The organism is Thalassolituus oleivorans MIL-1 (genome assembly GCF_000355675.1).
GTDB classification, from domain to species: domain Bacteria; phylum Pseudomonadota; class Gammaproteobacteria; order Pseudomonadales; family Oceanobacteraceae; genus Thalassolituus; species Thalassolituus oleivorans.
The window spans coordinates 2,536,521-2,582,500 of record NC_020888.1 but is presented as its reverse complement, the minus strand read 5'-3'; the positions used below and the strand labels follow the sequence as shown (position 1 = coordinate 2,582,500).

Below are 45,980 nucleotides of genomic sequence, written 5' to 3'. Positions count from 1 at the left end.
GGTAGAGGAGCGTTCTGTAAGCCGTCGAAGGTCAAGGTGTGAACCAGGCTGGAGGTATCAGAAGTGCGAATGCTGACATGAGTAACGATAATGGGAGTGAAAAACTCCCACGCCGGAAACCCAAGGGTTCCTGTCCAACGTTAATCGGGGCAGGGTTAGTCGGCCCCTAAGGCGAGGCTGAAAAGCGTAGTCGATGGGAAGCAAGTTAATATTCTTGCACCTCTTTATAATGCGATGGGGGGACGGAGAAGGCTAGGCCAGCACAGCGTTGGTTGTCTGTGTTTAAGGTGGTAGGCAGAGGACTTAGGCAAATCCGGGTCCTTAATGCCGAGAACTGATGACGGTGACTCTACGGAGTCCGAAGTGGTCGATGCCATGCTTCCAGGAAAAGCCTCTAAGCTTCAGTTATAAAGAGACCGTACCCCAAACCGACACAGGTGGGTAGGTAGAGAATACCAAGGCGCTTGAGAGAACTCGGGTGAAGGAACTAGGCAAAATGGCACCGTAACTTCGGGAGAAGGTGCGCCGGTTAGGGTGAAGGACTTGCTCCGTAAGCTCTGGCCGGTCGAAGATACCAGGTGGCTGCGACTGTTTATTAAAAACACAGCACTCTGCAAACACGAAAGTGGACGTATAGGGTGTGACGCCTGCCCGGTGCCGGAAGGTTAATTGATGGGGTTATCTTCGGAGAAGCTCTTGATCGAAGCCCCGGTAAACGGCGGCCGTAACTATAACGGTCCTAAGGTAGCGAAATTCCTTGTCGGGTAAGTTCCGACCTGCACGAATGGCGTAACGATGGCCACACTGTCTCCACCCGAGACTCAGTGAAATTGAAATTGCGGTTAAGATGCCGTATACCCGCGGCTAGACGGAAAGACCCCGTGAACCTTTACTATAGCTTCACAGTGAACTTTGAATTGTCTTGTGTAGGATAGCTGGGAGGCTTTGAAGCGAGGACGCCAGTCCTTGTGGAGCCAATCTTGAAATACCAGCCTGGTCAATTTGGGGTTCTAACTCTGGTCCATTATCTGGATCGAGGACACTGTGTGGTGGGTAGTTTGACTGGGGCGGTCTCCTCCCAAAGAGTAACGGAGGAGCACGAAGGTCGGCTAATCTTGGTCGGACATCAAGAGGTTAGTGCAATGGCATAAGCCGGCTTAACTGCGAGACAGACACGTCGAGCAGGTACGAAAGTAGGTCATAGTGATCCGGTGGTTCTGTATGGAAGGGCCATCGCTCAACGGATAAAAGGTACTCCGGGGATAACAGGCTGATACCGCCCAAGAGTTCACATCGACGGCGGTGTTTGGCACCTCGATGTCGGCTCATCACATCCTGGGGCTGAAGCCGGTCCCAAGGGTATGGCTGTTCGCCATTTAAAGTGGTACGCGAGCTGGGTTTAGAACGTCGTGAGACAGTTCGGTCCCTATCTGCCGTGGGCGTTTGAGATTTGAGAAGAGCTGCTCCTAGTACGAGAGGACCGGAGTGGACGAACCTCTGGTGTTCCGGTTGTCACGCCCGTGGCATTGCCGGGTAGCTACGTTCGGACAGGATAACCGCTGAAAGCATCTAAGCGGGAAGCCCCCTTCAAGATGAGATCTCACTGACTCCTTGAGAGTCCTGTAGGGCCCTTGAAGACTACAAGGTTGATAGGTCAGGTGTGTAAGCGTTGTGAGGCGTTGAGCTAACTGATACTAATTGCCCGTGAGGCTTGACCATATAACACCCAAACTCGGAAGAGTGGTTGTTGACGAATTAAGACAAGCAGCCTTAAGTCTGCGCTAAAACGAGAATCTCGATACTCTTCATTGAAGAGCTCATGTATCCGACCTAATTTTTTTAAGTCTGCACTCCAGAGCGACCACGCCGGAGGTGAGACAGTCTTAAAAATACCAGTTTGCTTGACGACAATAGAGCTGTGGAACCACCTGAATCCATTCCGAACTCAGAAGTGAAACGCAGTATCGCCGATGGTAGTGTGGGGTCTCCCCATGCGAGAGTAGGTTATCGTCAAGCTCTTATTCTAAAACCCCTGTTAGCGTCGCTAGCAGGGGTTTTTTCTTGTCTGCGATTTGCACGGTGCTATTTGTTTAATGTCGATAGTGCTTATTATTGTGATAGGTGTCTGGGTTGTAATTTGAATATGCAGCTTCTCGCATCACGGTTGCAACGACTCGATAAGTTTCGATCCAAGCTTGCCTTACGTCATCGGTAAAAGCATCGCCTAATCCCTTTTTTAATGTAGCAACTAATGCATTGCCAACAGGGGTGTAATCATCAACCGTAACACCGTATTTAACGTGTCCTATCGCGAGTTGCTGTAATACAGGAACCAGTTTTTCTAGGTTGTCTAAGGACGATACAGCAAGCTTCAGAGCGGCCATTAATTTTCGCCCCTGCGCCTTCATGTCGTTTTTGAATAGCTTTTTCAATGAAGGGTCGTAGTCGAATAGCTGTTTATAGAATATTTCAGCCGCTTGATCAGCGATCGGCTCAACTTGTTTGAAACTGGCTCTTACTAGCTGTTTTTGTTTTTCACTGATAGACATATTCATACCATGTTCAGTCTTATATGTTTTCTCAGTGTAGAGCTGATTTTGGATATGGACATATTTCCCCTCATTATTGCTGGGATTAGTCGCTTATTTTCACTTGGATACGGCTACGCATCATGATGTTGACTTTACTCGGGTTGAGACGAATGGTGTTTAGGTTTGAGTACAGGTAGCTGAATGTCTAGTTTTAGGCTGAGCGAAAGGAGCAGAATTGAAGGTCAATAAAAAAGCCCGAGTAAGTGTTTTTACTTGAGCTCTTATTTATAACCCATCAATAGCTTTAAAGAATCACGCCTTAGTAACAATCTCGATAGGATACACGGCAGCAGGTTTAAGCGTCGGATTCAGCTTTATCATTTTAGCGCCTAGTTCTCCTAACGTTTTAGCGCGGTTGCTCGGCGATGGGTGAGTGCTCATAAACTCAGGTTGGCTACCACCACCGGCTTTTTGCATTTTTTGCCATAGTGATACAGCCGCCTCTGGCTTGTATCCAGCACGAGTTGCTAGCTCAATACCAATTCGATCCGCTTCAGATTCTGCTGTGCGACTGTTCGGTAACTCAAGTGCAAACTTGGCAGCTAAAGCTGCGCCGCTAAGAGCCGTTTGATTGTTTTCGGTGACTGCAGCTGCAGCACTTAAACCTGCGCTCATAACCATAGCGCGCGACATACGCTCCGCGGTGTGGTTTGCCAAGGCATGAGAAATTTCGTGTCCCATGATTTGCGCTATCTCGTCGTCGGTAAGATCTAGTTGAGTCACAATGCCGCTATAGATGGCCATACGACCACCGGCCATGCACCAAGCATTCAGGGTGTTAGCATCATTGATAATAGCAACGCTCCATTTCCAATCTTTGGTTTCTGGATGCATGGCAACGGCTTCAGTAACTAAACGGCCAGTAATGGTTTGAATGCGCTTTACCCAAGCTGAGTCTGTTATTAATTGCTTGTTGCTGTCGAGTTCCGTCACTGTGCTCAGATAGGCGGTTTCAGATGAGGCAATCGCAGACTGAGGTGAAACCAGCATCAATTGTGAGCGGCCAGTAGGGCTGGTTGAGCAGCCGATCATAAGGCTAGTGATTGCGGCGGTAATAAGTAGTTTTTGCATGAGTTACTCTAATCCATGGATAACTGGTAGTGAGACAAATTAAGTGATGTTGAGTTTACTGTCTTCTTGATTGCTAAAACACCCTTCTGACTCACGAGGTTGGCTGAGCTCTGTTATACTGGCCACTTCAATGATCTTAAGAGTTACCGCCGTGTTTGCCGATATCGAATTTAACCCCCGTATTCTTTCTGGCCTTGAAAAGCAGAACATTTCAGAGCCGACAGAAGTGCAAGCACAAATGCTGCCGTTGGCAATGGCAGGAAAAGATTTAAAGGTATGCGCGGAGACCGGAAGCGGTAAAACGCTTGCTTATCTATTACCCATTATGGAAAAGCTACTCCAAGTTGAGGCGAGCGACTCTGCGACACGCGCTTTAGTGCTAGTGCCAACACGCGAGCTTGCTCGCCAAGTGTTCAAGTCGGCTAAGCAGTTAACGGATTTCACCACGCTCAATGTCGGTGTGCTGACCGGTGGTGAAGAGTTTAAGTATCAAGCATCGATGCTGCGTAAGAACCCGGAGATCATTATCTCTACCACGGGGCGACTAGTGGATCATATTCGCCGTGAGACTGTCGATCTGAGTGATCTTGAGTTTTTGGTACTAGATGAAGCCGACCGTATGCTCGATATGGGCTTCTCCGAAGATATGGAGATCATCGTCGGCAAGGCAAAGAAAGAACGTCAAACCTTCATGTTATCAGCGACACTGCGTCATGAAGGGGTAGGCCGTATTGCTCGCGCTATGCTCAATAAGCCAGAAGAAATCACAACGAATACTGCTCAAGTTCAGCATGCTTTTATTCGTCAGCAGCGTATTTTGGCTGATGATAACGCGCATAAAGATCGCTTAGTAACTTGGCTGCTAGCTAATGAAACCTACGACAAAGCGATTATCTTCGTTAACAAGCGTATGGAAGTAGAGCGCTTATCTGAATTCTTACGTCGTCATCGCAATGGTATTGCCATGCTGCACGGCGAAATGACTCAAGATGAACGTAATTACGTTATGCAGTCGATACGTGAAGGTAAGCGTCAGATCTTAGTGGCGACCGATGTTGCTGCGCGTGGATTAGACGTTGAAGGTCTCGATCTGGTTATTAACTATGATCTTGCTCGTAAAGGCGATGAGTATGTTCATCGAATCGGTCGTACTGGTCGTGCGGGCAAAGAAGGTTTGGCGATCAGTTTGATTGCGGCGCATGAGTGGAATTTAAAAGCTTCTATCGAGCGCTATCTCGAGATTCAAATGGAATCGCGTCAGATCTCTGAACTCAAAGCCGAATATAAAGGCCCGAAAAAAGTTAAAGCGTCTGGTAAGGCGGCAGGTCCGAAGAAAAAGCCAAAAGGTAAAGTGCCCGCAAAAGCAGCTGGTCGTAAAGCACCTTCGGACAAGAAGAAACTGGGCCCTCGCCCAAGTCGCCCGAAAACTGAAGAAACAGAAGCAAAGAAGAGCAATCTTATGGATAACTCTGGCTTTGCTCCTATTCGTCGTCAGAAGCCTCAGAAATAAGGTTTCAGAAACATTACAGGGTTACATTAATTGCCGAAAAGGCCGTTATTGTAATCCTGTATTGCTTGTTCAATCTCCTCGCGGGTATTCATTACAAAAGGTCCGTAGTGAGCTACTGGCTCTTTAATTGCCTTGCCTGTAAGTAATAATAATTGCGTATCTGACTTTGCCTGTAGCTGCAAGGTATCTCCCGTCTGATTAAATACTAGCAAGGACTTCTCGGGTGCTGCTGGTGAAGTCTCTAATTGCCCTTCATATACGTAGGCCAAGGCATTGTGGCCGGCGTCGATAGGAATCGTTACTTCTGAACCTGCCGGCAAATAGAGATCAAGATAGCGTGCCTGTGCTGCTAAGTCTTGCAGCGGACCTTGTAACTCCTGGCTATTTAATTGCCAGCTTCCAGCAATGGCTTTGGCATTAATCCCATTATCAAGTGTGCATTCTGCGATCTCATCAGCAGGCACATCACGATATTTCGGCGCATCCATTTTGTGTTTGGCTGGCAAGTTGATCCATAACTGGAAGCCATGCAAGCGAGACATTTCTCGGCTTGGCATTTCACTATGAATAATGCCTCTACCAGCAGACATCCATTGCGCACCACCACTGCGAATTTCGCCACGATTACCTAAGTGATCGCGATGCTCTAAAGCGCCAAAGCGCAGATAAGTGAGTGTTTCCATACCGCGATGTGGATGTGGTGGAAAGCCACCGATATAGTCATCAGGATTGTCTGAACCTAATTCATCCAGCATCAGAAAAGGGTCGGCTACTTTTGTATCAAATAGTGCTACGCGGCGAATTTTTACGCCATCGCCATCAGAGCTGGCATGACTAGGTATGATGGTTTGCAAGGTGCGGTGTGTCATAAATCCTCCTTTAATAGCACTACTTTACTGTGCTTTATAGAAAAGATTGAGGGGGTTTTTTCGCATAAACCTTTCGATTTATGCGAGTAGGTTTATAGGGCGGAGATTATACCGCCGACTGTGCTTCCACTTGATCATCTAAACCACGAATAATGGCATTTTGTAGAGCTTCACACTGCGCAGCATCGGAATACGGTTGCCCTTTACTATTCACAATAAAGAATATATCTGATACTCGTTCGCCTTCAGTCAGAATCTTTGCTCCTTGGAGTTGGGCATTAAATTCAGAAAGAATAGCGCCCATTCGTGCTAACAAACCTGGACGATCAGCTGCGATAACTTCTAATACAGTGCGATGCATGATGGGATCGTTACTCATGGTAACTTGAGTTTCGACCATGAATTGCTTCAGCATACGCGGCGTTCGCCGCTGGATGATGGTCGTAAAGTCATTAGGATCGGATAACGCTGCCCGCAGAGTGTCGCGAATATGTTGCATGCGCTGTGGGTCATTAATCGCATGATTATTTTCATCAAGCACTATGTAGGTATCAACCGCGTTGTTATCAACTTCGGAAGTCATGATGCGAGCGTCTTGAATATTGAGGTTCAGTTGATCCAATGTCGCAGTGGTAACCGCAAATAGGTTGGGCTGATCTTTCATGAAGATAAAGATCTGGGTTGCGCCTTCGAATTGTTGATCTGAGGTCTGACGAATAGAAATTAATGGCGTCGCACTATTGCCGTGAGCGTTAATTTCCAAGCTGTGCCAGACAATGTTATCGACACCTTCGCGCAAAAAATAATCGTCTCCAGGTACGCCCCAAATTCCGCGAATGCGTTCTTCACTTAAGCCATGTGCTAATAATTGCTGAATGGCTTCCTGCTGGATTTCTTCGATTAGGTCTTCTTTATGAATTGGATTCTCTAATCCTCGACGCAGTGCAGCTTTTGTGTTGCGATAAAGCTCGCGCATTTGCTCTGCACGCCATGGAGTCCAAAGATCGGGATTCGTACTGAAAATATCCGCTACTGAAATCAAATACAACATATCGAGGTGATGTTGATCGCCGATTTCTAGGGCAAAGTGATGGACGTCTTCAGGGTTATTAATATCAATGCGTTGTGACGCGTTCGACATTAATAAGTGATTCGTAACCAACCAAGAAACCATATGAGAATCGGTCGGGCGCAAATTGTGCTGACGACAAAAAGCAGCGGCTATTTCACCTCCGTTGGCAGTATGGTCGCCATCAATACTTTTACCTGTGTCGTGCAGTAGTGCTGCTAAATACAAAATTTCTTTCTTTTGTACTTTATGAATTAAGCGCGAAGCAATAGGGAAGTGTTCACGTACATCGCCAAAGCGAAAATGACGCAGTAAGCGCGCCATACGAAAACTATGTTCGTCAACGGTGTACTTATGGAATAAATCGTATTCCATCATGCCTATAATGTGACCGAATTCAGGAATATAGCGTCCTAAAATACCGTATCGCATCATGCGTGATAGTTCGCGTACAACGCGCGAACGGTTGCGCATTAACTGCATAAACAATTCATTGTGTTCGTGGTTATGACGATACTCATCATCAATTAAACGACGATTATCCCGCAGCGCACGAATCGTTCCCGAATGAATGCCCTTCGCTTGTGGTAACTGCGCCATCAAGAGAAATACGCGCAATAGCCAGGACGGATCTTCGACAAATAAATTGGCAGTAACGTGCTGTAAATAGCCATTACATAGTACGAAGTGTTCGTTAATATTTTCGATATTTTCTGGGTTGCCGCAGCCCATGTAGTCTTCATTGAAATGCAGCAATAATAAATCGCACAACTCAGTAGTTGATAATTGGTTGCGATAAAACTGCGCCATGAATTGCTCAACACCTAAGCGCTGACCGTCATCGACATAACCCAGTAGTTCGGCAATTTCTCGTTGTAGGTCAAATAGCAGGCGATCTTCTTCACGACCGGCGAGCATATGCAGAGCGTACCGTACTTGCCATAAAAAGCTCAGGCTTCGCGCTAAGCGGCGGTGTTCAAATTCGGTTAAAAACCCTTGTTCTTCTAAGCTCTGAAGCGTGCCTTTGCCAAAGTGACGCATGGCTATCCAGCTTACTGACTGGATGTCGCGTAGGGTGCCAGGTGAGTTTTTTACGTTTGGCTCTAAATTGTATTCAGGATCATCGTGTTTCTTGTGGCGGTTAATTAGCTCTTGCCACTTCGCGGTAAAAAACTTTTCAGCTGGCCATATCTCTGTCGCCGCCACGCGATTTGTTAACACCGGATGAAGACTTTGATCACCGGCTAAATGTCGGCTTTCCATCATATTGGTAATGATGGTGAGATCGCCATCGGCTTCGGATACGCACTCATCTAGTGTTCTGACACTATGTCCCACATCTAGCTTCAAGTCCCAAAGCAAGGTGATGAAATCTTGCAGTGCTGAGCTGTTGGTATTAATCGTATCTTCATTTAAAGCGAGTATGAGGACGTCGATATCAGAATGAGGATGCAGTTCTGCTCTGCCATAACCGCCGACAGCAATAAGTGCTATGCCTTGGTCTGATAATTTACGATGCTGCCACAAACATTGCATGATGGTATCCATCAGCTTTGCGCGATGGGGGACCAAGGTGTCGGCATCGAATGTCGCGCGAAAATACGCATGAGACTCTTCTTGGATGCGTTTTAGCAGAGGTTTGATAACAGGTAGAGGCGATGGTGCGGCTGCGAGCCGCGCCATCAGATCCTGAGCATCAATCGAGGGTAGTGAAGGCATGTCCAATGACTGACTCACTTCCAGAATTGCTCTTCTTCTTTGCGTTTGGTTAATACTTCAACGCCAGTTTCTGTAACCAACAAGGTATGTTCCCACTGGGCAGATAATTTGCGATCTTTAGTGACCACTGTCCATCCATCTTTTAACAGCTTATTGAAGCGAGTGCCCATATTAATCATAGGCTCAATGGTAAATATCATACCCGCCTGGATCGTCATGCCTGTACCTGGGCGTCCGTAGTGCAAAACCTGAGGATCTTCGTGGAATACCTTGCCAATGCCATGACCGCAATACTCGCGTACCACAGAGTAATGGTTGCTCTCAGCGTGCTGCTGAATAGCATGACCAATATCACCTAGTTGTACACCTGGCTTGACCATATCGATGGCTAAATACAGACACTCTTGAGTGATATCCACTAGGCGCTTGTTTGCTGGTGCGGGTTCACCAATATGAAACATTTTACTGGTGTCACCATGATAGCCATCTTTGATGACGGTAATGTCTAAGTTAACTACGTCACCTTTTTTTAATATCTTGTCGTCGCTTGGAATGCCATGACAAATGACTTGGTTAACCGATGTGCAGATCGACTTTGGAAAACCGTGATAATTTAACGGTGCCGGAATCGCTTGCTGCACGTTAACGATGTAGTCATGACAAATGCGATCTAGCTCACCTGTGGAAACGCCTGGTTTCACATGTGGTTCGATCATTTCGAGTACTTCAGCGGCGAGACGGCCGGCGACGCGCATTTTAGCTATATCGTCAGCGGTATTGATGGTTACGCTCATAATAAAGGGGCGACCTTAATCGGTATCTTAGAATGGCAGACATTGTACTGGTTGTCTGGCGTTGGTTGAACCAGCAATCGCAATACGAGGTCAATCGTACAGTTATTCTGGTCAAAAGCATCAGAAAATGGTATAAAGCGCCCGCGAAAAAATCGCCGTACACCGCCCAATGCACTGCAAGGTGGGTATGAAATGACACACACGTACTATAACGATACGTCGGGGTGCCTATGAAAATAGGTCGATGTTGAGGGTGCGTGGAGGCCTAACCCTACATATATAAGGTAAATACCATGGCACAAGTTAGCATGCGCGATCTGCTTAAAGCAGGCGTTCACTTTGGTCACCAAACTCGTTACTGGAACCCTAAAATGGGTAAGTACATTTTTGGTGCTCGTAATAAAATTCACATCATCAACCTAGAACATACTGTTCCAGCGTTGAACGAAGCTCTTAAATTGGTTGAAACTCTAGCTGCGAAAAACAACAAAGTATTGTTTGTTGGTACTAAGCGCGCTGCGGGTAAGATCATGAAAGAACAGGCTGAGCGTTCTAATATGCCGTTCGTTGCACATCGCTGGTTAGGCGGTATGTTGACTAACTACAAAACGATTCGTCAGTCGATCAAGCGTTTACGTGAATTAGAAGTTCAGAAGTCCGACGGTACTTTTGAGCAGCTGACTAAGAAAGAAGCGTTAATGCGTACTCGCGAGATGGAAAAGCTTGAGCGTTCTATCGGCGGTATCAAAGAGATGGGCGGTTTGCCTGATATGTTGTTCGTAGTTGACGTTGATCACGAGCGCATCGCAGTTCAGGAAGCTAACAAGCTGGGTATCCCAGTTGTCGGTATCGTTGATACTAACTCAAACCCAGATGGCATTGATTACGTTATCCCAGGTAACGACGATGCGATCCGTGCAATCCAAATCTACGCATCTGCAATTGCAGACGCAGTATTGGAAGGCAAGCAGGGCAATGGCACTGTTGATGAGTTCGTAGAAGTGGCTGAAGAAGCTCCAGCTCAAGAAGCTGCTGAATAATCGCTAGGCTCACTGGAAAGAGGGGGCTTGCCCCCTCTTTTTCGATGCAAGATTACTGACAAGTTAAAATAGAGGAAGACACACATGGCAAACGTATCAGCTGCAATGGTTAAAGAGCTGCGTGAGCGTACTGGTCTAGGCATGATGGAGTGCAAAAAAGCACTGACTGCTGCTGACGGCGATATCGAATTAGCGATTGAAGATCTGCGTAAGAACTCAGGCCTAAAGGCTGCTAAGAAAGCAGACCGTACTGCTGCCGAAGGTAAGTTGCGCGTTATCATCAATGGTGGCGTTGCTGTCGTTGTTGAAGTTAACTCTGAAACTGACTTCGCTGCTGGTGATGCTAACTTCAATGCATTTGCCGACAAGGTTGTTGAGAAATTAGCCGCGACTAAAGAAACTGACGTTGCTGCCCTGATGGCTGGTGAGTTAGAAACTGCTCGTGAAGCATTGGTACAGAAGATCGGTGAAAACATCACTGTTCGTCGTCCAGCGGTTATTGAAGCTGAAACTTTGGGTGCTTATATTCACTCAAACGGCAAGATTGCTTGTATTGTTGCTCTTAAAGGCGGCGATGAAGAAACTGCAAAAGACATCGCTATGCATGTAACTGCTTCGAACCCACGTGTTGTTCGCGCAGAAGATATGCCAGCTGAAGTTGTTGAGAAAGAGAAAGAAATCATTAAAGCTCAGCCAGATATGGCTGGTAAGCCAGACGAAATCGTCGAAAAAATGATGGGCGGTCGTATCAACAAGTTCCTGAAAGAAAACAGCTTGCTTGACCAGCCGTTCGTTAAGAACCCAGAGCAAACTATTGCTCAGTTGGCTAAAGCTGCTGGCGCTGAAGTAATCAGCTTCCTACGTTTGGAAGTTGGTGAAGGCATTGAAGTTGAAAAAGTAGACTTCGCTGCTGAAGTTGCTGCACAGCTGAAAGGCTAATTGCTAGCAAAGGGTAGGCACGTATCGTGAATACCCCATCATATGCCGGGCTCGCCCGGCATATTTGTATTTATTCAGAACTTCCGTAATCCCATTTGGAGACCTTTCATGGCTGAACAAAAAAGTCCTAAATATAAACGCATCCTACTTAAGCTGAGTGGTGAGGCGCTGATGGGCGAGCTGGAATTTGGTATCGATCCCAAGGTGCTTGATCGCATGGCACTGGAGATTGGCCAGCTAAAAGGGATTGGTGTTCAGGTAGGTTTGGTGATCGGCGGTGGTAATATTTTCCGTGGTAAAGCGTTGAGCGAAGCCGGTTTAGATCGAGTTGCCGGTGACCATATGGGCATGTTGGCAACCGTAATGAATGCGTTAGCCATGCGTGATGCGCTAGAGCGCGCCAACATCAGTACGCGTGTTATGTCCGCGATTCCAATGAGTGGCGTAGTTGACCATTACGATCGTCGTAGTGCTATGCGTGCTTTATCTGTTGGTGATGTTGTTATTTTTTCTGCAGGTACTGGTAACCCATTTTTTACAACGGATTCAGCAGCTTGCCTTCGCGGTATCGAGATTAACGCCGATTTGGTTCTAAAGGCGACGAACGTCGATGGCGTGTATACTGCAGATCCGAAAAAAGACCCAAGTGCTGAAAAGTACAGCCGCTTAACCTATGAAGAGGTGTTGGAAAAGCAGTTGGGCGTAATGGATTTAACCGCGATATGCTTAGCGCGCGATCATAAAATGCCGCTACGTGTATACGATATGAATGAACCAGGTGTTCTGGCTCGCCTTGTGACTGGCGGCAATGATGGAACCCTGATTGTAAGCGAGGAATAAGGTCATGATTAACGACATTAAAAAAGACGCTGAAGAGCGCATGGCAAAGAGCCTTGGTGCTCTGGTAGATGCATTTAAACGCGTACGTACTGGTCGCGCTAATCCGTCACTGCTCGATAGCGTTATGGTGAATTACTACGGTACGCCAACACCATTAACTCAGATTGCTAACGTCACCGTAGAAGACGGTCGTGCTTTGGCAGTGAGTCCTTGGGAACGCAACATGGTGCCTGAGATTGAGAAAGCCATCATGAAGTCAGATTTGGGTCTTAATCCCTCGACTACAGGCGATACTATTCGCTTACCTATGCCTGCTTTGACGGAAGAAACTCGTAAAAACTTTATCAAGCAAGCGCGTACTGAAGCAGAAAAAGGTCGTGTTTCTGTGCGTAATATCCGTCGCGACGCGAATGGCACTCTGAAAGACTTATTGAAAGACAAAGAAATTTCAGAAGACGAGCAACGCGGTGCAGAAGACCAGATTCAAAAGCTGACCGATAATTTTATCGCTCAAGTGGACAGCCTCTTGGCTGATAAAGAAAAAGATCTAATGCAGGTCTAACTTCGGCGGCGATTTATGTCTACCAGTATTGATGAAGGACAGGCCGCCCAAGGTCAGGTTCCGCGTCATGTTGCCATCATTATGGATGGTAACAATCGCTGGGCTAAGAAACGTTTTATGCCCGGCGTTGCCGGTCATAAAGCTGGGGTTGATGCGGTTCGTGCTGTGGTTGAGGTTTCTGCCCGTGAAGGGGTCGAAGTTTTAACACTGTTCGCTTTTAGCAGCGAGAACTGGCGTCGCCCAGCAAACGAAGTCTCTGCGTTGATGCAGTTGTTTGTTATGGCACTGCAACGAGAAGTGAAAAAACTTCATCGCAATAATATCCGTCTGGTGGTTATGGGGGATATTCAAGGGTTTAACGATCAAATTCGTAGTTTGATCGCTGAAGCTGAAGAATTGACCCGCGATAACGATGCAATGACTCTGGTTGTTGCTGCAAACTATGGTGGTCAATGGGACATTGCTCAAGCGGCACAACGCTTAGCAGAAGATGTGCTGGCGGGTAAATTGAACCCTGCCGACATTAATGAGCAAGTGTTTCATCGTTATACTTGGCTGAACGAATTTCCCGCCCCTGATCTTTTGATTCGTACCGGTGGTGAAGAACGCATCAGCAATTTCATGCTCTGGCAAACGGCGTATTCTGAATTTTATTTTAGCGACGCGTTTTGGCCTGATTTCAAAGAACAAGAATATAAAAAAGCGTTAGCCACGTTCGCCGACCGTACTCGACGTTTTGGCCGTACTGACGATCAGTTAAAGGATGCCAAACAAGGTGACTAAGCAACGTGTAATAACGGCGTTGGTACTCGCACCGGTGATGATCATCGGTATTTTCTTTTTACCGCTCAAGCCTTTCGCATTTTTCATAGCGGCTATCGCCACTATTGGTGCGTGGGAATGGGCGAATATTGCTGGGTATCAAAAAAATTGGAGTAGGCTTTTGTACGCCGTTATGGTGTTTTTTAGCCTTTACGTCAGTGCTCGAGTGCTGCGTGTCTATCCAGAGTTAACTATCTATTTCTTAGCCGCAGGTACGTTGTGGTGGATCGTTGCATTCGCGTTAGTGAAGCGCTACCCGGGTGGTACTAGCCTGTGGGATGCGCGAGAGGTTCGCGCTTTTCTTGGTTTGTGTGTACTTATTCCAATGTGGGTAGGTTTTATGCATTTAAAGGAATCGCCACACAGTTCGTTGTTGATTATCTATGTGATGTTGATTGTTTGGGGAGCAGATACTGGCGCTTATTTTGCCGGACGTCGTTGGGGGAAAAGTAAGCTTGCACCTAATGTGAGTCCGGGTAAATCTTGGGCAGGATTTTGGGGTGGTTTAGCGACGACCTTGTTCGTTGGTGTCGTTTCCTCTTGGGCTGTTGACCGTTGGTTGCAGCCGCTCACAAACCAAGATGTGATCAATATTATGATTATAACCGTCGTTACTATGGTTATTTCGGTGCTAGGTGATCTGGTCGAAAGCATGATGAAGCGTCATCGCGGCATTAAAGATAGTTCATCACTATTGCCTGGTCATGGTGGCGTGCTCGACCGCATCGACAGTATGGCGGCAGCAGTACCTGTATTTGCATTTTGTATGATGTTGACGGGCTGGGGTTTAATGCCATGAGGCAAACCATCACCGTGCTTGGGGCCTCTGGTTCTATTGGCCAAAGTACGCTCGATGTCGTTCGTCGCCATCCCGATCGGTATCAAGTGTTCGCACTTAGCGCAGCACGTAGTATTGAGCGTATGTTAGAAGACATACGCGAGTTTCAACCTCGCTATGCTGTCATGGTGGATGCAAGTGCTGCTGAGCAGCTATCTGATCTATTAGGCTCATCCACAACCGAGGTGCTCACTGGTAGTGAGGCGTTAGCCATGGTCGCATCTCACAAGGATGTCGACATGGTTATGGCTGCTATCGTTGGTGCTGCAGGTTTGTTACCAACCATTGCTGCGGCAGAAGCTGGTAAGAGGGTGTTGCTCGCCAATAAAGAAAGTCTCGTTATGGCTGGCCCGTTATTTATGGAGGCGGTACGTCGTGGTGGGGCAACCTTGTTGCCGATCGACAGCGAACACAATGCCATATTTCAGTCGATGCCTGTTCACTATGATGGCGATCTTCATAAGAACGGTATTCGCAAGATTTTATTGACCGCATCGGGTGGTCCATTTCGTGGCAAATTGCTCGACGAACTCACTGCAGTGACACCGGAGCAAGCGGTTGCTCATCCCAACTGGTCTATGGGACGGAAAATTTCTGTCGATTCAGCAACACTAATGAATAAAGGTTTAGAGTTAATCGAGGCCTGTTTTTTATTCAATTGTCAGCCTAGTGATATCCAAGTTGTCGTTCATCCGCAGAGTGTTATTCACTCTATGGTGCAGTATTGTGACGGTTCCGTTATCGCACAGTTAGGACAACCTGACATGCGCACGCCGATCGCTTATGGCATGGCATGGCCTGAGCGTATTGAGGCGGGGGTTGCCTCATTAGATTTATTTGAAATATCGCGTCTTGAATTTTGCCCGCCTGACCATGAAGCATTCCCTTGTTTAGCCCTTGCTGGGCAGGCGTTTGCGGCGGGTGGCAGTATGCCGACCGTGTTAAATGCTGCTAACGAAATCGCCGTTGACGCTTTCTTACAGGAACAAATCGCCTTTAACCAGATTCCAACCCTGATTCGTGATGTAATGGGGATGCATGTGGTTACCGATATTGAATCAATCGACCATGTAATAGAGGCTGACCGCTGGGCTAGAGATTGCGCTAGCCAGTGGATTTCACGGAGTGTGGCATGACACTGCTGTATTTTATTATCGCGATCAGTATCTTGGTTGTAATCCACGAATACGGGCACTTTTGGGTGGCTCGTCGTTGTGGTGTGCATGTTTTACGCTTTTCGGTCGGATTCGGTAAGCCGCTATGGTCTATTCGTGATAAACGCGGCACTGAGTATTCAATTGCCCCGATTCCTTTGGGCGGTTACGTCAAAATGCTCGATGAGCGTGAAGCGCCAGTTCCCGAACACTTATTAGATCAGGCTTTTAATCGTAAGCCTGCTTGGCAACGTATTGCTATCGCCTCGGCAGGACCTATCGCTAATTTCTTATTTGCCATCGCTGCTTACTGGGTTTTGTTTATGGCAGGTACAACGGGTGTTGTTCCTGTTGTCGGTGCTGTCAGTGAAAACTCACCTGCGGCAGTCGCAGGGCTTAAATCAGGTGACGAAATTCTTGCCGTAAACGGTGACGAAACCACTACTTGGGAGCAAGTGAGCTGGGAGTTGATCAGTTATATCGGTGAAGATGCGACGATTACTCTTACTGTTCGTGGCGATACTCTGGTTGAGCATAGCGTTAATATTGAAGTTACTGCCTGGCTGGCTGGAGCGGATGTTCCAGATCCTATCTCTGGTTTAGGTATTGAGCCGCGCCGTTTAACAATACCGGCAAAATTAGGACAGATTGTTGATGGTAGCCCAGCGCAAGCTGCAGGTTTGCAAGTTGGGGACTTAGTCGTTGCAGTTAATGGTGAACCAATGGCAGATTGGTCGCAGTGGGTAGATGCCGTGCGTGTTGCCCCGAACCAGCCTTTGCAGATCGACATTCGCCGTGATGGTCAATTATTAGACTTAGTACTAACGCCAGAGCGTACCACCTTGGCCGATGGTGCCGTCGTTGGTCGCGTTGGTGCCGGTGTCGAGATGCCAATCATTCCGGACGACTGGTTACGAGTGAGCCGTGCTGGAATTATTGACGGCTTCGCTCTTGGTGTTAGTAAAACATCTGATCTGATTGGCTTTACGCTTGAATCTCTATGGAAAATGCTCGCTGGTGATCTATCCGTAAAGAACTTGAGTGGGCCGATTACGATTGCTAAAGTAGCCGGCGCTTCGGCATCGAGCGGGCTTGAGTCGTTTGTTGGATTTCTCGCCTTGTTAAGTGTTTCCCTCGGGGTTTTGAACTTATTGCCGGTGCCCATGTTGGATGGCGGCCACATTCTTTTTTACCTAGCTGAGATGCTGCGTGGTAAACCTTTACCAGAGCGATTACAAATTGCTGCGGTTCAAGTTGGAATGTTTTTAATGCTCAGCTTAATGCTGGTGGCTTTCTACAACGATATTAGCCGGCTCTAACGGGGCCGGAATTCACTGGATTATTGACTACATGCGTTCGTTGCTGTTTACGCTTTTTTTCTCATTGTTCACTTGTTCTGCACTGGCTGAGTCATTTGTTGTAGAGGATATCCGTCTTGAAGGCTTACAACGCGTATCGGCAGGTACGGTGTTTGAGAGTTTTCCTGTTAACGTTGGCGATAGTGTCGATGATGCTCGTTTAGCCGAAGCGACGCGTCGGTTGTTCCGCTCTGGCTTGTTTAATGACATTCAGTTGTTGCGCGACGGTAACGTTTTGGTTGTCGAAGTCGTAGAGCTTCCTACGATTACCACGATTAACATTGAAGGAAACAAAGCCATTCAGTCGGATGCTTTATTGGATGGATTAAAGCAGTCCGGCTTGGCTGAAGGTTTGGTATTCAAGCGTTCGACACTTGAACGTATTTCGCTCGAACTTGAACGTCAGTATGTGGCTCAAGGGCGTTATGATGCACATATTGAAACGACCGTAGTTCCACAACCACGAAATCGTGTTTCCCTCGATATTCAAGTTGAAGAAGGCAGTGTTGCGAATATTGCTCACATCAACGTGGTCGGAAATAGTGTGTTCAGTGATGAGGAATTACGTAAACAGTTTCAATTACAAGAAACCAATTTTTGGTCTTGGTATGCCAGCGATAATAAATACAGCCGTGAGAAATTAGCGGGCGATTTAGAGAATCTGCGTTCCTATTATCTAGATCGTGGTTATATCCGTTTCAATATTGAATCTACCCAAGTATCAGTCTCTCCTGATAAAAAAGGCGTTTACATCACCATTAACGTGACTGAAGGCGAGATTTATACGGTAAATGATGTTCGTTTGGCGGGTGACTTAGTCGTTGATGAAGCAGAACTCGCTAAGCTTTATTTAGTGCGCAATGGCGATACGTTTTCACGTCGTCGTGTAACACTCACCAGTGATCTGATGACTAAGCGCCTAGGTAACGATGGATATACATTCGCCAAAGTGAATGGTATTCCAAAGATAGATGATGAAGCGCGTACCGTGGATATGACCTTCTTCGTAGAGCCGGGTAAACGTACTTATGTGCGTAGCATTACCTTCAGTGGTAATGAAGGCACAATGGATGAAGTGTTACGGCGCGAAATGCTGCAAATGGAAGGTGGTTGGGCTTCAACAGAGAAAATTGAAGCCGGTAAAAATCGTTTAAACCAATTGGGTTTCTTTAAAACTGTTAACGTCGAAACGCCGGCAGTTCCGGGTACTGATGATTTAATTGATGTAAATTATTCGGTAGAGGAACAATTGAGCGGTAGCCTTAACTTTAACATTGGTTATGCGGCGGGTAGCGGCATGATTTTGGGTGCAAGCGTTAGCCAGAATAACTTCTTAGGTTCTGGTAACCGTATGTCATTAGGCGTACAGAAAAACGATACAACCCAATCTTATAACTTCTCTTACTTAAATCCTTATTACACCATTGACGGTGTGAGTCGCGGATTTAACTTATTTTATCGCGAAACAGATTATAAAAGCTTAAGCACGGTTAGTGATTATCAGACTAACACTAAGGGCGGTAACGTGACGTTTGGTTATCCTATTTCACGTCGTCAGCGTTTGTCTTTCTCCGTAGGTTATGCCAATACCGAGATGTTTAAAGGAACCACAGTTCCCGCTGAAATTACCGACTTTATTGATAACGAAGGCACAGTGTTTGATGAGTACACCTTAGGGCTAAATTGGCGTTACAACTCGCTTAATCGTGGTTTATTTCCTACGGCCGGTACCGAGCATAAATTGTCGGCCGATATTTCCGTCCCTGGTAGTGATCTCACCTATTACAAGCTTGGCTATACCGCTAACTATTACATGCCGATCGTCGACGAGTGGGCGCTGCGCTTACGTACAGACTTAGGATATGGCAATGGGTTTGGCGATTTGGATCGTTTGCCATTCTTCAAGAATTTTCGTGCGGGTGGTATGGGGTCGATTCGTGGTTATCAAAGCAACAGCTTAGGACCGAAAGGTTTACCGGAATACGCGCCAGTTGAAGTGGTAGAAACAGATAGTAATGGTAATGTGGTATACGAATTAGACAACCTAGGTCGTCCAGTTGTTGATACTAATGCCCCCACGACGTTGTTCGTTACGGATGCTGATGGTGCAGCTGAAGCCGTTTCTAATACATCTCAATACAAACCAAAATATAAAACGGATACCACAGGTTCTGCGGTAACCGCTCCTTACTTCCTAGAAAGTGAACGTTCTCTAGGCGGTAATATTCTGGTGGAGACTAGCCTCGAGCTAATCTTCCCAATGCCATTCATCGAAGACCGCAGTTCAGTACGTAGTGTGGTTTTCCTTGATGCTGGTAATGCCTTTACCAGCGAATGCTACGTTCCTAATGACGCAGATATTCCAAACTTAACAACCCATCCGTATTGTTCGAATGGTGTTGATCTAGGCCAAATTCGTACCAGTGTGGGTGTGGGCTTGACTTGGATCACCGCAATTGGCCCACTGACGTTTACGTACTCAGTGCCGCTTAACGACAAACGCGGTGATAAAACAGAAGGGTTTGAATTCTCGCTGGGACAGGTATTCTAATACCGATAATAAATTAATGAGGAGTTAAGGATGCGTTGGTTATTAATAGTTGTTGCTGCATTGGCAGTAAATGTGGCTGTAGCCGCTGAAACAAAAGTAGGCGTGATTGATATGGAACGTGCTCTGTTCCTATCAGATGCAGCCAAGTCTGCAGTTAAAAAGTTTGAAGCTGACAACAAAGCCGATATCGAAAAACTGAAGTCATTGCAAAAAGAATTGATGGAAACTCAGGCTAAGCTAGAGAAAGAAGCTGACATTATGGGCGAAGAAGAGCGCCGCAAGCTATCCAACGGCATGGAGCAAAAATCGTCCGAGTATCAGTTTTACGGCCGCAAGCTAAAGCAATTGGAAGACAAATGGAAGAAAGAATTATTCAATGAACAATTGCCTGAACTTGAGAAATTGCTTAAAGAAATTATCGACGAAGGAAAGTATGATGTCGTCCTGAATTCGGGAGCCGTAATTTATAGCTCACCGAGTGTTGATTTGACTAAGCTGCTGCTTGAGCGTTTAAACACTAAGTAAGCGGTATTCAATACCAGGATTACGCATGAACATAAGCCTTGCTGAGCTGGCTCGGCATCTCGATGCTGAGCTTCGCGGAGACGGCGAGCAGATGATATCCGGCGTCGCCACATTGGCGGGTGCCGGTGCTAGCGATGTTAGTTTTCTCGCTAATAACAGTTACCGCTCTCAATTGCTGGACAGCAAAGCCGGAGCGGTCATTGTTCGACCAGAATTAGCTGATAGTGTTGCCAATGCAGCACTGGTTGTCGCTAATCCCTACCTTGCATTTGCCCGTACTACCCAATTATTTGATAACCGCCCGATATTATCCTCAGGCATCCATCCAAGTGCTGTCGTGGCAGCTACTGCCTCTATTGGCCGTGACGTAAAAATCGCTGCCAATGTGGTTATCGGCGAACATGTCATTCTTGGTGATCAATGTGAAATTGGCGCAGGTAGTGTTATCGATGATCATTGTCAGTTAGGTGTCGGTTGTCGATTAAGTGCTAATGTCAGCCTTTACCATGATGTCACTTTAGGCGATCACGTTCGCATCCATTCAGGTGCTGTACTGGGCGCTGATGGATTTGGATTTGCACCTAATCAAGGTCGTTGGGAAAAAATAGCCCAGCTTGGTGGCGTGCGTGTAGGCAATAACACTGAAATCGGAGCAAATACGTGCATTGATCGCGGTGCATTGGATGACACTGTAATCGGTGACGACGTCATTCTCGATAATCAAATTCAGATCGCGCACAATGTCCGTATTGGTGACGGTTGCGCAATAGCAGCCTGTACAGGTATTGCTGGAAGTACTCGATTAGGCCGCAATTGCACCATTGCAGGTGGCGTAGGCATAGCCGGACATCTAACAATTGGTGATCGCGCTCATATTGCAGCCGCAGCGTTAATTACCCAATCCATAGGAGATGGCGAGATGTATGGAAGTGGTACATCACAAATGCCCCTCAACGAGTGGAAACGCAGTGCAACACGTTTTCGTCAGCTCGATTCATTAGCCAAACGATTGCAAAAGTTAGAAAAAAGCCAACAAGGTAAAGCGTGATGTCTACTCACAACATTCAGAAAATTCAAGAAGTGATGCCGCATCGCTACCCGTTTCTGCTCTTAGATAGAGTAGTTGATGTCGATTTAGACGCAGAGGGTGGAGCTATTATTCACGCTTATAAAAATGTCAGCATTAATGAAGATTTTTTTAATGGCCATTTCCCCGGCCATCCAGTAATGCCCGGCGTTTTAACCTTAGAGGCAATGGCGCAAGCTGCTGGATTTTTAGGCGTTATGATGCAAGGCGATACGCGTAAACCAACGACTATTTTTTATTTCGCTGGTGCAGATCATGTGCGTTTCAAACGCCCAGTTGTACCGGGAGATCAGTTAAAATTAGAAGCACGGCTGATTGGAAAACGCAGTGGTATTTGGAAATTTGATTGTCAGGCTATGGTGGATGACGAGGTTGTCTGTATCGCCGAACTTACCTGCGCTGAAAAAGATTTGGAGCAAAAATGATTGACCCAAGAGCAATTGTAGATCCGAGCGCGCGAATTGCCGATGACGTTGAAATCGGCCCGTTTTCGATAATCGGTGCAGATGTCGAAATTGGTGAAGGCACAGTAGTTGGGCCACACGTTATTATTCGTGGACCTACGAAAATCGGAAAACATAATAAAATTTTTCAATTTTCGAGCATTGGTGAAGAATGCCAAGATAAAAAGTATGCTGGAGAGCCGACCACACTATCGATTGGCGACCATAACGTTATTCGTGAAGCCTGTACTTTTCATCGCGGTACAATTCAAGACAATGGCCATACCCAAGTAGGTAGCCATAATTTATTTATGGTCAACGTTCACGTTGCTCATGATTGCGTAATTGGCGATCACGGTATTTTCGCTAACGATACTAATATGGCAGGCCATGTTAAGGTTGGCGATTGGGCTATTTTAGGTGGCAGTACTCAAGTACATCAGTTCTGCCAAATTGGCGCTCATTCGATGTGTGGTGCTGGTACCGTTGTTTTAAAAGATATTCCAGCTTATATCATGTCTCTGGGGTATCCGGCGCAACCTCACGGTATCAATAGTGAAGGTTTAAAGCGTCGAGGTTTTAATGCCGACAGCATTAGTTTGTTGCGTAATGCTTATAAAACCATTTACCGCAAAGGGTTAACGTTGGCCGAAGCTTTAGAAATATTGCACCCAATTGCATTAGAAGATGATGCCGTTGCTGTCTTAGTGAATAGTTTAGAGAGTGCTACTCGCGGGATTATTCGCTGATATGCGTATTGCCATTGTTGCGGGAGAAACATCGGGCGATATGCTCGGTGCCGGTATGATTAAAGCGCTTAAAAAGCGCTATCCAAATGCTCATTTCGAAGGGATCGGTGGCCCTTTGATGCAAGCCCAAGGTATGGAATCATTCGTGCCTATGGAACGCTTAGCCGTTATGGGTTTGGTTGAGGTTCTTGGACGTTTATTTGAATTATTAAAAGTTCGCCGCGATTTAATTCGTCGCTGGCGGGCTGATCCACCGGACGTTTTTATCGGTATTGACGCCCCTGATTTTAATCTTACGCTTGAGCAAAAGTTACGAGCGGTGGGGGTTAAAACGGTTCATTATGTGAGTCCTTCAGTTTGGGCTTGGCGCGAAAAACGCGTCTTCAAAATAGCCAAAGCCGTTGATTTAATGATGACATTATTTCCGTTTGAGGCACGTTTTTACGAAGAACATAATGTTCCAGTTAAATTTGTTGGTCATCATCTGGCTGATAGTATTCCGTTTGAAACTCCGGTTAAACCTGCTCGTGAACATTTAGGTTTAGAGTTAGATCGCCCAGTTGTTTGTTTAATGCCGGGAAGCCGCAGTGGTGAAGTTGCTCGCCTCGGAGATTTATTTCTGGCGACGGCGGAGCGCATGCTATTAAAGCGTGGTGACCTGCAATTTATTATTCCTGCTGCAAGTGTTGATCGCCGTAATCAAATTGAAGCTATGCTATCGGCTCATCCTCGTACTTTGCCTATTAAGGTTGTTTTGGGGCAGTCGCAAACGTGTATGGCCGCCGCCGATACTATTTTATTGGCATCAGGAACTGCAACGTTAGAAGCTATGCTGCTGAAGAAGCCTATGGTGGTGAGTTATAAAATGGCGCCTCTGACGTATAGAATATTGAAGCGTTTGGTGACACAGCCCTATATCTCGTTGCCAAATTTATTGGCTGGACGAGAGCTGGTTCCAGAGTTTATTCAGCACGAAGCGACTCCGGATAATTTAGCCGAAGCGCTACTAGTTCGACTGGAAGACAGTGATGCGATGCATCAGTTACATGAAACCTTTCAGTTTATTCATCGTCAATTACGCCGAGGTGCCGACGACGAAGCCGCTAGTGCAATCGCTGAGTTAATCCATAGTGAGCGCTAACATCGAGCTCGACAATTTTGCTGTGGCGACTGATATTGAAGCCAGTTTGCTCCAGCGCGGCTTGTTGTATTGCGGTGTTGATGAAGCCGGTGCAGGCCCTCTTTGTGGCGATGTGGTTGCGGCAGCGGTCATTCTTGATCCCAATAAACCGATCCCTGAGCTAACGGATTCAAAGAAACTTAGTGAGAAGAAGCGTGAACGCTTATTCGATATTATTCGAGAGCAAGCGTTGGATTTTTGCATTGCTCGGGCGACCGTTGAAGAAATCGATAGTATCAATATTTTGAATGCGCGTATGTTGGCGATGAGCCGGGCGGTGGCGGGTCTGACTTTGCCATGTGAGCACGTATTGGTCGATGGTAATCGCTTACCCGATTTAGATATTGAAGCAACTGCCATTATTAAAGGCGATGCTCTGGTCGCCGCTATTTCGGCAGCCTCGGTCTTAGCGAAAGTTCATCGTGATCGCGAGATGCTTATACTCGATAAAGAATATCCGGGATATGGCTTTGCTAAACACAAAGGCTATGGCACGGCCGCTCACCTTGAGGCGCTCGCTACGCTTGGTCCTTGTGCCATTCATCGTCGCAGCTATGCGCCCGTTAAAGCTTTACTAACCGATATTTAATTATTAGTTAAATTGATCCGCTAACGCGTAAGTGCGAGAACGTAATTCATCACGTAATGCTTCTTCGCTGCTGAATTGTGCAAGTTCTGCGACATCCATACGTGCTCCGACACCAATATTTAATGTTGTTTTTTGTTTCTTTAAAAATTCTGCCGGTATTCTAATGGTACGTAACATAGGGTTGATTTTACCCATTACGTGGAAGCTCGTACTATTCTGACCAGCAAAGAAAATAGGGATGACAGGAACATTCGCCTGTTTAATTAAGCGCATGCTGGACAAAGACCAAGGACGATCGGCAACGCCTTTTTGCCCTGGGTACCATGTAGAAACTTCTCCTGCAGGAAACAACCCAAGACCTAAGCCTTTATTTAGCTGTTCTAGGGACTTTTTCATTCCCCCCATACCTTTAGGCCCAGTATTTTCGAAGGGGTTAACGGTGATGAATAAATCAGATATTGGTGCAAAATAACTTAATAAAAAGTTAGCAACGGCGCGAAACTCAGGTCTGCGGCGACCAATAATAAGCAGTAAGATGATACCGTCGAGAAATCCAAAGGGGTGATTGGATACAGTAATAAAGGGCCCTTCTTTTGGAATTGCGGCATCTAGAGCAGCGACATCGAAGTTCAATTCCATACCAAAGTAATTCAGTGCTTCTTCAATCATATCGATACCTTCTTTGGCATCCAACTGATTATAGACCTTAGTCAGTACCGGACCTTTCAGTAGATATAAAATGAAATCCGTTTTACGAGCCGATAGCCCTGTGGCTTTCATCAATCCATCACGATCAATCAATTCCATGCTGTACCTATTGCCTAAAGTCACTAAATCGCTGGCATAATAGCAGTCGTATGCTGAGGGACAATAGTGAACTTAGCCAAAACTAGGGTGAGAATTGAGATTAATGGTGCTTCAGGTCGATGTGGTAATTATAGGTGCTGGTGCAGCAGGCTTGTTTTGTGCGGCGAATGCTGCGAAGAAAGGCCGTTCTGTGTTGGTGCTGGACCATGCCAACAAGGCTGGTAAGAAGATTTTGATGTCTGGCGGAGGGCGTTGTAACTTCACCAACTATTATATCGAGCCCAGTCGTTACCTCAGTCGCAATCCTCACTTCTGTAAATCGGCATTGAGTCGCTACACCCAGTGGGATTTTATTGGGCTTGTGGATGCTCATGGAATTCCTTGGCACGAGAAGAAAGATGGCCAGTTGTTCTGCAATAACAAAGCCGTCGATATTTTGAATATGCTCTTACAGGAGTGTGATACAAATGGCGCAGAAGTGCGTCTAAACACTAAGATAACCAGTATTGAAGCACTCGAAAATGGCGGCAAGGCACGTTATCAGGTAAGTACTGAAGAAGATGATATTCGCTGTGAATCGGTTGTTATTGCGACAGGTGGACCGTCAATTCCGACGTTGGGAGCCACTGGGTACGGTTATGATATTGCCAAGCAGTTTGGCCTCAAGGTTTATCCTCCGGTCGCGGGCTTAGTACCATTTGTCATAACAGATCAAACTAAATCCTTAGTGGAAACCCTATCTGGAACTGCTCTGCCAGTGCAAGTGCAGTGTGGCGAGCAGAGCTTCAGCGAGGATATGTTATTTACCCACCGAGGTTTGAGCGGACCTGCGATTTTACAAATATCCTCATATTGGTCACCGGGTTCGAAGCTCCACATTGATTTATTGCCTACTATGAGGGCTGGTGAGGCATTGCGCCAACAGCAGCATGAACGCCCCAAATTAAAGTTGCGGACTTGGCTAGCGGAACAGACTACACAAAAATTTGCAGAGGTTTGGCTTTCTGGTCTTCGAGAAGCTGAGCTAACGCTGGCCGAATTGGATGGCCAAGCGATGGATGTTATCGCGAGTCGACTGCATGACTGGGAAGTAAAGCCATCAGGCACAGAAGGTTATCGCACCGCTGAAGTGGCTTTAGGTGGTGTTGATACTGACGAGTTATCCTCGAAGACGATGGAATCCAAGTCGCATCCAGGATTGTTCTTCATTGGTGAAGTGGTTGATGTTACGGGGCATTTGGGTGGGTTTAACTTTCAATGGGCTTGGGCAAGCGCTTGGGCTGCGGCCGAATATGTTTGAGCTTGGTGTGCGTTTATTGAATTTTCGCCGAAAAATGGACTTCAATATCTCATTTTTAGGCTATTCTTTTGACGTTTTTGAGCGTCTTCAATCAGACTAGTTTTTATTCTACGATACATTCGTTGTTATATGCTTATTTGGCATTAGCCACCATGTGTTGACTCTGTCGTTATTGGCTTCATTGACTAGACTTACATATAAACAGTGTGTGAGTCGCGTTTATGTCTATTTCTTCGCATCCTAATGATGATACTGACCGGATTCAAAGGCCGATCGTATTACTTGTCGACGATGAGGAAAACATATTACGTGCCTTACAGCGCACGCTTTCCCGTATCAGCGTGGATACTGTCAGCGCAGCATCTGCACGCGAAGCCCTCTATATACTCGAAAATACTGACGTCGATGTTGTTATTTCAGATATGCGTATGCCGGAAATGAATGGTGCCGACTTTTTAGCGGAAGTTGCTCAACGTTATCCCGATACCTTGCGTTATATCCTGACGGGTTATTCCGATATGGAATCAACGATTAAAGCCGTTAATCAAGGGCATATATCTGGCTACCTTACCAAGCCATGGGATGATATTGCGTTACGTGAGTTATTAGAGCGTAGTTTGCATTCAAAGTTATTAGAAGTACGTAATCGCGAATTGTCGGCAGAGTTACTGCAGCGCAACAATGAACTTGCAGAGCTAAATCAAACATTGGAGCAACGTGTTGAACGACGAACTCTAGAGATAAAGCAGCAATCCGTAGTTATTGAAAAATCTTTTAAAGAACTCAGCGCTAGCTATCGTCATATGGTCAAGCTTGCCTCTAGTATTGCCGCGATGCGCGAACCAGAGGCTGCGTCGGCGGCGAGTTTAAGAGCTCAGCTAGTAGAGATGTTAGCTCGAGATTTAGATCTATCGGATCAAGATATTTCTGTTATCTGCGATGCCGCTTTGTTGGCGGAACTTGGCAGAGTAAGTTTCCCGGATACGTTAATGGGTAAGGCTTATAGCGATTACAATAAAGCCGAGCTTCAGATTTTTAGTCACAATCCGCTGCATGCGGAGGCCGCGTTAATGGGTATTCCAGGTCTAGCAAATACGGCCGCGATTGTTCGTAGCCAATATGAACGCTACGACGGTTCCGGCTTTCCCGATAAACTGGTGGGTGAATCGATTCCAATAGGTGCTCGCATTCTCGCTATTGTACGGGATTATGTTGATTTAATTCGTGGCCGAATGAATGGTGAACATTTACCTCCCGCTGTCGCTCGCGCCGATATTCTCAGCTTTGCAGGCACACGTTATGACCAGCTACTAGCTCAACGCTTTGTTCAGCTAAGTGCTGATTTAGTAGGAAGCGAATTTGCTCTTAACGAACAGAGACTAACGGCTGCTGAGTTACAAATAGGCATGACCTTATCCAGAAATCTTTACGGTGAAAAGGGAATGATTCTCCTCACTGAGGGACACGAATTAACGGCAGATCTCATTGAAAAAATCGTCAAATTACAAGATATGTCAGATGAAACATTAGAGATTTGGGTGGCAGAGAATATGCCTACCGACCAACTTGGAGGACTTTAAATGAAGGGGGTTGTGTTCGATATACTACGTGACATGGTGGAAGAGGGTTACGGGTTGGAGGGCTGGAACGCGATACTGGAAAAATCGGGTTCGAATGGAATGTATATTTCAACCGAAAGCTATAGTGATGATGAGCTTATGGGATTGGTTGCAGCTGCCAGCGAGGTCACAGGGATAGACGTTAATGATCTTGTGTTTTTGTTCGGTGAATATATGGTGCAAGAATTTCATGCACGTTTCCCCATTTTTTTTGATCGCTCGAAAGGGTTGATTGAATTTCTGCTGTCGGTCGACCGCATTGTGCATGTTGAAGTACGAAAACTGTATCCCGATGCTAGTTTGCCTAGGTTTAACTATCAAAAAGAAGGTAGCCATTCATTGACCATGATTTACCGCTCTGAAAGAAAATTGTGTCGATTGGCGGAAGGGTTAATATCGGGATCGGCTAAATTTTTCAAACAATCCTATATCATGACCCATGATCCTTGTATGCACCACGGCGCTGATGAGTGTCATCTCAAGATTCAGTTGACGGGAGACGCCAATGGCATCTGATATTTATCAAGAAGCCTATCAACGCGAGAAGTTGCTGCGCAAGGCCGCCGAGCAACTGCTTGAGGACAAATCTCGAGAACTGTATGCATCTTTTGAAGCGTTACAGCTGGCGCATCAAAACTTAAAAGAAAATCAAAAGCTCGTAGTGCAATCCGAAAAAATGGCTTCTCTAGGGGTTTTGTCGGCTGGCGTTGCTCATGAAATTAATAATCCTATCGGGTTTATCTACAGTAATTTCTGTTCTATGTCTGAAGGACTTAATGACATACATAAATTTATTTGTGCGATGGGTGCCGTTATATCAGAGGAAAATGACGTAGCTAAAATACGCGCTGAGTGGTCGAATCATTTTCAGCAATACGATATCGAATATTTGATGGAAGACTTTCCCAGCCTGAGCCGCGAAACTATCAATGGCTTGGAACGCGTAAAGCAAATTGTTGCTGATCTAAAGTCATTTTCACGCGAAGACTCAGGCGCAATGGATCTTGTTGATATTAATGAATGCCTACGATCAGCGGTCAATATTTTAAGTAATCAAACAAAATATCATGCAACGGTTGATGTAGAGTATGGTGATGTACCGAAAATATCAGGTTATTTTGGAAAATTAAATCAGGTCTTCACCAATTTGATTGCTAATGCCAGTCAAGCGGTTAGTGAAAATGGCCTCATTTTATTAACTACACGATGTGCAGACGGTTGGATTGAGGTGAGTGTTAAAGATAATGGTCATGGTATTGCCGAAGAATATTTAGAACAATTATTTACGCCTTTTTTTACAACTAAGCCTGTAGGTGAAGGTACAGGCTTAGGGCTATCAATATCACACGGTTTTGTACAAGAACATGACGGTGAAATTCTCGTAGCAAGTACCGTAGGCCAAGGCACGACTTTCACCGTTCGTTTACCGGTTAAAAAGACTGTGTAGATAGACCCTCGCTCAATGTCCTTGGTGCGATTAGTGGCAATGCAATATGCCCTGCAACTGTGCCACTAGACAATAACCCCTCAGAGTTCGCTAGATACTGCCAAGTGAACCCCTGCAATACAACGCCAACTTCATCTCCAGCATGCAGTTGAAATGACACCGCAGGAAATTCTTGCTGATACAGTCCATCTCCCGGTAAGGGGAGATATTGATCGCTCAATATTTCGATATGGCGTTTTCCTGCCTTCCTAACTCCTAGTGCTAAATAGCCCACGCCATCGTGCTCACTTTCTGTTGACGTGAAGTTCACATCAATTAAAGGAACCCCCAAGAGGTCCATTGGTGTGCTTGCTTGATATAAGGGCACAAACGCCGGACGAATAGAACCACCAGTCGTCTGTAATGCGGGCTGTTCTGCTAGAGGACTAATGCGATCCATGAGGCTATCGAGCGGATCGAGAAGACCTTCTAGCAAACCACTAGGGGTTAAATGAAAGATCGTAGACGGAATAACGAAGGATTCACCACCATAAGTCACTTGCTCAAGGTTTCGACCACTATCGTCACTAAATGTGAGGCATAATTTTGGGATTTCTTGGGATGGAGTGATGCCTTTAAGTTTTTCATCAAGCCAATCCAGAATCATCGTTTGGGTATCGAATACTTGACCATCACATACAATCGTTTCTTGGGTATTAAAAATAGGTAAGCCAGACCAAGGCTGAATTGGCCAAAGCTTGTGTCCATCTTGTATACCAACAAAACGAACATCTTTTCCTCCGGTTAATGCGCAGGCTCGATTGTTTAATCCTTGGTTTAAAGGAAATAGGGTATCTTTAAAGCCTTGAATGAATAGAGCGTCGGCTTGGATAGACATCCCTTGAGCGCAGTAAGTCATTGGACTGCGTCTATCCATATCAGCATCGACCTTATCGTTCATATAGCCATTGAATAGGGCGAGGTATTCCGGTTCTATTGCCATGCCAAAATCAAAACCACTACTAAAAGTGCCTAGCAATCCTAATGTTCCGCCCCAAGCGCTTTTAACATGCCGGTTAGCGCCAAATGCGTCAGATAGATCCCACCATGTGGTTAGTGGCACAATGGCATCGATGCGAGGATCACGCAGGCTCGCGTTGACAGCCGAGCCGCCGCCATAACTTTCGCCAACGGCTCCAATTATCGCATCGCCATTGTCGTCTTTGCTGATTCGAGGAATATTGGCGATGGCCCAATCGATCACGGCGCTAAAATCTTTTACTTCAAAGTCGGGGTCCATTAGATGAATCTCGTCTCCGGATTCGCCGACACCACGTTGATCGAATGAAATCATCCAATATCCGCGATGCCATGCGGCAATCGAGCTCGTCCCCGATAGCATGAGCTGGCCATATAAACTGAGTGGGCGCGCCGCTCGTGTGCCACCAAAGCCATTGGTGTGCAATATAAGAGGGGCGTTCTCACCGGCAGCAAGCTGTGGCTGATAGAGTGTTAGACCTATCGTAGTGCCGTCATGGCTCTTGATAAGTATCTGAGTATAGTTTTCACTCAGCGCTTCGGTAGTCGAAGGCGAATCGAATTCAAATGACGCGGCGGTTAGCCACTGAAATACAAAAATCGCTGCTATTAACGTCGCCAAGACATACAAAAGTCGTTTAAACATCGTACTTATCTACTCAATTCAATGTGCGCGGATCATAACAGTGCGGCCACAATAGAACAGCTTCCACAGTAGACATTGGTAAGGTTTATGATGCTACGGGCCTGAAATTCGTCTGCAAACTGTACGAAGATTGTCCGCATTCACACAGAAAATATTAGGTATAGATACTATTGATTTCAATTATGACTCGTGAGGCACTAAGATTCGCCTGTCCAAAACTTTAAACTCTTTGAAAGTCGAGCTTATAAGCGCGAATTCGGGGAGTAACAAATCGCCCACCCACCCATTTGAAGGATTGACCTATGTCAGCTTATCAAGATGAAATCAAAGCGTTGAGCAGCGTTATTGAAGCAAACGGCAGCCCATGGGCCGCTATCAGTGCTGAATCTGCAGCTCGTATGCGTGTACAGAACAAATTCAAAACTGGTCTAGATATCGCTAAGTACACTGCAAACATCATGCGTGCAGATATGGCTGCGTTCGATGCCGACAAATCTAAGTACACTCAGTCTTTGGGTTGCTGGCATGGTTTCGTAGGTCAGCAAAAGCTGATCTCTATCAAAAAGCATTTCGGTACTACTGAACGTAAATACTTGTACCTATCTGGTTGGATGGTTGCAGCACTACGTTCTGAGTTCGGTCCTCTTCCTGACCAGTCAATGCACGAAAAAACTGCAGTAGCTAGCCTAGTTGCTGAGTTATACACTTTCTTGCGTCAAGCTGATGCACGTGAACTAGGTATGTTGTTCCGTGAACTAGACGCAGCTCGTGAAGCTGGTGACACTGCTAAAGCAGCTGAAATCCAAGATAAAGTTGATAACTACGAAACTCACATCGTACCTATCATTGCTGATATCGACGCTGGTTTCGGTAACGCTGAAGCAACTTACTTGATGGCTCGTCAAATGATCGAAGCAGGCGCTTGCTGCTTGCAGATCGAAAACCAAGTTGCTGATGAAAAGCAATGTGGTCACCAAGACGGCAAAGTGACTGTTCCACACGCTGACTTCCACAACAAGTTACGCGCATTGCGTTACGCGTTCCTTGAGTTAGGTATCGACAACGGTCTTATCGTTGCACGTACTGACTCTGAAGGTGCTGGCCTGACTAAAGAAATCGCTGTTGTTAAAGAGCCAGGCGATGCTGGCGATATCTACAACTCTTTCCTAGACGTTGAAGAAATCGACGTAGCTGATATGGCTGAAGGCGATGTTGTATTCAACCGTGGTGGCAAGCTAGTACGTCCTAAGCGTCTACCTTCTGGTCTATACCAATTCCGTCAAGGCACTGGCCATGAGCGTTGTGTATTTGACTGTATCGGTGCTATCGATGCGGGCGCTGACTTGTTGTGGATCGAAACTGCAATCCCAACAGTTCACGAAATTGCTGGCATGATGAACGAAGTTCGTAAAGTTCACCCAGATGCGAAACTTGTTTACAACAACAGCCCATCTTTCAACTGGACTTTGAGCTTCCGTCAACAAGCATACGACGCTATGGTTGCTGCTGGTGAAGACGTATCTGCATACGATCGCGCTAAGCTAATGTCTGCTGACTACGATGGTACTGAGCTTTGTGATCGTGCTGACGCTATGATTCAGTCTTTCCAAGCTGATACTTCACGTGAAGCGAACGTGTTCCACCACTTGATCACTCTGCCTACTTACCACACGACTGCATTGTCTGTTGATAACTTGGCTAAAGAGTACTTCGGTGAAGCGGGCATGTTGGGTTATGTTGCTGGCGTTCAGCGTAAAGAGATCCGTCAAGGCATCGCTTGCGTTAAGCACCAGAACATGGCTGGTTCAGACATGGGCGACGACCACAAAGAATACTTTGCTGGTGAAAACGCTCTGAAAGCTGGCGGCGCTAAGAACACTTCTAACCAGTTCAACAACATCTAAGCTCGTTTTAGATGAACTGATTAGTAAGTTCTTGAAAGAGGCGACCTTAGGGTCGCCTTTTTTGTGTTTATCTTATAGTGATATTCAGCAAAGCAGTCTTTGCGGTCGTGACCACAAAGCCATAAAGAGCCACGGGTTGCTGGTGGCTGATCTCTTTCTCTAACGCTTATTATTTAATTACTCAATTATCGTATGGCAAAATAAGCCAATCATGTGGCATTGGCGGCCTGCGAGTCATTTTCGTGACAGCTGCTCTTACAGGAGTCATGTGTTGAGGCTTACACTTGTTTCGTATTGTCATGAAAACTAATTATTTAAGTTGAGGAATGATAGGACTTCCCATCGACTTTTCGTTATTTGTCTAAATATTGGTGATTTTGGGTCAATGTATGTGTCCTAGTTCATAACATTAATGCCTATAGATTAATAATGTCGTCAAGATTGCATGGTAAAATGGTGATATTCAACACAGCAGTGGTTATAAGCTACTGTTTTAAAACGACTTTTAGGTTTTAGTACGCTTGCCAAAGGTAGTTGCTAAAAAAATGTGACGGAAATCACACTTTAAGTGTGATTGGACATTTAGACCTTAGTCGTTAACATGCGCGGTAATTCCTGGAATATGCCGTGTGTATGCTCCAAACAATAAAAATAATACGTGAGTCAAATTGATCTCATCACGGGAAGTACCAAAAAATGAGCCAAAGAGAGTTAACCATTCCTTCAGGTTCGGCCGGAGCGAAAGCTTGGAATTGGCTGGCACAAAGCCTGACACAGCACGACCAGATGACGGCCTATTTTGAGCCGCTAATTCAAATCGTATTGCCACAATGGACGACAACGGGTTATCGCTCGAAGGTCGTGCAAGTGCGCAGAGAAACGGCTGATGTTTACACCTTGGTTATCAAGCCGTCCGGTCGTTGGCCGCAATTTACGCCGGGTCAATATTTAGAAATAACTGCCGAACGTGATGGTGCTCGTCAGAGCCGTTATTTCAGTATCTCGTGTTCACCAGAGCAATATTCGCGTAGCGGTAATATCGAGCTAACTATCCGTGTGCAAGAGGGTGGCCGAATTACTCCTTGGTTGCGTGAGCATTTCGAACATGGCGGCATAGTGACCTTATCTGCCGCACAGGGCGAGTTTGTATTGCCCGCGGGCAATGAACCGTTACTCATGATTGCAGGTGGCAGTGGTATCACTCCATTCCGTTCTATGTTGCAGCATTTAGGGGCATCCAAGAGCAGCCGTGATGTGCATTTAATGTATTACGGTCGTGATGCTCAGAGTTTGTTATTTCGAGACGAATTTGAGCGTTTAGCGGCAGAGCACAGCAACATTCACGTTACCTTTATGGATGGCGAAGAAGTTGGTGTTATCAGTGAAGAACATATCACTGAACATTGCGCCGATTATGCTGAACGTCTTGCTATGATTTGTGGTCCTACACCTATGATCAAACGCAGCCGTACGCTCTTACAAGAAATGGGTGTTGCGGTTGAACGCATTGATTTCGAATATTTTGGTGCCGCGCCGATTGAAATGGAGCGCGAGTCAGCTGATGACGCTTTGGTGAGTTTCGAGCGATCAGGTTTATTTACCGAAGTATCTGCAAAAGAGCCAACCAGCTTGCTAGATGTTGCCGAGTCGCAAGGTTTAAAGCCTGTCAGTGGTTGTCGCATCGGTGTTTGCCATCAATGTAAATGTACGAAAAAAAGCGGTGTTGTTTATAACACTAAAACAGGCGCGTATTCCGATACTGGGCATGAAGATATTCAATTGTGCATTTCAGTGGCGGTTAACGACGTTGTTCTGGATATATAAGGGTATATACGATGGCTACTACAAAAATACCGTCAAATGAAACCCTCCAAGGTTTTGAAGACGATTTAAATAGAATACGCGATGAAGCATTGGCCCAAGTAGGTCAAAAAGATGCTAACTACATTCGCAATGTCGTACGTGTTCAGCGTGGCTGCGATGTCGCTGGCCGTATCATTATGGTGTTGGGCTTTTTCTCTCCGGTTTGGTGGATTCTAGGCGTTGCGTTATTAGCCATAGCGAAAATTTTAGATAACATGGAAATTGGCCATAACGTTATGCATGGTCAGTACGATTGGATGAACGATCCACACATTAACTCTCGTACATTTGATTGGGATAATGTCTGTGATGGCCAATCATGGCGTCGTACTCATAATTTCGAACATCACACGTACACTAATATTATTGGTAAAGATCGTGATTTCGGATACGACACATTGCGTTTAAGTGACGATACCAAATGGCGTCCTGACAATCGTTTCCAGTTGCCGCTTTATATTGGTATGGCCTTATTTTTCCAATGGGGCGTTGCTTACCATGAGATGATTGGCGAGCGCTTGTTTTTTGGTAAGCCACCAACAGACAGTAAATTGCCAATTTCACGTGCTCAGTTAGCGAAAGATTTTTTTAGTAAAATTCGCAAAGCAACATTCCGTGATTATGCTTTTTACCCTGCAATTGTCGGCTTATTTTTAGGCTGGCCAATGTTTTTCGCCATTTTAGGCGGCAATATTGTAGCCAACCTTATCCGTAATATTTGGACCTCAACTATTATTTTTTGTGGTCACTTTACTGAAAATGTTCACACCTTTAGCGAAGAGGAGTGTGAAAATGAAACTCGCGGTCAGTGGTATTACCGCCAAATCTTAGGTTCGTCGAATCTGGAAGGCAGTCGCTTGTTCCATATCATGACAGGTCATTTAAGCTGCCAAGTAGAGCATCACTTGTTTCCCGATGTACCAGCGTATCATTACGTTGCAATGTCTAAGCAAGTACAAGAAGTGTGTAAGAAGTACGATATCCCTTACAACACTGGCTCATTGTCTAAGCAGTACCTAACGGTGGTGCAGCGTATTGTTAAGTACTCTCGTCCACCCAAGCGTAATGATGGCGATTTAGCGACGAGCTGATTATTGCTTAACGGCATTGGAAATATAAAAACCGCCTAGGGATAACCTAGGCGGTTTTTTTGTAAGGATGTTCCGCAACAGGGCGGCGTGTCTGAAGTTGGTGCAGTTTTTATTCGCTAATAACATTTTAATGTCCGCACTTTGGCTCTAACCCTTATGTTTGCTCAGCATGAAAAACCTGACCGCTTGGCCAGAATATTGCTTGTAGGTTACTAGACCACATTTATTGGAGATACCTGCATGACATTTCGACCAAAACCACATAAAGCTTGGCTCGCGTCACTCCTGCTGAGCGCTGGGGCTTTACTTGGTGGTGTTGTACCAGAGGCAGAGGCGGAAGATCCGCTCAAAGTAGGATTCGTTTATGTCGGCCCTGTGGGTGATTACGGTTGGTCCTATGAACATAACCGTGGGCGTCTTGAAGCCGAGAAAGCTTTCGGCGATAAAATTCAAACAACTTATGTAGAAAATGTTCCCGAAGGCGCCGACGCTGAGCGAGTGATTCGTCAGCTGGCTCAGAGCGGAAATGACCTTATTTTTACCACGTCATTTGGCTTTATGAATCCAACGGTCAAAGTGGCTAAGCGTTTCCCTAAAGTCCACTTTGAACACGCGACTGGATATAAGCGCGGTAAAAACCTTTCAACCTATGCCTTGCGCACTTACGAGGGGCGGTACGTATCTGGTGTTGCTGCTGGCATGATGACCAAAACCAATACCATTGGCTACATTGCATCATTTCCAATCCCAGAGGTTATTCGTGATATTAATGCGGCTTACATGGCAGCATCCAAAGTGAACCCCGATGTAAAAATGAAAATTATGTGGGTTAGTAGCTGGTACGATCCGGTCAAAGAAAGCGAAGCCGCCAATGCATTAATCGATCAAGGTGTAGACGTTATTTTGCAGCACACAGACAGTCCTGCACCGCTAATGGTGGCACAAAAGCGCGGAGTGAAAGCGATTGGTCAAGCATCAGATATGAGTCAATTTGCACCCGACGCCCATATGTTCTCGATTCAAGATCACTGGGCGCCACAGTACATTGCGAAAATTCAGTCAGTTATCGACGGTACTTGGAAATCTGAAGATTTTTGGGGTGGCTTTGCTGAAGATCTACTGGTGGTTGCTTCGGTCAACGATAACCTTCCTGCAGAAGTAAAGAGCGCAATAAAAGCCACATACGATGAAATTAAAAGTGGCGATCTAAAGCCTTTTACCGGGCCAATCATCAGTAATACCGGTGAAACAGTGGTTGCAGCAGGCCATTCGCTAACCGATGCGGAGTTGGCGACTGTTAATTGGTACATCAAAGGTATTGACGACAAGCTACCTCAATAGGCTGTATAAATTCTTTAGGCTGGCACGAACGACTTTTCAGTCGTAGTCGTGCCAGTCTGTTATGATGCCTACCATATTCGCGCCGTTGGTTTAATCTGCCTTAAAAATCTATTATCTATCCGTATTTTGGCCGGAAAGCATAACGATAATGGTAATCAAGGTTGAACAGTGCGCCCAACCCCCGCTAATCTGTGAAGCAGATACTCTTCTGCTGGAGAACTTCATGACTGATTTGACCTTTGCTCGACCACAGGACATAGCGGACGAAGCATTTATTCGTCGACTTCCCAAAGCAGAGCTACATTTGCATCTCGAAGGGTCGTTAGAGCCTGAGTTGATGTTCAAGCTGGCAGAGCGCAATAACATCGAATTACCCTATGCATCGGTTGAAGAGATTCGCGCTGCCTACGATTTTACCAATCTACAATCCTTCCTCGATATCTACTATCAGTGCGCCGATGTATTACGCACCGAGCAGGATTTTTACGATTTAACTTGGGCCTATTTGCTGCGTTGCAAAGAGGACGGGGTGGTTCATACTGAGCCCTTCTTTGATCCACAAACCCATACCGACCGCGGTATTCCTTTTGAGGTTGCATTAAACGGTATTGATCGTGCTTTGTGTGATGGCGAAGAACAACTCAACATCACCAGTGGTCTTATTATGTGCTTCTTGCGTCACCTGAGTGAAGAGGCTGCGTTTGCCACGCTGGAAATGGCCAAGCCACATTTAGATAAGATCATCGGTGTAGGCTTAGATTCATCCGAAGTAGGGCACCCGCCAGAAAAGTTCGCTAATGTTTTTGCAGCCGCTGCGGAACTCGATTTGTTTCTAGTCGCACATGCCGGCGAAGAAGGTCCATCTACCTATATTGAAACCGCACTCGATATTCTCGATGTCGATCGTATTGATCACGGCGTACGTTGCACTGATGACCCTGTATTAGTCGATTCATTGGCTGAAAACCGTGTACCACTAACGGTATGTCCGTTATCGAATACGCGCTTAAAAGTGTACGACAACATGAATCAGCACCCGATTCTTAAATTACTTGAGCAGGGGGTATGCGTCACAGTTAATTCAGATGATCCAGCCTTCTTTGGCGGATATTTGGTTGATAACTATATGGCTTTGGTAGAAGGCCTTGCTATGACCCGTGCGGAAGCGGTAGCGCTTGCGGCAAATAGCCTAGAAGCGTCGTTTATAGACGACGAACTGTATGAAGAATGGTTGCAAGTGTTGGAAGGCTCGCTAGGCGAGTAAAAAAATAACCCCGTATTGATATCAATACGGGGTTATTTTAAGGCCGTTGTTGGCGTCTTGCAGACGTTTTACTTGCCGCCTTTTAATACATGGTTAATACGCATCTGAGTTTCTGGCGTATCTAACAGCGCAACGAAGGCCTTCATTTCTGCGAGTACCGCTTTATTCACGCGCTCGCGATGACCTTCTGCTCGCCCTAGCTGTTTAATCGCTCGAATTGAACCTTGCGAGTTCTTTGTTAATGCTGCGGCAGTCTTCATTGCATGCTCTAACGCCGTACCATCTTCTACTGCAGCGTTAATTAAACCCCATTTTTCCGCTTCTTCTGCTGAGAAAAAACGGCCAGTGAGTAATAGGTCATTGGCATTCTTAGGGCCAATTGCTTCACTCAGTAATACCGAGCTACCACCTTCTGAAGCTACACCAATCTTCGCAAATGGTAGGCTGTAGCGAATGCTCTTACCGGCATATGCCAAATCCGCATGCAGTAGAAAGTTTGCACCAATACCAACGGCAACACCTTCTTGTGCAAGAATTAACGGTTTTTCCATGCCAGCTAATGTATCAAAAATACCGGCAACGCCCTCGCTAACGGCATTCAAATCACCACCAGGCAATAGGTCAGACAAATCGTTACCTGCGGTAAATTTGCCGTTAGAGCCGGTCATAACGACCACGCTAACGTTATCATCGGCCTCAGAAGCTTTTAGCGCGGCAATAATATCTGTGTAGGTTTGAACACGGATCGCATTTAGTACTTTAGGGCGATTGATGGAAATAACTGCAATACGGTCGCTAACCTGATACTCGATGTCTTGATACATAATGGCTCCTCATACCCGACGCTCGTCGTCTGGTTCAATGTGTAGGATCATGGCAAAGCTTGGAAAGCGGGGCAATGACCAAAACAGACACCCTGATGATTACTAAGGACATTTATAGTTGCTACAAGCAATTTACAGAGGGCGCTCGTACTGAGCGCTCTTTGCTTGAGACAAGAGTATTGTTCGGTTAAGCATCCGCCTTCAATACGATCAACGCTTTACCCGGACTGACCCCTTGGCCTTGTTGGCGAAGTATCTCGACTACGGTACCCGCTTGATGACTGCTTACTTCAATTTCCATTTTCATGGATTCTAAAATCAGTAATGGCTGGTTCGCTTCGATATGTGTACCGGGCTCTACTAGGCATTGCCATACGTTGCCTGAGATATGACTATCGACGGTAAATTCGCCATCAAGTAATACGCGTTCATCAGCGTTATTCTCTTCTGCGGGTTCGCTGTCGTAGTGGAAGCGACCGGTGGCTTTCCAGTCTTCTAGTTCGGCTTGAAATGCTTTTTGGCGTTCATTTTGAAAACCGGATATTTCAGTTTTTTGTTCCGCTAAGAAGTGCTCATATTCGCTCAAATTAAAGCGTGTTTCTTCAATTTTTATTGGATATTGGCCATGCGGAAATACATTGCGAATATGCTGTAATTCATCGTGGTCCACTTCATAAAATTTAACTTGATCGAAGAAGCGCAATAACCAAGGTTGCGTAAACTCTGTGGTGGTTTTATAGCGGTTCCACATTTGCAGGGTACGGCCAACGAATTGATAGCCGCCTGGGCCTTCCATGCCGTAAATACACATGTAGGCACCGCCAATACCGACCGAGTTTTCGGCGGTCCAAGTACGCGCAGGGTTATATTTAGTGGTCACTAGACGATGGCGCGGGTCCATTGGGGTCGCTACTGGAGCACCTAGGTATACATCGCCTAGGCCCATGACTAAATAATTGGCGTCGAAGACGATTTTCTTCACGTCATCTATAGAATCTAGACCATTAATACGGCGAATAAATTCTATGTTATCTGGGCACCAAGGCGCGTCGGCCCGCACGGATTTAACGTATTTATCAACGGCTTCTTGGCAGGCGATATCATTCCACGAGAGCGGTAAATGGACGATACGTGACGGCACTTCGGTATTTTGTAAATCGCCTAGCTGATCTTCAGCTAATACTAGTAAATCCAGTAATGCCGTTTGGCTTAATACCGTCGAATCGTAATGCACTTGTAGTGACCGAATCCCAGGTGTTAATTCGCTAATAGCGGTAATACCTTGGCTTTCTAGGTATTGCATTAATGCGTGTACACGGAAGCGCAAGCGAATATCCAATTGCAGCGGGCCATATTCCACCAGTAAATAGCGATCACCAGATGGGCGATATACTACGCCAGTCGGGTGATTTTCTGTGCTGATGGAGCGAATAATTGCGCTACCAACTTCTGGCGATACGATATCGCCTTGGGATAATTCTGGTTCGAGGCTACATAGCGACGCAATAGATTCTGTTTGTGCATTCGCCAGCCTAACAGCTGCGTCTTGGGATACCGGAATAAACGAAATTGTATCGCCTGCCTTTAATTGACCGAGCTTCCATAAGTCGGCATGGATGACCGTTGCTGGGCATACGAATCCGCCTAAGCTCGGGCCATCGGGGCCGAGTATCACCGGCATGTCACCGGTGAAATCGATGGTGCCAATCGCGTAGGCATTGTCGTGAATATTGGATGGGTGAAGGCCGGCTTCGCCACCATCGTTGCGTGCCCATTCCGGTTTAGGACCAATTAAGCGCACACCCGTGCGGCTAGAGTTGTAGTGCACTTCCCATTCATGGCCAAAGAAGGTTTCTATATCACTTGGGGTGAAAAATTCGGGCGCGCCATGCGGGCCGTAGATAACGCGTAGTTGCCAATGGTTGGTTATTTTCGGCAGCATTAGCTGATCGAAAACGGCGGCAATTTTAGCACTACCATTCGTCGGCATTAGATGTAATACATCACCAGGAAGTAGTGCGCGTCCATTGTGGCCACCAAATTGTCCTAAGGTAAAGGTCGAACGAGAGCCTAGGTATTCAGGGCAATTAATGCCACCTTGAATGATTAAATAAGCACGTGCTCCGGCCTCGATGACGCTGCCACAATTAAGAATATCGCCCGCTTCTAAGCTAATGGCTTTCCAAAAGGGTATGGTCGTAGTTTGGCCGTTACGTTCATAACTAGCATTGGTATTCGCACCTGCAAGCATGATGGTCGCAGCGCTAATCATTTTTAATACAGGGCCTTTTAAGGTGATCTCCAGGCCTGCAGCATTTTCATCATTACCAATTAAGCGATTACCTAAAGCAAACGAGTAGTTGTCAAAGGGTCCTGATGGTGGAACGCCAATATTCCAATAACCAATGCGTGCTGGTAGGTCTTGTATGGTGGTTTGAGTCCCTGCACTGATGACCTGCATTGAATGCGGCGCATGTTCTAGCGTCTTTAATAGTTGGGTATAAACTAAGCCGTTTTTAACATCTGAGTTGGCTAGAATATCGAGTAAATAACGACGGTTGGTTTCAATACCGTACAGTTCGGTGTCCGCGAGTGCTAGCTCTAATATGGCTATGGCTTCGTCACGCGTTGCTGCGGTCGCGATCACTTTGGCAACCATAGGATCGAATAGGGCAGGTACTTGTGTGCCGCTTTCTACCCACGTATCAATGCGTAACGTCTTGCTGGTATTGGCTTTGGCTGGCCAAGTCACACGGCTTAATAAACCTGCACTTGGTTGAAAGTCGCGGGTGGCATCTTCCGCGTAAACACGAGCTTGTATGCTGTGGCCTAGAGCGTTAAATGTTTGATCGAATGGTAGAGCATCACCTGCGCCGAGTTTAATCATCCACTCAACCAAGTCGACGCCAAATACTTGTTCCGTTACACCGTGCTCAACTTGTAAGCGGGTATTCACTTCTAAGAAATAAAACTCTGTGGTTTCTGCATCATAAATAAACTCAACCGTACCGGCACTGCGGTAATTAACTGATTGGCCTAAACGAATTGCCGTATCGTGCAATGCTTTGCGAGTTGCTTCGCTGATATTTGGGGCAGGTGTTTCTTCTAAAACTTTTTGGTTGCGTCGCTGTAACGAACAATCGCGTTCGCCAAAAGCAATAACTTTTCCTTGGCCATCACCAAAAATCTGAACCTCAATATGGCGGGCTCGCTCAACGAACTTTTCGATAAATACGCCGTCGTTAGCAAAGTTATTAGCACTTAGGCGTTTTACTGATTCAAAGGCATTATTTAATTGCTGTGCGCTGTAGCACAACTGCATACCAATACCACCGCCGCCAGCGGTGCTCTTCAGCATCACGGGATAGCCAATATGATCAGCAGAGGTGAGTGCTTCACTGACATCACTTAAAAGCTCGGTTCCGGGCAATAACGGAACATTATTTTTCTGAGCTAAATCACGGGCGCTGTGCTTTAAGCCAAACGACAACATCTGTTCGCTACGCGGGCCTAGGAATTCGATTCCTGCTTGCTCACATGCATCGGCAAATGATGGGTTTTCACTTAAAAAACCATAGCCTGGATGGATCGCTCCGGCACCAGTTTCTTTAGCAATGGCAAGCAATTTGGACTGATTTAAATAGGTTTCTGCGACACTGCCTGAACCTAGTGGGTAGGCTTCATCGGCTTGCTGCACATGCAAGGAGTGTTGATCCGCTTCGTGATAGACCACTACTGAAGTCACATTTAGTGCTTTAAGAGTGCGAATAATACGGCAAGCAATGGCACCGCGGTTGGCGATTAGTACTTTGTTAAACATAGTCTTGTCTCACAAGCGTGTGGGTCGTCCCACTGAACTTCTTGCAAGGCTGAGGTCGTCCAGAACCTTGCTAATTAGGATAGCCTGTTATGGCTGAATCAATACCTTAACTTAATTCCACACCAAAATTTCAATCGGTGTCGGGTTGTAGGCGTTACAAGGGTTATTTAATTGTGGGCAATTCGACACTAAGACCAATACGTTTTTTAACGCTTTAAGTTCGACGTATTTGCCCGCATCAGAAATACCATCAGCAAAGGTAAGGCCGCCATCGGCAGTAATTGGCACATTCATAAAGAAGTTAATGTTGTGAGTGATATCCGCTTTATCTAGGCCGTATTCTTCATGTTGATTAATGGCGAGCATCCAACTGTCACGGCAGGCGTGCATACACTTTTTTTCTAGTGAGTAACGTACCGTATTCGATTCGGTCGCGCAGGCGCCACCCAAGGTATCGTGACGCCCGCATGTATCAGCGACAATTTCTAGCAGAGGTTCATTTTCGTTGCTCATCAGCACTGTACCTGCCGTGAGGTACACATTGCCCTGTTCGCGAATGGTATCCATGGCGCTATAGCGCTCGCTAGGGTCGTCGGCATTGTAGAACAGGGTGTCTGCAGCTTGATTGCCTTCTAGGTCTAAAATGCGAAGGGTTTGACCGGCTTCGATACGATGCAAAAAATAGTCGCCTGCTGGGACAACGTGACGAAACGACGCGGCATCTTCTGTTAACTGGCTGTGCTTAATCATTAGTTGTCTCCTTAGTTCGACGCTGAGCTAGATGGAAATGGCTCATTCAAAAAATTATAAAGTGCATTGTTTTTAAAACCGCGCTGATTCTCGCTGCATTTATTTTTGCATTCATCATCATCTGTTACGGGTTTGGCTTGAGCGATACTGTAATGCACGGGCCGCACTGGATATTCATCGGCAGAATTTAATGGATGAGGGCAGGTATGAAAAATCACTAAGGTATCCATTTCAAACCGTAGGGTAATGGTATCTCCGGCTTTAGATGCATTCTCAACATAGCGCATGTTGCCTTCGTCGTCGGTCACTACTTGGCTAAATAAATTTAAGTTAGCCGCCATGTCTTTACGATTTAAACCGTACTTCGCAAATTCGACTAAAAAGGCATCATTACCATTTTGAGTCCAGCCATTATGGGCTTCTTGATAGGTCTTTAGTGTCCATTTTTTTTCAAGCATGTTTTTATTTAAATTGCCGCATACCGTGTCATGCCAGCCGCAATCGTCTTCAACAATTGATGCAAATATTCTCCCCATATCTGAATACAAACAATGACCACGAGTCAGTTTAAATGTGTGCTGACACTTTAGGGTATCGGGTGCATTGTATTTTTCTAGCAGGTCATAAGGATTATAGAAAAGCATGCCGACGTTAGCGCCGCCTTTAACGTCAGTTAGGGTTAATAAGGTGCCTTTTTTAACTCGCATCGACCAATGGCATCCGCCGCCCAACGTATCTTCGTAGATGGGTTTTCCGACCATGTATACGTTGCTCATACACTTTTCCTTACTAGATAAATAGATGTTGCCACCGCGCGAAAAAGACACGTGCGCGCCAAAGATTGAAAATGCAAGGTTAATGCAAAATCAAAGTACAGAATAAGATGGGGGTGTTTTTTCATCTCTGCTTCCTGTCGGTTAACGGATTCGATACAACGACGAACTAATCGTCTGGTTGATCTCCCGGGCTTTTATCCCTCCGTGTAACCTTAACAGTGCGCAGCTGAAAGGTCGGTTACTCTCGGACCAGCACTTCAAAATGTGAAGCCGGAACCCTAGTAACCCATTGTTTTATCGCAATATAACCGCTTGATTAGCGTTACTTTGCTGGGCGCATAGCGTCTGTACATACACCATGTGTGTTGACAGAGTGTGAAGTTCTAATTCTTCACCACGGATAAATCCTAACATAACTTCCCCTTTGCCTGTCAATGCACTTAATTGGCGCTCAAAATTAGGGCGGCGAACTTTAAAACGCTCCTTGGTGGTGCGATTTATTTGGGCGATGCAGGCAAATATGCAAAAGATCGCCGGTCATTAAATAAACACTCTGAGTAAAAGCTAATCATTTAAAGATTATCTACTGAGTCTCAATACGCCTATTGTCGGCGATTTACGGAGACGTATGCCGTTTTCCCCATGTGATGTGCTAATTAGTCCAGATATTGGCACGTTTGGTGCTCACCCTAGTATTACCATAGATTAAAAACGTAATACTGGGAGTAGTTACATGAGAAGTAAGCCAAAGAAATTGCTAGGAGCGCTTTTTGCTGGACTGATGATGTCAGGAAGCGTTTTAGCTGAACCATTAAAAATCGGTTACAGCGATTGGCCAGGCTGGGTGGCTTGGGAAATCGCTATCGAAAAAGACATGTTCAAAGAAGAGGGCGTTGAAGTCCAATTCGAATGGTTTGATTACGTTGCCAGTATGGATGCATTTGCTTCTGGTCAATTAGATGCTGTTGCTATGACTAACGGTGATGCACTGGTGACGGGTTCTACTGGTGGTCGTAACGTCATGATCTTGATTAACGATTACAGCAACGGTAACGACATGGTCGTTGGTGCTCCTGGCATTAAGTCTATTAAAGATTTAAAAGGTAAAAAGGTAGGTGTAGAAGTAGGCTTTGTTGGCCACTTATTGCTACTTAATGCATTAGAAAAGAACGGCATGACCGAGAAAGATGTCGAGTTAGTAAACGTACCTA

At 46.0% G+C, this 45,980-nt stretch carries 37 protein-coding genes, 2 rRNA genes and 1 riboswitch (2 of these 40 cut by a window edge); of the genes, 28 read left to right on the top strand and 11 right to left on the bottom strand.

The genetic code is table 11. From position 1 onward, the window contains the following. Positions 1-1,719, top strand: a 23S ribosomal RNA gene (locus TOL_RS11845); it begins 1,170 nt to the left of the window's first position. A 181-nt stretch (positions 1,720-1,900) separates the two neighbouring features. After that, positions 1,901-2,016, top strand: a 5S ribosomal RNA gene (rrf, locus tag TOL_RS11840). Positions 2,017-2,090: 74 nt separating this feature from the next. Here the strand turns inward: rrf and TOL_RS11835 are convergent. Both TOL_RS11835 and TOL_RS11830 read right to left on the bottom strand, forming a co-directional pair. Beyond that, positions 2,091-2,549, bottom strand: coding sequence for a globin family protein (locus TOL_RS11835; protein WP_051052407.1), 459 nt, complete (start codon positions 2,547-2,549; stop codon positions 2,091-2,093). A gap of 294 nt (positions 2,550-2,843) precedes the next feature. Further along, positions 2,844-3,662 (bottom strand): M48 family metallopeptidase, encoded by an 819-nt coding sequence (locus TOL_RS11830; protein WP_015487571.1) that lies wholly within the window; start codon positions 3,660-3,662, stop codon positions 2,844-2,846. Between the two features lie 130 nt (positions 3,663-3,792). Between TOL_RS11830 and TOL_RS11825 the strand changes: the two genes are divergently transcribed. Continuing rightward, positions 3,793-5,172, top strand: a complete 1,380-nt coding sequence (locus TOL_RS11825; RefSeq protein WP_015487570.1) for a DEAD/DEAH box helicase — start codon at positions 3,793-3,795, stop codon at positions 5,170-5,172. Positions 5,173-5,198: 26 nt separating this feature from the next. On the opposite strand, the gene TOL_RS11820 is transcribed toward TOL_RS11825, so the two are convergent. The 3 genes from TOL_RS11820 to map form a co-directional block, all read right to left on the bottom strand. Continuing rightward, positions 5,199-6,041 (bottom strand): pirin family protein, encoded by an 843-nt coding sequence (locus TOL_RS11820; protein ID WP_015487569.1) that lies wholly within the window; start codon positions 6,039-6,041, stop codon positions 5,199-5,201. A gap of 106 nt (positions 6,042-6,147) precedes the next feature. Beyond that, the gene (gene glnD / locus TOL_RS11815; RefSeq protein WP_231847988.1) at positions 6,148-8,793 is read right to left on the bottom strand and encodes a [protein-PII] uridylyltransferase; all 2,646 of its coding nucleotides are present in this window, start codon (positions 8,791-8,793) and stop codon (positions 6,148-6,150) included. A 50-nt stretch (positions 8,794-8,843) separates the two neighbouring features. Next, the gene (gene map, locus TOL_RS11810) at positions 8,844-9,623 is read right to left on the bottom strand and encodes a type I methionyl aminopeptidase (RefSeq protein WP_015487567.1); all 780 of its coding nucleotides are present in this window, start codon (positions 9,621-9,623) and stop codon (positions 8,844-8,846) included. Positions 9,624-9,916: 293 nt separating this feature from the next. Here map and rpsB point away from each other — a divergent pair, with 293 nt between their 5' ends. The 15 genes from rpsB to rnhB all read left to right on the top strand — a co-directional run bounded on the left by rpsB (position 9,917) and on the right by rnhB (position 24,300). Further along, positions 9,917-10,663 carry a 30S ribosomal protein S2 gene (gene rpsB, locus TOL_RS11805; protein WP_015487566.1) on the top strand — a complete coding sequence of 249 codons (747 nt, stop codon included), beginning with the start codon at positions 9,917-9,919 and terminating at the stop codon, positions 10,661-10,663. A gap of 84 nt (positions 10,664-10,747) precedes the next feature. Continuing rightward, on the top strand, positions 10,748-11,602 hold the full coding sequence (gene tsf / locus TOL_RS11800; RefSeq protein WP_015487565.1) for a translation elongation factor Ts: 855 nt from the start codon (positions 10,748-10,750) through the stop codon (positions 11,600-11,602). Positions 11,603-11,710: 108 nt separating this feature from the next. Next, on the top strand, positions 11,711-12,442 hold the full coding sequence (gene pyrH / locus TOL_RS11795) for a UMP kinase (RefSeq protein WP_015487564.1): 732 nt from the start codon (positions 11,711-11,713) through the stop codon (positions 12,440-12,442). Between the two features lie 4 nt (positions 12,443-12,446). Then, positions 12,447-13,004, top strand: coding sequence for a ribosome recycling factor (gene frr / locus TOL_RS11790; protein WP_015487563.1), 558 nt, complete (start codon positions 12,447-12,449; stop codon positions 13,002-13,004). A gap of 15 nt (positions 13,005-13,019) precedes the next feature. Continuing rightward, positions 13,020-13,787 (top strand): isoprenyl transferase, encoded by a 768-nt coding sequence (locus TOL_RS11785; RefSeq protein WP_015487562.1) that lies wholly within the window; start codon positions 13,020-13,022, stop codon positions 13,785-13,787. Continuing rightward, positions 13,780-14,625, top strand: coding sequence for a phosphatidate cytidylyltransferase (locus tag TOL_RS11780; RefSeq protein WP_025265097.1), 846 nt, complete (start codon positions 13,780-13,782; stop codon positions 14,623-14,625). The genes TOL_RS11785 and TOL_RS11780 overlap by 8 nt, the downstream gene beginning before the upstream one ends. After that, complete coding sequence (gene ispC / locus TOL_RS11775) at positions 14,622-15,800, top strand: 1-deoxy-D-xylulose-5-phosphate reductoisomerase (RefSeq protein WP_015487560.1); 1,179 nt, start codon at positions 14,622-14,624, stop codon at positions 15,798-15,800. The genes TOL_RS11780 and ispC overlap by 4 nt, the downstream gene beginning before the upstream one ends. Then, positions 15,797-17,137 (top strand): RIP metalloprotease RseP, encoded by a 1,341-nt coding sequence (gene rseP, locus TOL_RS11770; RefSeq protein ID WP_015487559.1) that lies wholly within the window; start codon positions 15,797-15,799, stop codon positions 17,135-17,137. Before ispC ends, rseP begins: the two co-directional genes overlap by 4 nt. 31 nt (positions 17,138-17,168) lie before the next feature. After that, entirely contained in the window at positions 17,169-19,727 is a 2,559-nt protein-coding gene (bamA, locus tag TOL_RS11765) for an outer membrane protein assembly factor BamA (RefSeq protein ID WP_015487558.1), read from the top strand. A 30-nt stretch (positions 19,728-19,757) separates the two neighbouring features. After that, positions 19,758-20,252 carry an OmpH/Skp family outer membrane protein gene (locus TOL_RS11760; protein ID WP_015487557.1) on the top strand — a complete coding sequence of 165 codons (495 nt, stop codon included), beginning with the start codon at positions 19,758-19,760 and terminating at the stop codon, positions 20,250-20,252. Positions 20,253-20,277: 25 nt separating this feature from the next. Beyond that, positions 20,278-21,300, top strand: a complete 1,023-nt coding sequence (lpxD, locus tag TOL_RS11755) for a UDP-3-O-(3-hydroxymyristoyl)glucosamine N-acyltransferase (RefSeq protein WP_015487556.1) — start codon at positions 20,278-20,280, stop codon at positions 21,298-21,300. Then, positions 21,300-21,764 carry a 3-hydroxyacyl-ACP dehydratase FabZ gene (gene fabZ / locus TOL_RS11750; protein ID WP_015487555.1) on the top strand — a complete coding sequence of 155 codons (465 nt, stop codon included), beginning with the start codon at positions 21,300-21,302 and terminating at the stop codon, positions 21,762-21,764. The genes lpxD and fabZ overlap by 1 nt, the downstream gene beginning before the upstream one ends. Next, the gene (gene lpxA, locus TOL_RS11745; RefSeq protein ID WP_015487554.1) at positions 21,761-22,531 is read left to right on the top strand and encodes an acyl-ACP--UDP-N-acetylglucosamine O-acyltransferase; all 771 of its coding nucleotides are present in this window, start codon (positions 21,761-21,763) and stop codon (positions 22,529-22,531) included. The genes fabZ and lpxA overlap by 4 nt, the downstream gene beginning before the upstream one ends. A gap of 1 nt (position 22,532) precedes the next feature. Then, the gene (gene lpxB / locus TOL_RS11740) at positions 22,533-23,672 is read left to right on the top strand and encodes a lipid-A-disaccharide synthase (protein WP_015487553.1); all 1,140 of its coding nucleotides are present in this window, start codon (positions 22,533-22,535) and stop codon (positions 23,670-23,672) included. Further along, positions 23,662-24,300 carry a ribonuclease HII gene (rnhB, locus tag TOL_RS11735; protein ID WP_015487552.1) on the top strand — a complete coding sequence of 213 codons (639 nt, stop codon included), beginning with the start codon at positions 23,662-23,664 and terminating at the stop codon, positions 24,298-24,300. The genes lpxB and rnhB overlap by 11 nt, the downstream gene beginning before the upstream one ends. A 3-nt stretch (positions 24,301-24,303) precedes the next feature. Here the strand turns inward: rnhB and TOL_RS11730 are convergent, their stop codons facing one another. After that, a complete protein-coding gene (locus TOL_RS11730; protein ID WP_015487551.1) occupies positions 24,304-25,107 on the bottom strand; it encodes a 1-acyl-sn-glycerol-3-phosphate acyltransferase in 804 nt (267 codons plus the stop codon). Between the two features lie 103 nt (positions 25,108-25,210). On the opposite strand from TOL_RS11730, the gene TOL_RS11725 reads away from it, so the two are divergent. From TOL_RS11725 to TOL_RS11710, 4 genes are all read left to right on the top strand, one after another. Then, positions 25,211-26,407 (top strand): BaiN/RdsA family NAD(P)/FAD-dependent oxidoreductase, encoded by a 1,197-nt coding sequence (locus TOL_RS11725; RefSeq protein ID WP_015487550.1) that lies wholly within the window; start codon positions 25,211-25,213, stop codon positions 26,405-26,407. A 221-nt stretch (positions 26,408-26,628) separates the two neighbouring features. Continuing rightward, positions 26,629-27,987, top strand: coding sequence for a response regulator c-di-GMP phosphodiesterase, NosR family (gene nosR, locus TOL_RS11720; protein ID WP_015487548.1), 1,359 nt, complete (start codon positions 26,629-26,631; stop codon positions 27,985-27,987). After that, complete coding sequence (locus TOL_RS11715) at positions 27,988-28,542, top strand: heme NO-binding domain-containing protein (RefSeq protein ID WP_015487547.1); 555 nt, start codon at positions 27,988-27,990, stop codon at positions 28,540-28,542. Next, entirely contained in the window at positions 28,532-29,473 is a 942-nt protein-coding gene (locus tag TOL_RS11710) for a sensor histidine kinase (protein WP_015487546.1), read from the top strand. Before TOL_RS11715 ends, TOL_RS11710 begins: the two co-directional genes overlap by 11 nt. Here the strand turns inward: TOL_RS11710 and TOL_RS11705 are convergent. Then, positions 29,457-31,136, bottom strand: a complete 1,680-nt coding sequence (locus TOL_RS11705) for an alpha/beta hydrolase (protein WP_015487545.1) — start codon at positions 31,134-31,136, stop codon at positions 29,457-29,459. The two genes, TOL_RS11710 and TOL_RS11705, sit on opposite strands and share 17 nt — an antisense overlap. A 302-nt stretch (positions 31,137-31,438) precedes the next feature. Between TOL_RS11705 and TOL_RS11700 the strand changes: the two genes are divergently transcribed. The 5 genes from TOL_RS11700 (at position 31,439) to TOL_RS11680 (ending at position 38,599) form a co-directional block, all read left to right on the top strand. After that, positions 31,439-33,040, top strand: coding sequence for an isocitrate lyase (locus tag TOL_RS11700; RefSeq protein ID WP_015487544.1), 1,602 nt, complete (start codon positions 31,439-31,441; stop codon positions 33,038-33,040). 696 nt (positions 33,041-33,736) lie between these two features. Further along, the gene (locus TOL_RS11695; RefSeq protein WP_015487543.1) at positions 33,737-34,864 is read left to right on the top strand and encodes a ferredoxin reductase; all 1,128 of its coding nucleotides are present in this window, start codon (positions 33,737-33,739) and stop codon (positions 34,862-34,864) included. Between the two features lie 11 nt (positions 34,865-34,875). Continuing rightward, positions 34,876-35,994, top strand: a complete 1,119-nt coding sequence (locus TOL_RS11690) for a fatty acid desaturase family protein (RefSeq protein ID WP_015487542.1) — start codon at positions 34,876-34,878, stop codon at positions 35,992-35,994. A gap of 240 nt (positions 35,995-36,234) precedes the next feature. Continuing rightward, positions 36,235-37,335: a BMP family ABC transporter substrate-binding protein gene (locus TOL_RS11685; protein ID WP_015487541.1), complete on the top strand. Its 1,101-nt coding sequence runs from the start codon at positions 36,235-36,237 to the stop codon at positions 37,333-37,335. A 223-nt stretch (positions 37,336-37,558) separates the two neighbouring features. Further along, positions 37,559-38,599, top strand: coding sequence for an adenosine deaminase (locus TOL_RS11680; protein ID WP_144055367.1), 1,041 nt, complete (start codon positions 37,559-37,561; stop codon positions 38,597-38,599). Positions 38,600-38,667: 68 nt separating this feature from the next. Here the strand turns inward: TOL_RS11680 and TOL_RS11675 are convergent, their stop codons facing one another. The 4 genes from TOL_RS11675 to TOL_RS11660 form a co-directional block, all read right to left on the bottom strand. Continuing rightward, positions 38,668-39,423 carry an enoyl-CoA hydratase/isomerase family protein gene (locus TOL_RS11675; protein ID WP_015487539.1) on the bottom strand — a complete coding sequence of 252 codons (756 nt, stop codon included), beginning with the start codon at positions 39,421-39,423 and terminating at the stop codon, positions 38,668-38,670. 187 nt (positions 39,424-39,610) lie between these two features. Next, on the bottom strand, positions 39,611-43,243 hold the full coding sequence (gene uca / locus TOL_RS11670) for an urea carboxylase (RefSeq protein WP_015487538.1): 3,633 nt from the start codon (positions 43,241-43,243) through the stop codon (positions 39,611-39,613). 111 nt (positions 43,244-43,354) lie between these two features. After that, the gene (locus TOL_RS11665) at positions 43,355-43,993 is read right to left on the bottom strand and encodes an urea amidolyase associated protein UAAP2 (RefSeq protein WP_015487537.1); all 639 of its coding nucleotides are present in this window, start codon (positions 43,991-43,993) and stop codon (positions 43,355-43,357) included. Positions 43,994-44,004: 11 nt separating this feature from the next. After that, positions 44,005-44,769, bottom strand: a complete 765-nt coding sequence (locus tag TOL_RS11660; protein WP_015487536.1) for an urea amidolyase associated protein UAAP1 — start codon at positions 44,767-44,769, stop codon at positions 44,005-44,007. A gap of 181 nt (positions 44,770-44,950) precedes the next feature. Further along, positions 44,951-45,062: riboswitch (guanidine-I (ykkC/yxkD leader) on the bottom strand. Between the two features lie 440 nt (positions 45,063-45,502). Here TOL_RS11660 and TOL_RS11655 point away from each other — a divergent pair. Next, positions 45,503-45,980, top strand: partial view of an ABC transporter substrate-binding protein gene (locus TOL_RS11655; protein ID WP_015487535.1) — the 5' portion only. Its footprint extends 497 nt past the window's final position; only the first 478 of its 975 coding nucleotides appear in the window; its start codon is at positions 45,503-45,505; its stop codon lies off the right edge, out of view.

Coding starts and splice junctions, on each gene's coding strand:
- lpxD (WP_015487556.1), top strand. CDS start 20,278: ATGAACATAAGCCTTGCTGAGCTGGCTCGGCATCTCGATGCTGAGCTT.
- TOL_RS11725 (WP_015487550.1), top strand. CDS start 25,211: ATGGTGCTTCAGGTCGATGTGGTAATTATAGGTGCTGGTGCAGCAGGC.
- lpxA (WP_015487554.1), top strand. CDS start 21,761: ATGATTGACCCAAGAGCAATTGTAGATCCGAGCGCGCGAATTGCCGAT.
- fabZ (WP_015487555.1), top strand. CDS start 21,300: ATGTCTACTCACAACATTCAGAAAATTCAAGAAGTGATGCCGCATCGC.
- ispC (WP_015487560.1), top strand. CDS start 14,622: ATGAGGCAAACCATCACCGTGCTTGGGGCCTCTGGTTCTATTGGCCAA.
- TOL_RS11690 (WP_015487542.1), top strand. CDS start 34,876: ATGGCTACTACAAAAATACCGTCAAATGAAACCCTCCAAGGTTTTGAA.
- TOL_RS11675 (WP_015487539.1), bottom strand. CDS start 39,423: ATGTATCAAGACATCGAGTATCAGGTTAGCGACCGTATTGCAGTTATT.
- rpsB (WP_015487566.1), top strand. CDS start 9,917: ATGGCACAAGTTAGCATGCGCGATCTGCTTAAAGCAGGCGTTCACTTT.
- frr (WP_015487563.1), top strand. CDS start 12,447: ATGATTAACGACATTAAAAAAGACGCTGAAGAGCGCATGGCAAAGAGC.
- TOL_RS11785 (WP_015487562.1), top strand. CDS start 13,020: ATGTCTACCAGTATTGATGAAGGACAGGCCGCCCAAGGTCAGGTTCCG.
- TOL_RS11705 (WP_015487545.1), bottom strand. CDS start 31,136: ATGTTTAAACGACTTTTGTATGTCTTGGCGACGTTAATAGCAGCGATT.
- TOL_RS11700 (WP_015487544.1), top strand. CDS start 31,439: ATGTCAGCTTATCAAGATGAAATCAAAGCGTTGAGCAGCGTTATTGAA.
- TOL_RS11710 (WP_015487546.1), top strand. CDS start 28,532: ATGGCATCTGATATTTATCAAGAAGCCTATCAACGCGAGAAGTTGCTG.
- map (WP_015487567.1), bottom strand. CDS start 9,623: ATGAGCGTAACCATCAATACCGCTGACGATATAGCTAAAATGCGCGTC.
- tsf (WP_015487565.1), top strand. CDS start 10,748: ATGGCAAACGTATCAGCTGCAATGGTTAAAGAGCTGCGTGAGCGTACT.
- TOL_RS11685 (WP_015487541.1), top strand. CDS start 36,235: ATGACATTTCGACCAAAACCACATAAAGCTTGGCTCGCGTCACTCCTG.
- bamA (WP_015487558.1), top strand. CDS start 17,169: ATGCGTTCGTTGCTGTTTACGCTTTTTTTCTCATTGTTCACTTGTTCT.
- TOL_RS11825 (WP_015487570.1), top strand. CDS start 3,793: ATGATCTTAAGAGTTACCGCCGTGTTTGCCGATATCGAATTTAACCCC.
- TOL_RS11715 (WP_015487547.1), top strand. CDS start 27,988: ATGAAGGGGGTTGTGTTCGATATACTACGTGACATGGTGGAAGAGGGT.
- TOL_RS11680 (WP_144055367.1), top strand. CDS start 37,559: ATGACTGATTTGACCTTTGCTCGACCACAGGACATAGCGGACGAAGCA.
- TOL_RS11660 (WP_015487536.1), bottom strand. CDS start 44,769: ATGAGCAACGTATACATGGTCGGAAAACCCATCTACGAAGATACGTTG.
- glnD (WP_231847988.1), bottom strand. CDS start 8,793: ATGGCGCGGCTCGCAGCCGCACCATCGCCTCTACCTGTTATCAAACCT.
- rseP (WP_015487559.1), top strand. CDS start 15,797: ATGACACTGCTGTATTTTATTATCGCGATCAGTATCTTGGTTGTAATC.
- pyrH (WP_015487564.1), top strand. CDS start 11,711: ATGGCTGAACAAAAAAGTCCTAAATATAAACGCATCCTACTTAAGCTG.
- TOL_RS11835 (WP_051052407.1), bottom strand. CDS start 2,549: ATGTCTATCAGTGAAAAACAAAAACAGCTAGTAAGAGCCAGTTTCAAA.
- TOL_RS11695 (WP_015487543.1), top strand. CDS start 33,737: ATGAGCCAAAGAGAGTTAACCATTCCTTCAGGTTCGGCCGGAGCGAAA.
- TOL_RS11820 (WP_015487569.1), bottom strand. CDS start 6,041: ATGACACACCGCACCTTGCAAACCATCATACCTAGTCATGCCAGCTCT.
- nosR (WP_015487548.1), top strand. CDS start 26,629: ATGTCTATTTCTTCGCATCCTAATGATGATACTGACCGGATTCAAAGG.
- TOL_RS11830 (WP_015487571.1), bottom strand. CDS start 3,662: ATGCAAAAACTACTTATTACCGCCGCAATCACTAGCCTTATGATCGGC.
- TOL_RS11665 (WP_015487537.1), bottom strand. CDS start 43,993: ATGATTAAGCACAGCCAGTTAACAGAAGATGCCGCGTCGTTTCGTCAC.
- uca (WP_015487538.1), bottom strand. CDS start 43,243: ATGTTTAACAAAGTACTAATCGCCAACCGCGGTGCCATTGCTTGCCGT.
- lpxB (WP_015487553.1), top strand. CDS start 22,533: ATGCGTATTGCCATTGTTGCGGGAGAAACATCGGGCGATATGCTCGGT.
- TOL_RS11730 (WP_015487551.1), bottom strand. CDS start 25,107: ATGGAATTGATTGATCGTGATGGATTGATGAAAGCCACAGGGCTATCG.
- TOL_RS11760 (WP_015487557.1), top strand. CDS start 19,758: ATGCGTTGGTTATTAATAGTTGTTGCTGCATTGGCAGTAAATGTGGCT.